The organism is Virgibacillus xinjiangensis (assembly GCF_042643145.1).
Taxonomy (GTDB): Bacteria; Bacillota; Bacilli; order Bacillales; family Amphibacillaceae; genus Virgibacillus_O; species Virgibacillus_O xinjiangensis.
The window spans coordinates 1-57,671 of the sequence record NZ_JBHRSA010000042.1 but is presented as its reverse complement, the minus strand read 5'-3'; the positions used below and the strand labels follow the sequence as shown (position 1 = coordinate 57,671).

Here is a 57,671-nt window from a genome sequence, read left to right as displayed (position 1 = left end):
TTTAGAGGGAGGATTCCATACAGCACGATTACGAAAAAAATAAGCTGTGGATTGCCATCTTCCGAGCAAACTCTCTCGATAGCAGATCTATTACAATAGGAAAAACTGACTTTTTGCCACTGTATCTCCATAAAATTTCTCTGTCAGATTTCCTCCCAACATAATATTCAATCAATTCAGACCATGCTATCGTTAAATTAACATTTAAACGAGGAGGGTTACCTTGTTGAAAAGAGCCACCGAGTTTTTCTCTTTTTTCGTACTGGCTATGAAAATGTGGACCGATTAATTCGACCTTGAATTTCCGTTTACCGACCATAACAAGCTCAGGCCTTGGGTGAATGCCTGAGCTTGTTATAGCTTTCTCCCTAAAAGCCTGAGCCCTAAAACAGGGACTCAGGCTCTTCATGTATCCATTCCACACGCTAAAACAACCCCAGCTGCTTCGACGACAATCCCTCATACTCAATCCCCAGCATCCGCTGGAATTGTTTCGCATTATCCGCCGCGTCTCCGCCGGAATTATTATTGAACAATACGATGATGTCTTTGCTGGATGTGCAAAGCTCCTTGACTCGCTTCACCCACTCTGCCAGTTCCTGTTCATTATATTTATATAGATAGCGGACTTCCCGCCAGTTCGTGTCCTTGCTGCTCGGTTTGACCCATCCGTGATAATTCCTGCCATGCATGCGAACCAGCGTCATATCAGGGTGAGTCACTTCCGGAACGATAGGGATCGAGCCATTGCCATTTTGCGGTTCATCCGCGATCGAATGGATCCACCCCTCCTCCTTCATGAAGGACAGCGTGCCTTCGCGGTACCTGCTGTGGAACCAGGATTGGTGCCGGAATTCCAGCGCCACCGGGATATCTCCCATCATCTTTTTGCAGTAGCGTAAATAGTTCACGTTTTCCTTCCGGCAGTCGAACCACGGTGGGAATTGGAACAGGACCATCGCCAGTTTGCCAGCTCGCTGATAAGGCTGGAGCGACGCCTTGAACGCCTCGAACATCTCCTTCTTCGTCTCAAACGGGATTTCGGTGCGCTGATGCCCGGTCATTCCCTGATAAGCTTTCACCACAAAGCGGAAATTTCCAGGCGTATCCGCTGCCCATTTGGCGGCATTCCGCTCCGGCTGCACGGCATAGAACGAAGCATCCACCTCCACCACAGGAAAATGGCTGCTGTACTCTGATAATTTATCCTTAGGCTTGATTTGGGCTGGATACAGGGAATAGTGGTCACCCCATCCTGTCAGGCCGATATAGATCATCCGGATCCCTCCTGACGATAGGATATCATAGGATGAAAGCGGGCGGGTAATGGATGGCTTGGCTAGATTCGATTTCTGTCCATGAAAAAAACAGCCACCTCTGCCCTTATTCAGGAAAAGATGGCTGCTTGCCTTACCCACTCTTCGATCCGCTCATCTTCCTTCCGACAAACAGCATGCCGATACCAAAGGCAGCTGCTGCAAGGATCCATACCCATATGGAGATGCCCTGATTTACAGGTGAGGCGACTTCCGGCATATTCCGTTCGGCATAGGCCTGCACATCATCATTTGCGATGGTGAATGTTTCTGTTGCAGCAAACTGCTCGGTGCCTGCCGTTCCGCTGATAGTCAGGGTATAATCTCCATCCTCTAGACTCTCATGCTCCCATGGCATGACATATTGGATGCCGGATTTCGGTGCCATTTTAAAGGTAGGAATATCCCCGCTGAACAGCTCATTTCCAGCTTCATCGCTGACCGTATACGTACCTTTGATGTTTTCCTGGATCATCTGCGCTTGGTTGGTCATTTCCATATATACCTCGGCCGTGTTACTGATGATCCCCACCTCGCCAAGCGAGAAGTCTGTAGATGCTTCTTCCGGCAGGTTCAACTGCACGGCAACACTATAGGTGGTTTCCGTATTCAGCACAAAATTCGCTGCGTCCTCTTCCGCCGCTTCCTCTACCTGGGTAGTCGGCTCTGTGGTCAAATTAATCGCGCCAAGGAGTGTTCCTGCTTCCACATCCGGAACGGTTATGTCCACTGGTACATTCACCGAAGAATTGGGAGGAACCGAAATCTCCTCGTCGATTTCCATGTAATCCGCTAAACGGACAGCATCCTCCAGGAGAAGTGCCCTTTCAGAGTCTATGTCCATCCCATACAACATCCCACCCGTTGGATGTGTATACGCATTCACGGTCTCTCCCCGCAAGATCAACCCTTCCTCCGTATTATTGGTGACCTTGAGCTCGATGGTCTGCTTCTGGCCAGGCTCTACGGAGAGGTCGAAATAACCGCTTATCTCCTCATTCTGGTTATCAGCAGGCACCGGTTCGATTTCAATCGGGCTCCCTACTGTATCCGCATGTGTAGTCATCGGCCATAATAATAGAAGGATTCCACAAAAAGTCGTCAAAGTGAATCGCATCAGTTTTCATCCCTTTCCGCATTTCCGAGTCCTGTTTTCACTACCTTGGCTATTCCCTTTTCCTGTTTATTCCAAACAGAAAGACCGATCCCATGCAGAATCGGTCTATTTATAGTGATTAAACTTAAGGTCCAGTTGTCAGATTGAAAGTGACAGTAGAGCTGTACGTACCTGCTTTGGCATCTTTTGGTTGAAGGTTGATATTTAGGTTAGACCCGCTAACCGTATACGTTCCCATTCCGCCGTCTGTTTCAGCAGAAAGAAGTTTTACTCCACTCTCATTATCGATAGCTCCACTTAATACGTTAACTGTACTAAGATCGTCTGAGCCTTCTCCTGCAGTCAGTGTAGGTTCCGTAATTTTTAAGCTTCCTGCAGGCAAAGTATTCGTCCCATTAGTCAATTGGGTTGATGAAACGCTAAGTTTCCATCCCTCACCGCTTCCTCTTGCATCCTTTACGGTGAATTCATCAATTGAAGCGGTAGATGTTTGTATTGCACCATTCAACTCCACGCCACTAAAGGTCTGAATGGTGGGAGCATCCAGTGATAGAGTTCCGCCTGTAATAGTTGACTCTACATCCTGTGACGCCGCCAACGCCGATGGAGCGAACGCCCCTGCTGCCAAACCTACTGCCAATGTACCAACCGCAAACTTCTTTACTAATTTGTTCAAATCCATTTCCTCCTTGGAAAAATAAAATATGATAGTTATATAAATGCAATGAACGACCCAATCAGTCTCTCTATCTGTTACCAGGCCTGTCCTCCCTGTCTATTTCATTTGATGTTCTTGTCTGCCTTACTAAACTTATTATGCTATGGAACTGGCAAAACCGGTATCCCCCAGTGCTCCTGTTATGTAGAATTTTGTCGGATAGTGCTACCTTCCTATTGGCTGCCAACTTTTCGACTTCTATCCTCCCCTGTTCCTGCCCGAATGGAACTATTCCCGGGTATATACTCCCTGATTCGAGGAGGGATTCAGACAATTGGTGTGAACCCTACATAATAATAGAAGCAAAAAAACACCCCATATCGAGGTGCAACTTCCATACACTTCTATCATTTTTTCAGAACATCCAATACTCCGCTCCTCCCCCGCCCCCTTTTCAAAACAATCGTCTTGCATGATTCCTTCCTTTTCAGTATCATTATAAGCCTGCAGCTACTCAAGTTGTTTACATCACCATTCTGAATCTACTATTACACTGATGCTAATATAGTCAGCAATATCCCCCTATATAATAGGAAAGAAGATGCTCAGGATGCCAGGCATTTTTCTACAGATATTGACCAATTATTTTTACTATGTGTATAATTAAACCAATTATTTGAAAAGTCATACTAATACAGAAATGAGGGAATCAGATGCAGCAGGCAATGGAACTGGCCAACAGCAGTCTTATTTGGGTTATTGCTTCGATCGTGATCGGCATCGTTATTTTTCAAAGCATCAAATTCATTCAGCTTGCAGCGAAGGCAAGCAGGGATGCCGGGATGAGCAAGCAAGAGGTAAACAGTGCCCTGAAAACAGGTGCCATCGCGGCAATCGGCCCTTCCTTTGCGATTGTCATTGTCGCCATTTCCCTGATCGCCTTCCTCGGGGATCCGCTCACCTTGATGCGGATTGGCGTGATCGGTTCCGCCCCGATCGAATCTGTCGGCGCAAGCTTTGGGGCCGAAGCCGCTGGAGCTAGCCTTGGCGGAGAAAACTTTAGCCAAACTGTCTTCACCGCAGTGGTGTGGACGTTATGTCTTGGTGGTATGGGGTGGCTCTTATTTACAGCCCTCGCTACCAAATCGCTTGGCAAATTGGAAAAGAAACTGACAAGCAAAGGAGAAAAGAGCAAAAAGACGATGAGCATTTTTGCCACTGCTGCGATGGTTGCAGCATTCGGCAACCTGGCAAGTGCAGAAATGATAAAAGGATTGGCCCCTGTCATTGTCGTCATTGCCGCAAGCGCGACGATGGTCATCGTCTCCAAGATTTCAGACAAGCATCAGATCAAATGGCTGCGCGAATGGTCGCTCGGCCTGTCCATTCTCATCAGTCTATGCATCGGCTACTTCGTCATCTAATACATACAAAGGAGGAATTCCATGAATGATCAACACGCAGAACTGAATTCTGCCGCTCCCGACATATCATCATCTGACGAAGCTTCCCTTTCCATGGATGCCTACCATGAAAAAGCGCATTTCTGGGGCAGGTTGACGTTATGGTCTGTCATTGGCCTGACCTTGTTGCTCCCGCTCTACCTTTCATTCGGTCTGGGGCTTCATCCAGGATGGAATGTCATTCTAAGCGCATTTGCCGCTTATGCCGGGGTGATTGCGGTTGTCTGGGTATTGGAACCGGTCATGTATTTTCCCATCCTTGGAGTTTCCGGGACTTACATCAGTTTCCTTACCGGGAATATCGGCAATATGTGCCTTCCTGCCGCAGCGGCAGCGCAGCATGCTGTCGGGGCAGAACCTGGAACGAAAAAAGGTGAGCTTACGGCCACCCTCGGAATCGGTGCAGCATCCCTCGTCAATAAGGTGATTCTCATCCCGATCATTCTTGCCGGGTCTGTCGTAATTTCGATCATACCGGAAAGCATTCAAAGTGTTTTCCCCCTCATCCTGCCGGCGATTTTCGGAGCGGTGCTAGCCCAATTTGCCTTGAAAAAACCGAGCTATGGCGTCATTGCTCTGGTGGTAGGGTTGATCATCAATCTTACAGCCTTGCCCATATACTTAAAGAGTCTATTCTGCATTGTACTTACTGTCTTCATCTGTCTTCGTCTGGAAAAATATAAAGAAAAACAGGCATAAACAAAGGAGTGGAAGCAATTGAGCAAAGCAGCAATCATGGAATGGATCGAACAGCATAAACAGACCTATACAGCGATGGCACAAGATATTTGGGACCACCCACAAACTGCCTATGAGGAAGAATATGCAAGTGAATTACAAAGCAATGCATTGAACGAAGCAGGATTCAGCATCAGCAAGCCGATCGCTGATATCCCTACCGCGTTTGTGGCGGAATACGGACAGGGGGAGCCGGTGATCGGTATTCTTGGAGAGTTTGACGCTCTCCCTGGCCTCTCGCAAAAGGCAGGTCCAGACAAAGAAGAAGTCGTCCAGAACGGGCCTGGGCACGGATGCGGCCACAACCTTCTTGGAACGGCAGGAGTAGAAGCAGTTATTGCATTGAAAGAAACGATGGAAGCGGAAGGAATCCAAGGAACCATCCGCTATTATGGCTGTCCGGCAGAGGAAGTATTATCCGGAAAGACTTATATGGCCAAGTCCGGCGTCTTTGATGATCTTGACAGTGCCTTGACATGGCATCCGATGACAGGCAATGCCGTCATGCATAAAGCCATGCAGTCCATGGTGTCGGTTAAATTTCATTTCAAAGGAAAGCCGGCACATGCAGCTGCCTCACCTGAAGCGGGTAGAAGTGCCCTCGACAGTGTGGAGCTGATGAACATTGGAACCAATTACCTGCGGGAACATGTTCCGGACGGCACGCGCATGCATTACACCATCACCGATGGAGGCCTGGCACCGAACATTGTGCCGGAATCAGCCACGGTCTGGTATTTCCTTCGAGCTCGTTCCAAAGCCGAAGTGGAAGGAATTCTCCACCGGGTAGAAAAGATTGCCAAAGGCGCCGCGATGATGAGTGAGACAGAGGTAGAATCCGAGATTCTGGCCTTTGCCTATGATACCTTGCCAAATGACCCATTGAATGAATTGATGTATAAAAATATGCAGGAAAGCAATCCGCTGGCATATACAGAAGAGGAACAGGAATTTGCACAGAACCTTGCAAAATCGCTGCCAACCCAAGGAAAGCCGATCGAGGAGCTACTGCGGACCTCCATCTCTTTCTCGCCATATCAAGCGGGTTCCTCCATCCCAGGTTCCACGGACGTCGGCGATGTAAGCTGGATTGTCCCGACAGGCATGGTCACCACCACATGTGCACCTGCAGGAACTGCCCTGCATTCTTGGCAAGCGACCGCTTCATTCGGAACCCAAATCGGCTATAAAGGCATGCACCTGGCCGCAAGCACCATGGCCCTGACTGCTTACGACTTGCTTAAGAACGAAGGAGACATCCTCGGCCAGGCAAAAGAAACATTTGACAAGCTCCGCGATGGAAAAGTCTATGAAGCTGGTATTTAAGCTGATGGATTGCAATCAATGCCCCATCACGCGGAATCCGGGATTTAAATTTTGAACGAAAAGTCTAGCAAGCTCAACCTGATTCTGCATTTGATCAGGTTGAGCTTTTACTCTTTTCCCACGTAAAGAACGGTTGGACCTAACTAAATGGTTTACCTCCATAAGCGGACTCGTTAAGTCAGCGGAGGAAATATGCGTAGATTCCTACGGGGCAAAGGCCTAGGCAAGACTCAGAAGTGCGCCAGTACGAAGGAGGCTCACCAGCCGCCCGCGGAAAGCGAAGCATATTTCCAGTTAGTTGAATTCCCCTCTTTTCCCACGTAAAGTGCGGTTGGACATTACTAAATGGTTTACCTCCATAAACGGACGATACGGTAAGTCAGCGGAGGAAATATGCGCAGACTCCTGCGGGAGCAAAGGCCTAGGCGAGACTCAGAAGTGCGTCAACACGAAGGAGGCTCACCAGCCCTCCGCGGAAAGCGAAGCATATTTCCGCAGCGGGTTCCTCCACTAACAGATTTCCAGTTAGCTCTTCAAATCCGCTCCCTTATGCTTTGATACACTTCATCAACATCCACACCCGATAATAATGGCACCCCATCAATCACATGTTCCTTCATATAATCCGGAACAATGGTAGTGGATACGATAAAATCATAATCTTTCCGTTGATCGACCGCTTCCGCCACTTTCCCCTGATGCAGCTCCACCTGGTCAATCAACTTTTCCTGCATCAGCCACTTCTTCAACTTTTCAATCACGATGGTGGATGTAGCAATTCCAGTACCACAAATGACTAACACTTTTTTCATGTCTTTTCTCCCCTATTTTTAAATTTATTGATATAAATCAATCCTCCAAGCGCACTGAGGCCGATCAGGCTGATCCCGTACCAGCTCAGCAGTTTGCCAAGTCCGGCAAATACAATCGTCGTCCAGACCGCCCCGTCAACCAGTGCCGAAATGCTTGCATTGTCGCCCATATCGAAATCAGCAGCCATGGCCATCTCGGTAAATAACGGTGCAATCCATGTAGCGATGTATAGTCCTGCGCCTATGTAAATGGTCGCTGCGATTAACGTCCGGATGAGATTTCCTTTGAACACGGGAACCATCAAGCATATCAAAAATGGAAGGGTTGCCAAATCACCGAATGGCAGCACCCTGTTTCCTGGCAAGACAACGGCCAGAAATAGAGTGATGGGAATCAACAACAAGGAAGCAGACAAAACAGCCGGATGCCCAGCTGCGAGGGCACTATCCATGCCGATATAAAGGTCTCTATCCGGAAACTTTTTCCTCATCATAGTACCGGCCGCTTCGGAGATCGGGTTCAGTCCTTCCATTAATAATGAAACCATTTTAGGCATCAAGAACAGGACAGCTGCTGTCTGGATGGCCAATTGCATGGCTTCCTCGATGCTGTATGCCGCCAGCAATCCGATGATGAAACCAAGAACCAAGCCAAGGACCGCGGAATCCCCTAGCATGCCGAAGCGCTTTTGAATGGCTTCCGGATCAGCCTTCCATTGGTTGAACCGGGGAATTCGGTCAAAAACAGCGTTGAGCGGCTTGGCCAAAAAATAGGATGGTGCAGAGGCTGCATGGGGGAATGTCAGCTGGCTGAAACCGAAATACTTTTGAATATCCGGGGCCAACAGATCCCCTAATAAGAGAATGACCAACACATGGACGGCCATCGTGAACAGGCCTAAAGCGAAATCATCAGTGATGGCATAGACAAGTGATCCGGTAAATGCCACATGCCAATAGTTCCAAATGTCCACATTCACTGTTTTTGTCAACCCAGCGATAATCAGTAACAGATTCACCCCGATGCCAATTGGTACAGCAAGACTGCCGAGTGCGGTGCCATAGGATATGGCAGCGGCAGCCGGCCAGCCAACATCAATCGTCTGAAGGTCGAACCCGAAATGATCGACCATCGATTGAGCTGCTGGCCCCAGACTGGTCGTCAGCAGCTCAATGACCAGATTCAACCCGACAAAGCCGATGCCTACCATCAGCCCTGCATGCACAGCATCCTTCCATTTGGTGCCAAGCGCCAAAGCAAAAATGAAAATGATCATGGGGAGCATCACACTGGCCCCCAAGTCGACAAACCATTTCAACACATCCAAAAATGCTCCCTCCCGATTATCTGTTGTTGTATAGGAACTCGATCCATTGCGGAGCATTTTATCGTTGTCCCAGTACAAGTTGTTGGCAGAACCCTGTATGGATTCATCCTAGATAGCGATGGTACAACGTTTTTGCATGCTGGGCATCATTCGTTCCATGAACCAGGACACGTCCATCCTGAAACATGACGAACCGGTACGGATCCTTTTTGAATGATAAAAGGAACTCATTATGCCTCACTTCTGCCGTTTGGGACAGCTTCGAGGCCACTTTCTGCAAATCCCTCTTTTCCCTTGAAGCAGGCCGGATCTGCACGGTATCCCTCCCACACAGCACCGCTGTTTTTGTCTGGGATTCATAGTCCAGAAATGGATACGTCGGTGCCTGTCCACAGGACGGACAGCTGTCCTCTTTCAGTGCTCCGACGTCAATGGCAGATTGCTGATTGGACCAGATATCATAGGAAATCAATTGCTTTCTCAATGCCCCGTGATTGCCTGTGAGTATTTTCAATGCTTCCGCGGACTGGTGAGCGACAATAAGTTGGACGATGGGGCTGATGACCCCTGCGGTATCACAGGTAGCTCCATCCATCGGTATCCGTTTCATCAGACAATGCAGGCATGGTGTTTCCTCTGGGATCACCGTATAGCTGAGGCCATAACTGCCGACAATCGCTCCATAGATCCAAGGGACGCCATACTTTTGCGCCGTATCATTGATGATCATGCGAATATCGAAGTTGTCAGTGGCATCGATAATCAAATCCACCCCATCTATGAGACGGGCCATTTCAACCGGGGTGACATCGAGAATTTCTGCATTAATGGCCACTTCACCATTGATCGACTCCAATCTCTTTTTTGCGGCAACTGCTTTCGGAATTTCATGGGCGGCATCCTCTTCGGTGTACAGCTGCTGGCGCTGCAGATTGCTCCATTCGACATAGTCACGGTCAGCAATCGTCACTTTTCCCACACCGGCCCGGACCATGATTTCCGCATTACTCGTGCCAAGTGCCCCAGCACCAATCAGCAACACATGCTTCTCCTTTAATCGGTCCTGCCCTTCCCGGCCAATCGGGGAAAAAAGAATTTGCCTGGAATACCGTACATCCATCAGCTGCTGATCCCTTCCATGGGACTGCTTGCTGTGGCATAGCGCTTTTGCGGGATGCGCCCTGCTTGAAATCCAAGCCTTCCTGCCTCGATCGCGAGCTTCATGGCCTCGGCCATTTGGACAGGATCCTTGGCACCTGAAACAGCCGTATTCAATAATATGCCGTCAGCCCCGAGTTCCATGGCAGTCACCGCGTCCTTCGGAGAACCGATGCCTGCATCCACAATGACGGGAACATTCGCCTGTTCCATGATCAGGCTTAAATTGAGAGGATTGATGATACCTTGTCCGGATCCGATTGGACTCGCTCCGGGCATGATGGCATGGGCACCAAGCTCCTCCAATCTCTGTGCCAGCACCACATCGTCCGAGGTGTATGGAAGGACGATGAACCCTTCTTCCAGTAGTTGCTCTGTTGCCCTCAATGTCTCCACCGGGTCAGGCAGCAATGTCTTGTCACATCCGATCACTTCTACCTTGACCATGTCACAAAGCCCGGATGCTTTAGCAAGCTTGGCCGTACGGACAGCTTCCTCGGCAGTCTTGGCCCCTGCCGTGTTCGGCAGCAGGTCATATCTGTTGAGGTCCAGCTTTTCGAGAAAATTCGGCTGGTCCGGTTCAAACACATTCATCCGCCGCACCGAGAATGTCAGTATTTCTGTTTCAGACACATCGATGGCTTCTTTCTGTATATCAAAGTTGGGGTATTTTCCTGTTCCCAAAAGCAAGCGTGAGTTGAATTCTTTTCCTCCAATTTTCAGCATCTCAGCCACCTCCTACAAAATTTACCAGTTCAATTTTATCCCCATCCGCCACTTTCCTTGTCGGATGGGCATCCTTGTCCAAAATTTCTCCATTGTGCTCAACAATGACAACCGGTTGGTTCGTGAAAAAATAGGAAACTACATCTGCAACGGTGTTCACATTGGCAGGTAATTGAAGCTTGTCTCCATTGATTAGCAGATTCATATTCTTACCTCCTTGTAAGGTAGTCTATCTATTCGGAACCTGTCATCCGTCTGCTTGCCTTCGATCTGGTCGGCCATCACGACTCCTGTTATCGGGGCTAATAACATCCCATTCCTATAATGACCGGTGGCAGTGAACAACCCATTGATTGAGGGATGCTCACCGAGATAGGGCAGGCCATCTCCTGTTTGCGGCCGGATTCCAGCCCATGCTTTTTCCCACTTGGCATCTTTTAATTTTGGAAGGATCTCCATGGCCGAATGCATCATTTGATGAAGGGACTCCAGTTGGACGGACTCGTCAAAAGTGCCGGGATTCTCCGTTGCACCGATGATCAGTCTCCCACCAGCTTTCGGGACGATATAGCCCGAAGACGAAAAAATGCTGGACGTGACCAGAGGATGATCGTACCGGACAGAAAAACATTCCCCTTTTACCGGGTAGGCATCCAAGGACAGGCCTGTTTTTTCGATGATTTGCCTGCTCCAGGCACCTCCTGCCACGATGACGGAATCGGCATGGAAAGTATCCATTGCCGTCTGTATACCGGAGACGCTGCCATGATTTTTTACCAGCCCAGTCACCTCTGTATGCTCCCTGAATTCTGCACCTAAAACAGCTGCCGACCGTGCCAATGCTTGGCACAAGAGCGGAGGCGAAATCTGGCCATCATCCGGCATGTACAAACCGCCTAGTGCAGTACTCGAAATTTCGGGTTCCTTTTCTTTTACCTCTGCTGCATTTAGAAATTCTGCTGTTTCTCCCTTTGCTTGCTGAAAAGCGGCGGCCGCTTCCAGCTCGGCCATTTCTTTTTCCGTATGCGCCACGCGAAGAATCCCGCTTTGGATGAGTTCTATATCCATATGGGAAAGGTCTTTCAGCTCTTCGGCCAATTCCGGGAACATGGCCCTGCTTTTCTGCGCCATAGCAAGCAATGGACTATCATCTTTGATTTCATTTTGCGCCCCCAGCATGCCAGCAGCGGCACTGGAAGCTTTTTGGCCGACCTCATTCTTTTCAACCACCAATACTCGATGCCCACGTTTGCTGAGCTGGAATGCAATCGAACAGCCGATCACTCCTGCCCCGACAACAATGGAATCATATTGTTTGTTCATCTTCAGCCACCCTTCTCAATTCCTCCTTATATGCGATAGCTTTTTCTAATGGATCTTCGGCCAATAGGATACCGGATAATACGGCAGTACCGCTTGCCCCGTTCTGTATGGTCTCGCGGGTGTTCTCCGGTGTAATGCCGCCAATCGCAATCACGGGGACGGAGGCACTTCGCACGACTTGGCGGAGACCTTCCAATCCCCTGGGTGCCAACCCGGGCTTTGATGAAGTGGGGTAGATATGGCCGAACAACAAATAGTCCGCACCATGTTCCGAAGCGGAAACAGCTTCTTTCACGGAATGGACGGAACAGCCAATCGACAAATGGCCAAAAGCATTTCGCACGGTAGATACATCAATACTGTGATGGGCCAATTGCACTCCCTTCACACCCGTGACATGTGCAACATCTATACGATGGTTGACCACGATTTTTTCTGGTGGTATCCCCATGGCCAGTAGCCATTCGATCGCTTCGACCATTTCCCGGTCAGACCAAGCTTTTTCCCGGAGATGGAAGACATCCACATAGTCATGTATTTCTTCGGCTATCGATGCTAACGTCTCCGATGACTGGCGGCCGGTCGAGATGACATGCAATTCTCCCCGCTCCATGCCATGGTCGTTTCGTTGTTCCAAAGCAGCACCTCCTCCCAAAAATCTGACCAACCAAAAAAACCACTTTCCGGCTAAGGGAAAGTGGTTGGAACGACAAAAATAGACAGTCCGTTCTTCACTTCCCTACGCCGGCCTCAACCGTATCAGGTTCAAAGAGTCCCAAAGTCCATACTTTGATCTCAGCCTTTTTGAAAGGCACCCCTAGTGAATGGCAATTATTGTATTGGTTATTTGAATTGTACCATTTGCAATTTTATTGTCAACAGTCAATCAATTTTGTTTCGTTAAAATAGGGATGAGGGCTGGCGCCTGAATGGGCGGGTGCGCGGCCCAAGTAGCACCGCCTCTCGCCTGAGTGGAGCCCCGCACGGCCTGAGCTCCAGTTCCTGTAGAACTTTAATAGAATTCCTTATAGAAATAAAAAGGAATATGTCGTTATTTCCCGGGAAATGAGGAAACGTATATTTTCCTCTCCTCCTCACATAAAAACACCCTATACAGCAGGCATCCCCATGCCTCCTCTATAGGGTGTTTCCCAGTTAAACATGCTCTTCTTTCAAATACCACTTCGCCGCATTTTTGTATAACACCTGCTCCGCCTGCTTTTCGCCAAGGGCCTCGATGATCAGGTCGACATCAGATGGGCTGAAGGGCCTTTTTGCCCTGGTGGACGGCAAATCCGTCCCGAACATCAATGCCTCGGGGTTGATGGCGTGGATCTCTTTGATGGCTTCTCGCGGGTCGAAGTCAATTCGGCCAAACCCTGTCGCTTTCACTTTCCCCCCTTTATCCACCAAGGATAGAAGCGTTGGAAAACCGGCCTTGGATAAACCTAGATGGTCGATGGACACGGCGGGGAGTTTCTCGATCATCGACCGGAGTGGTGGCAGTTGCCTGGAATCGATATATAATTCGACATGCCATCCCGCCAATGCATGGACCCTTTGAGCAAATCTCTCCACTTGTGAAAGATCCTCCGAACCGCCCCGGCGGATGTTGAATCGAAGACCACGGATGCCCAGCTTGTCCAACCGGATGATTTCCTCATCCGATGTTTCAACAGGCAGCTGGGTTACCCCGACAAATTGGCGGCCTAGTTTTTGCAGGGAATCGATCAAGTAAGACTGGTCAAAACCTTGAAAGGAGCCGGATACAATGGCTCCTCCCGCCACATTCAAATCCTCTGCATGCTGAAGATAGTCTTGGCAAGTGAAATAGTCGGGCAGATAGCCCTGATTGGATTGTAATGGAAACCTCGGGTCTATGATATGCAGGTGTGCATCAAATAGTTTCACCTTCCCTCCCCCTTTTTGGATCATTTTCTGCCGTGAAGCCCGAAATGATGGAAGTGATGATATGCAAGGAGTCCCATTCCCCCTCGGAAATGCCGATGATCGGATAGGTTTTCGGGAAGAGCTTCTCCTTTATTTCCATAGCAGATTGGCCCTGACGATGAAGACTCTTCACTTCTTCACTAAGATCCTCTAAATACATCAGTTTCTTCTGCAGCATCTCTTTCCCATTTTCTATGTATCCAGCATGGCAGCAATAAATCGGTCCGAAATCGAACCGCAGCAATGTTCGAATGGAGTCCATGATCACTGGGATCGACTCGGTATTCATGATCACCTTCGTCTTCGGGCTGACGTACAAGTCACCGGTAAATAATCTGCCTGTCTCTTCATCCAAAAGGGATATATGGTCATTCGCATGGCCAGGTGTATAGATCACCTTCCACTCATGGTTCCTGGATGAAATGGTGGCGCCCAAGGGGGAAGGTCTAAACGGCTGGCGAATCCCCCATGCCATTTGCCGGTACTTTGGGTAATTGCATCCCTCTTCACATGTACGGATTCCCTTTTCATGGACATGAATGGGGACCTCCTGATTCGCTTGAATCCATGCGGCCGTACCCGTATGGTCCTCATGGCTGTGGGTTAATACGACTTGGTCGAACACGTTATTTTCATAGAAAGGAATCAGTTCTGATTCAAGACAAGGTGCACTAGTGTCGATCAGCAGTCCGTCTGTCATAAAGCAATAGATTTTCCCATTATTCCGGCCGGATCGTTCGATCGTACCCTCGATACATGTGACATTCTCCCGCTCATATGCTTCGATCATTCTCCCGTCCCTCCCCCTTTGTAAACTCTCAGGCACCCCCATCTTCCATTGAAAACCTGCAGCCATCCTCTTATATATCGACTGCGTTTCCTACGGGGTGGCCACGAGCCCTCCTCATCCGTTTAACGCTACTCCCTTTGAAATCTATTTTGCAGTAACTCTCATTGTTCCTGATTTCAATGAATGGCATCTTCCATTACTAATTCCACACTGTTTTCCAAATTCCTGCTAGCCGGCTCGATACTATACTATGTACTTCACCTTCCTCCCATTGCAACAGTCCTAACTTCCTTTCTTAGCCTTTCCTTTCTTGCGGATTTTCCCGACAACCAGGATCAGCAATGGCAGCATAGTTCCAATGGAAAAGGTATAGAACACGGCGGTGTAGGAGACGAAATCTTGATAGTAAACGATGTTCGGATAAAGGATGAGGCCCATAATGATGAAAATCAAGGAAAGTGGCATGGAAAGGCTGTTTGGGTTTTTCAACTTGAAAAAATGGCTCATCCCCAATGACAGCACATAGAAATTGATGGATATCTTAAAAAAGATCGTGAAGAACCAGGCGATGGCCACCAGGATTTCCACACGCTCCAGGAAATTTGCCAGGCTGATTTTTTTGCCGAGAATATACGTCGGGTACACTTGGCGTCCGGTAAAGTCAGGCCCCAGGACGAGCAGGCACATGAAGGTAATGAGAACCAAAAGGACGGAAGCGGCAGCGAGTCCGATATAAAAGCCCTTTTTCGCCTCTTTGAACTTATTCACATACGGAATGATCGCCAAAAATACAAACAGCTGCAGATAGGGAATCCCCAGTGTGGGAATAACCGCACCAAATGATGCTGCCGGTTTTTCCTGAAGAATGGGCTGGATGTTGGTGATTTCCGCTTCCGGTGACACCAACAGTATCAATAAGACCAACGAAATTACTGCGTATGGAAAGAAGATTTCACAGGTCCGTCCAATCACCTCCAAGCCGAGCTTGATGGCGACCATGCTGGTGAAGACGAAGATCAGCATGATGAACGGGACAGGTGTGGCCACCATAATCTGTGTGCTGATGAAATCACCGATCTGCCGCAGATTCGTGGAGGTAAGGAATAATAAATAGGTGAGGATCAGCAAGGAAACAACCCTGCCAGCCCATTTGCCCAGCACAAATTCCGCCAGTTCAAATAGATTCTTCTCCGGCTGCAAGGAACTCACTCGATTCAGAAAGAAGATGATCCCCATGCCGATGATGCTTGCTGTGATGACCGTGACCCAGGCATTCCCACCTGCAAAGCTGGCTGTGAGTGCCGGGTGGACAATGATACTGGTTCCAAGCGAATACATGAAGACCAGCAGTGTGAATTGACGTGCACTGATTTTCCCTTTTTCCAATACTCCCTACCTCCAATCCTTGGCATGCCCTCTGCTCATCTTAGCGATCCAGAAAACTGCGCAGGGATTCTGCCGCCGGCTGATAGATGAATTTTATCCCTTCCGTCGGGTTCGGCATCGGCACCTCAAAATTGTAGAGCAGCGCAAAGGTGATGGCCAGCAGCGAAAAAATGATATGCAGCTTGCCATCTCTCTTCAATGGCGTATTCTTTTTCAACTGCTTATAATCTATTCGAAAGAAGATCCCTGCCGTAAGGATAAGCAAAATAGCCTGCAACATCATTGATCCTCCTGCTTGATTTTTTCATTAATTTCCTTGAGGAACGACTCGTTGGTGGTGCCTGTCTTCTTGATTTGGAACTCCACCTCAAGCTCCACTTCCAATTCATTGGCGAATATCTCTCCCCAGTCATCCTCCACCTTTTTCCAATAATCCAAGTTCGCACGGCGGATAACCTCTCCGAAGCCGAAGACATCTGTTCCCAATCCCCTTATCTCATCCACACTTTTCTTCCATTTCTTTTGTAGAGATTCCTCAAAACCCTTTTCCAGTTCGTTTATTTTTTTCGGGTCCCTTAAATTGATCACACAGGCGACATCGGCAATATCCGCTTCTTCCGTCACTTTCACCTTGATTTTAGGTTGGTCCCCTTCCACGGTCCCTGTTATTTCTGGATTGATTTCAAAAACCTCTGCGGTGATCTTTCCGTCCTCCCCACATGGTACCCAGGTTACCGTGTTTGTCACTTTACTATTCAAGATGTTCACCGTCTGACTTTGTTCTTCATTCATCCAGCCGATCAGCCGGTCGTTCTGGAAGATGCCCATGCCTTTTGCTTCCAGCATGGTAATCGAATCGATTCTTTCCACATTATCAAGATTTGTCCCAACGTCCGGATCACCACTTATTACGATTCCCGTTATATTAGCCTCTTTTCCTGTAGAGGACATGGAAGCGATCAATTCATCGATGCTGGTGGACCCGACAGAGGCCCATGATCTCTCGGTCGTTTCCAGCATTCCCGCCATTTTGTCGGCAGGTATCTGTTCCAGCGGGGTCATGACTTTCAATAGATTTTCCGCGGTGTTTTCCCTTGCGACAGCGAAGTAAAAGTCGGTTCGCATGTCATGATCCCTCGACAGGAAATCCAACACATCAGAAACCCCTTCCCTGGCTATTTCCTCCCCAAAAACGACCATGCGCAAATGAGCCAAATACAGTCTTCTCGGGGAAACCGTCGTCAATTTCCGAATGGCTTCAAAAAGTGTATCCCCTGTCATGGTATAGATGGAGACTGCTGTACGGGTCGTCACGGTTTCCCCGGCAACTTCCCCCGGATTCAGAATTTGGGCGGTCACAGTATACTGTCCATCCTGCTTGTCGATCCCCAATGCTGTCGTAATCGAAAGATCCGTCAGTTCCCGGGCATCCCAGCATCCGGGTAATAGTAAGGCTAAACTGGTAATCATGACTAACACTATTCGCTTGAACCGCATCATCCTTCACCATCACTTTTGTTCAGGCTGGGCTTTTTGTACATTCTCCCGCTTGATATTTTTTTGGCTCACTAAACGTGGCCTCGTATTCAGACTCCATAATGGAAGACGGAATACCGTATCTTTTTGATCACCTGGGATCAGCGGCGCCATCGGAGTGAGATAAGGGACTCCGAAAGAACGCAAGCTAGCCAGATGCATGACCATCAACAACAGGCCTAAGATGATGCCGACAAGGCCGAACATGGCAGCCGCAGTCATAAAGGCAAATCGCAGCAATCGGATGGAAACCGATAAATTGTGGCTAGGAAACACGAAACTGCTGATGGCGGTCAAGGAAACGACAATGACCATGGCAGCAGAAACAATCCCGGCTTCCACGGCAGCTTGCCCCAAAACCAAAGCACCCACGATGGAAATAGCCGAGCCCACTGCCCTCGGCATTCTTGTTCCGGCCTCACGCAAAATTTCAAACACCAATTCCATCAACAGTGCTTCCACATAGGCAGGAAACGGGACTCCCTCCCGCTGTGCCGCCAAACTGGTCAACAGCTGGCTGGGAATCATCTCCTGGTGGAACGTGGTGAGGGCAATATATAGCGAAGGTGTCAACAGGGCCAGGAAAAAGCAGACAAAACGCAGAATCCGCAAAAATGTTCCAATGTCGGACCGTTGATAATAGTCCTCGCTGGATTGGAAGAATTGGATGAACAATGCTGGGACCAACAACGCGAATGGCGTGCCATCCACCAGGATCGCCACCCTTCCTTCCAATAGCCCCGCCGCTACACCATCCGGCCTTTCTGTGTTATAAATGGTCGGAAATGGAGAATACGTCTCATCCTGGATATATTCCTCGATGAAGCCACTTTCCAAAATGGCATCGACATCGATATCATTCAGCCGCTTTTTTACCTCCCGGACAATATCCTCATTGACAATGCCATTCACATAACAGATGGAGACATCGGTATGGGACTGTTTGCCGATCACCTTGTTTTCAATCCAGAGGTTCGGGTCCTTGATCCTCCTGCGTATAAGCGAGGTATTGACCCGCAGTGTTTCCGTAAAACTTTCTTTCGGCCCACGGATGACAGTGGTTGACGTGGACTCTTCCACCCCGCGTTTCTCATATCCCTTGGAACCGATGCATAAGGCCTTCGCATAACCATCCAGCAAGATCACCGAATCACCGGCCAACAGGAAATCAAACAGGTATTTATAATCTTCCGCTTCCTCCACTTCACTGTTTGCCAGCGATTGATCCTTGATCACTTGAAAAAAATCATTGGAAGATCCGCTGGACGACTGCTGACCTTGCTGTCCCGCCTTCTGCAGCTTTTTCGACTTTTTCAGCAGTTTATTTTGTTGGCCATCTTGCTGCTGCGCCGGATCAACCGCCTGCTTGCCAGAGGAGCCCGGCTGTTTATTGTCCTTCCCCTCCTCCCCCAGATCTGCAATCCGTACATCGATCATGAGAGTTTCCGTAATGAAGTTTTGGACGAATTTTTTATCCGCCAACCCATCCATGTAAAGCAATGCAGCATTCACGGGGGATTTCGTGCCGACTTTGAACTTCCGTGTCACCAGGTCCGAACTCTTGCCAAGCATGTTTTTGACCGTTGTCACCGTTTCGTCGACATTGGAGGCTAGCGGCTTCGCCAATTGATCGGAATTTTGACCTTGTTGACCGGATTTGTTTGTCGTTTTCGATGTACTATTCGTCTCTTTCTTCATATCCCATAACCCCTACAGACCAAGTTAATGGTATGTTTCCCAAATCAGTGGCAACTATGTAAAAGTTTGGGTATACCTGTCACCAATATCATAGTCTGAACCATGTTGGGCATAGTAAAAGCAACAACCTGAAAGTTGAGAGGACTGAGGATTTATGGAAACCGAACACAATATCCGTCTGACATCACCAGAAATCGCTTCCTTATGGACGACCTATATGAATAACAGTATGTCTTCCTGTATGCTGAAGTATTTCATAGAAAAAACACAGGACACAGACATCCTCCCGATATTGGAGCACGCTTTGGAAATTGCTGAAGAGATAATGGAAGACATTAAAGCCATCTATGAAAAAGAGAACCATGCCATCCCTGTCGCTTTCAATGAGAGTGAGGATGTCAATTTTCAAGCCCCTGCACTCTATTCGGACAGCTTCCATTTAAGGTTTGTCCATAATATGGCAAGGCATGGGATGACTTCGTATGGTGCTTCTTTCGCCGGGTCAACACGTTCGGATGTAAGAGAACTCAACTCTAAGGCGATCGACCTGACAAGGAAGTTATATAATGAATCGTTGCAGGTTTCGTTAGAGAAAGGGCTGTATAGTAGAGCAGCTTCGATCCCGATCCCAGACAAAGTGGAGTTTGTGGAAAAACAAGGCTATTTGACCGGATGGTTCGGTGAAAGACGCCCGATGAACTCGATCGAAATCATGCATTTTTATAATAATATGGAACGGAATGCAGTGGGGAAAGCATTATTGTTAGGGTTTGCCCAAACAAGCAGTTCAAAAGAGGTCAGCAACTATATGGTCAGAGGCGCACACATCGCCAATAAAGTTATAGAGATGTTGGCAGGTATATTGGCGGAAGAGAACTTATCACAGTCACCGACATTGGATTCAGAAGTGCTCCACTCGACCACCCAACCGTTTTCAGATAAATTGATGATGTTCCAGGTATCCATGTTAATTGGCTTGTCCGTGGGCTATTACGGGGTAGCTCTGGGAACCGTTGCCAGGCGTGACTTGGGATCAAAGTTCGTCCGTATTACCATGGAAGCTGTTCAATATGCAGAAGATGGAGCGAACATCATGATCAATCATGGCTGGATGGAAAAACCTCCTGCTTCGATTGATAATATAGAGATAGCTAAGAGGAAGTAGGATGCTGGTGTGGAGCCCGAGTGGCGGGGGCTGTGGCACGAGTTGGGGGTGGCGCTGCGAAATATACTTCGCTTTCCACGGGCGGCTGCTGAGCCTCCGAATGCTATCGCACTTCGGGGTCTCATCTAGGCCTTTCCTTCCGTTGGAGTCTGCGTATATTTCCTCCGCTACTGAAATTGATTTTTTCACCAACCGTTCCTTTCGTTGGTTGACAAAAAGTTAAACAAGGTGAACCCTCAAGATTCAGCTGAGAGTTCACCTTGTTTATAACTGTAAAACAGATGAGGTTTTTCCTCAATAATGCACGGCGTTCCCTGCTCCGCCTGTTACTGAGATGACGTCGCCGGTGATGGATACAGACAAGGGAGACGCGAGGAATGCCACGACGTCTGCGATTTCCTCTGCTTTCACCAACCGTCCGATGGCATTGCCCCTCGCCATTTTTTCCAATTTATCCTCATCGGGGAAACGGTCTTTCGTTGTTTCCGTTTCCGTGATGCCCGGATAGACGGCATTGGCGGTGATTCCGTGCTTGCCCAGTTCATCGGATACAGATTTGGTCAAATGGACGACCGATACATTGCGTGCCCCGGCGCTCATGCTTCCGGCATTCCTGGCTGCCATGCCGCTCACATTGATGATTCGCCCCCACTGTTTATCCTTCATATAGGGACTTGCCGCGCGGATGCAGCGGAAATAGCCCATGAATTTCTCCTCAAAGTCTTTGAGAATCAACTCATCCCGCACATTGTGAAAATCCTCCGGCTCCCTTCCGCTTACGCGCGCTCCATTGTTGATCAGAATATCAATCCCGCCCATCACATTCGCAGCTTCCTCTACCAAATTGGCGATGGAATCAGGGTCCCCCATATCGGCAGTGACTGGATAAATGTTTCTGCCAGTCTCCTTCGCCAGTTCTTCCGCCGTTTCCCTGATCGACTCTTCATTCCGTGAACAAATCGTACAATCCGCCCCTTCCATCGCTAGCGTCCGGGCAATCGCCTTGCCGATCCCCCTGCTTCCTCCGGTGATGAGTGCTCTTTTTCCTTCCAATTGCAAATCCAAATGGAAAACCTCCCTATGTATGCTTATATATAGGTTCAACAGAGGATGCGCATATACCTTTTGGACGGGTGAAATTGTATGGGGCGCTGACCTGTGGCCCGAGTGATGGGGCTGGCGACCGAGTAGAGCGTTCCGGGGCCCGAGTGGCAGGCGCTGACGCCCGAGTTGAGCATGACACGGCCCGAGTGGCGGGGAGCGGCGCCCGAGTGGAGCATGACACGGCCCGAGTGGCAGGTGCTGACGCCCAAGTAGAGCGTGCCGTGGCCCGAGCGACAGCGGCTGACGCCCAAGTGGAGCATGCCGCGGCACGAGCGGGCTGGGGCTCAAGTGGAGCATGCTACGGCCCGAGTAGCAGCGGCTGGGGCCCAAGTGGAACATGCCGCGGCCCGAGTGGCAGGAGCTGACGCCCAAGTAGAGCGTGCCGTGGCCCGAGCGACAGCGGCTGATGGCCCGAGCAAGTGGGCACGTGGCTCTAGTGAGTGCTGCTCCGCAAACTAAAAACAGCTCTCCCGATTCGAGCCGGGAGAGCTGTGCTCAATAAATCTATTAATCCATAATGGCGACGAGTCTTCCTGTGACTTCGTGGCGTTCCAATTTGAGAATGCCTTCCCAAATCTCATCAAATGTGATTTCAGTAATCGTAGGATCTATATCACCAGAAGCCATCAGCTTATACACTTCTGCAATGTCATGGCCATCTCCGCCGACACTGCCTTTCAGTGTCGCAGCTTTCAGGATGAGCGGATCGGTATTGATGGTTGATTCCAGTTTACCCATACCGACCAGAACGACCGTCCCGCCTGGAGCAATGACGTCAATAGCTCCTGAAGTAGTCGTGCCGAACCCGGCATAGTCGACAATCAAATCAGGCGCAATATCCGCCAGTTCCTTCACATCTTCAAACACTTCCTTGACCCCAAGCTCCTTGGCCAGTTCACGGGCTTTCGGACTGACGTCTACCGCATAGACATCGATGCCTTGCACCACCGCTGCACGTGCTGCGATTTGACCAAGACCACCGATACCGATCACACCGACCTTCATACCTGGCTTAGCACCACCAGTTTGGAACATGGCATGGTAAGAAGTCATTCCGGCATCTGTACCGGCAGCTGCCTGGGCAAAAGTGATTCCCTCCGGCATTGGAACCAAATCGACTGCAGGTGCTGAAACCAGGTCTGCATAACCGCCATCATAACCGTAGCCAGGGCCCATGCCAACCTTACTTACCGGGCAGACTCCCACACGGTCGCCTACTTTGTAATCAGTGACACCTGGGCCAACTTCTTTAATGACACCAGCCACTTCATGTCCCATAATAATCGGCGTATGCTCGATGATATTCAGCCATTTCTCATCTCGTAATGCCCCAACGTCCGAGTGGCACAACCCAGCAGCCTTCACTTCTATCAAAACCCGACCCTCCGTTGCCTGTGGATCCGGTTTTTCAACCAGTTTCAAAGGTTCATTTGTTGTTGTGAATTCCCAACCTCTCATGTCCGATCCCTCACTTCTAGTATTTGTTAGTCAAAGATGCTTACACTTCTATTTTAAATTAGTGCTAATTTACTAGTCAATTTTGTCGGTATGGGAAATAAGAATTTTATCACAAATGTGAAAGCATTGTGAAATAGTGAATATATGCGTGATGGAGTGGACAATCCCTGATGACCTGCGCAAAGACAAAAAGGTGGCATATTCCACGTCCGGCTGACATTATTTATTATGTGACCAATAATTCAACAAGCGGGTGAGAACAATGGGTAAACAGCGTGGGCAAGAGGCCCTCACAAAAATCAAGAACTCGAATGTCCGAATGACACCCCAGCGTGTCGCCGTTCTCGAAGCATTGCTGAATTCGAAGAGTCATCCGACAGCCGACCAAATCTATCAACAGGTCGGAAAGCGATTCCCGACGATCAGTCCGGCAACCGTCTACAACAACCTGCATACCCTTTGCGAAAGCGGGCTGGCTCAGGAGTTGACATTCGGCAATCACTCCAGCAGGTATGATGGCGATCCTTCCGAGCACTATCATGTGATTTGCACGGACTGCGGCAGCATCGTCGACCTGCATTACCCCTTGTTAAAAGAGATGGAGGCTTTGGCTGAGCAGACGACCGGCTTTCATATCAGCCACCATTGCCTGGAGATATACGGGGTATGCGCTGAGTGTGAGGCGGAACGGGGGAAAGCCTGAGACCATGAAGGTTTCAGGCTTTTTCTCATCATTTTCACCGCTGATACAAAATCGTCTGCGCGACCCCGATAAAGTACTCCGATTCCACAATGATATGGTTCAGCACCACTTGGGCTGTCTGGTTATTGCGGATCGGTTCGCTATCGGTCATGAGCGAACGGCACAATTCGATAAATGTATCACTCTGCTGCAAACAGAACGTCACCAGCTGCATGATATCCTGGTGGAGCGCCGGGGAGACTTGTCCACCGGTACGGTTCACTGTTTCGATGTACCGGACGACCCGCTGATGAGTCTTCTGGAATTCCCTTTCCCACTCCTTCAGCGCATTCACATAGCGCTGCTCGAGATTCCCGACAAGTTCCCGGATGACAACGGTATGCTCCTCTTCCTGATGCTTCCAAAATTCTGCCTCATCCAGCACACGCAGCGGCATCTGACTGCCATAATAAAATTGCATCCCTTCCACCCTCCATCCTATTTACTCCACTTTCATCTATATGATGGAGGACAGGTTTCAGAACGAAAAAAAGACATTCCCTTGCCGCATGAGAATGTCTTTTACTGATCTACTTTTCAGTCCCATGTATAATCTCTGAAATAATGGTACCAATCTCCATTTTTAAAATAGACTTTGATGCATTTTTCCCGGTTATCCCATTTAATTTTCTTGATTTGGTTGATTTCGTATAACTTCCTTCTTTCCTTTTCTATGCTTTCCAAATGTTTGGGATACGTCTGATCAAACACTCTTTTCTGCAGATCGGTCAATCTGTCATAGCCTTTCATCCTCATTTCCTTGGCTTTCGCATAAATAGTGGAGCGTGGAACACCGGTCATTTTCGTTATATCGTTGACAGTCAATCCATTATCATCACGGTTGAAATGCAGCTTCAGTGCCCATTTAACATCTTTTTCGCTTTTTCCTTTGCGTCCCATGTGTTTCCCTTGTCGCTTCGCACGTTCCCGGCCTTCCTTCGTGCGTTCCATGAGTAAATCCCGTTCAAATTCCACAATATCGCCAAGCATAGGGAACATCTTTTTTCCGGAAGGGGAGGAAAAATCTATTTGTTCTTTAATGAATGCCAAACCGATATCACGTTCTTGCAGACTTTGTGCTATTTCATGCAGCTCAAATGTACTCCTGGCCAGACAGTCGAATTTATATACCACTAATTTATCCCCAGGCCGTACATACTCCAGCGCACGTTCTAATTCTGGCCGGCGCGACTTTTTGATGGTTGTTTTATCCTTGAATATCATATCGCACCCATATTCTTTTAACTTCTCCATTTGGAGCTCCAGGTCTTGTTCGGTTGGACTGATCCTTGCATAGCCGATGGTCTCCACATCTTGCCTCCTGTATCTAAAAGTCTAATATCTTTTGTACATTGTAGTCGAACTCCTGGGCAAAAACAATAATAAATTTATAAACGTTTTGAACGTATAGTGAACCTTCATATAACCCCTTATAGAAAGTTTGACTGTCTATATCTAACGATAAAAAAACCATCCATTTTGAGACAAAATGGATGGTCTACTTATAAATGTAACGATCTCTTCTCTTACGAGGAAACATACACCCCGCGCAGGCCAGGATACAGCTGCAAATACCGTTCATATTTCTCCTCATACAGCCGTACATGCTCTTCCTCTGGCTCATAAACCATGCTATCCTCATTGCTCATGAATTTATCACAAAAATCATGATAACCATCTGCCCAGCCAAGCTTGATGAACGCTGAAGAGGCTGCTCCCAATGCTGCCATATATTCACTTTCTTCCCTGACGCTCAAAGGCCTTCCCAGACAATCAGCGAGGATCTGACACCACGTCCTGCTCTTGGTGCCCCCTCCAATCACCGTTATACTGCCCGTGGTGGATTCGTTTAGTGAATCGACTACTTGCTTGAAGGAAAAACAAATGCCTTCCATGACCGCCCGGGCAAAATCAGCCGGCCCTGTTTTCGGATGGACGCCCCAGAAAGCCCCTTTCGCATCCGGATCGTTCACCGGGCATCTTTCTCCTTGGAGATAGGGCAGGAAAAGCAACCCATTGGCTCCGGCCGGAGAGCTTTCCACCATCTCCTCAAATCCTGCATAGCTGTCCGCCTCTTTTCCGGCAAATGTCTGCATGCCCCACTGGTGGACATTGCCGACATTCAACAGTGGGGCGATGGAGATGACCGCATCCTCCGGGATATGGGCCAGTTGAAAGGCACCCTCCACCTTTGCTTCCTGATCTTCGTTGCCCCGTATCATCGCCGCCCAGCCGGTCGTTCCCATATATACATATGCGTCCCCTCGACTGACGGCACCTGCCCCCATGGTCGATGCACCTGCATCCCCGCTCCCGCACAGCACGGGGGTATTTTCACGAAAACCGCTGACAAGGGAAGCCTCTCTAGAAACTTGACCGGCCACCTCTTCGGCTGAGAGAAGTTCCGGCAGCTTCCGAGCTTCTATTCCCAATGATACTATGTAATCCGTCTCCCACTGGCCAGTCTCCAGGTTCATCATGCCCGTCGTCGAACCGGTCGTCCGATCCGTCACAGCAGTGTTTGCTAGCTTATAAATGATATAGTCTTTTGCACTGAAAACATATTGATCAAACGTTTGATCTAATTCCGGATGATGCCTTTTCATCCATAACAGCTTGGCCACCGGACTGGACGCCCGAACTGTATTCCCCAGCACCTGCTGAATATCCGGGAACTTTTCGTTTATTTCCTCAGCCTCCTCACCGGCCCTTGTATCTGAATATAAAATAGCCCGGTGGGAAGCGTCGGAAATCGGAATCACATCTTCCATCTGGCCGGAGAACGTGATCATCTCTACCTGGCCAGGATCTATCTTCCACTCATTCCACCATCTTGACGTAATCCTAAGCAAACCTTCCCACCAATCCTCCGGCTCCTGCTCTACCGTCCCATCCGCTCCATAATGGGTTTCCAATTCAACAGAAGACGCGCCAGTAAAAGCCGCCTGCTCATCCAACAGCACGCCCTTCATCGATGTCGTCCCAATATCGAATACCGCCACATATCCCACACTTAATCCACCCTTCGCTTATTGAGTTCATACTATGAGTCTACCAAATATAGGAAGCTGGTGTGGGGATAGAGGATGTTGGATGTGGGCACGGCCCGAGCCGCAGGTGCTGGCGACTGAGTGAGCGACTGCACGGCCCGAGTGGCGGGGGCTGGAGCCTGGGTGAGTGACTGCACGGTCCGAGTAGCAGGTGCTGGCGCCTGGGTGAGCGACTGCGCGGCCCGAGTAGCAGGTGCTGGCGCCTGGGTGAGCGACTGCGCGGCCCGAGTGGCAGGGGCTCTCGCCTGAGTGAGCGACTGCGCGGCCCGAGCGGCAGGCGCTCTCGCCCGAGCGGCGGAGGCTGACGCCTGAGTGAGCGACTGCACGGCCCGAGCGGCAGGGGCTTACGACCGCGTCCATCGGGGGAGATAATCAAAAAAAGGGTATGGATTCTCCATAGCCCCCATACCCTTTCCTTTCTATAAAGTTACTTCTTCCAATGTCGGCAGAGCTGTCAGTGAACCGACTTTGGTGCAGACTTCTGCTCCTACCAGGTTGGCGAAGTATACTGTCTCTTGAAGAAAATCGAACGCATCAGCTAAGTTGTTGTCCGTTTTTCCTTCCAACCCGTTGGCCAACTGGTAGAGGATGGCGCCGATGAACGCATCCCCAGCTCCGGTCGAGTCTATGGACTTCACTGGTTTGCTGGGAACGAGCTTCTGTTCACGTCCATTCGATAGGAAAGCTCCCTCTTTCCCCATAGTCACGGTAACAATCCCGGCTCCAAGGCGGTGGAGTGCGCTGATTCCTTTATCTGTATCTTGTTCGCCCGTGATGATGGCCAATTCCTCTTCACTCACCTTTACAAAGTCTGCATAGGAGATGGCTTTTTTAGACCGGTCGATAAACCATTGCTTATTCCCTTTCCACAAATCCGCGCGGTAGTTCGGGTCAAAGGAAACAAATTGCTGTTGATCGTGGGCACGGTGCATCAGCTCAAAATACGTATCCTTCAACTGGCCATCCAACAGGGCGGTGGCCGAACCGAAATGGAGGACAGAAGATTCCAGTAACGTATCAACCGGCAATTCTTCCAGTCGAAGGTTTTGGTCGGCTCCCCGGTTGAATTGAAAGTCCCGTTCCCCATCCGCTTCCAAGGATACGAATGCCATCGTGGTCGGCATGCTTTCATCCTTCCAGACCATGGATGTATCCACATCATACTGTTCCAGAGTCTCAATCAGGAACGTGCCGAACGAGTCATCTCCTACCTTACCCACCATGGATGAACTGCCGCCTAATCTGGCGATCGCTGCCGCTACATTGGCGGGCGCACCTCCAGCCAGCTTTTTGAAATTGCTTCCGTCCTTCAGTTCTACACCTACATCGGTACAGAACATATCGATGAGCAGTTCACCGATGCAGCATACATTTGCTTCATTCACCATGTCATCCCTCCGTCACACTTATAAAAACTTGTCACACTAGTGGGCTCCCTGTCCCTATTCTATTTCTATTTCTTCACGACCACCAATTCATCTTTTCCCGCTGTAACAGCATCTTTTCCCTCGATGGTGATCTCACTCATATCGTCCGTATTGGTTACGATCATAGGAGTAACCGTGCTTTTCGCTTTCTCTCCCACTACTTCAAGGTCAAAGCTGATCAGGCTGTCTCCTTGTTTCACGCGGTCTCCTTCTTCTACATGGGAGATGAATCCCTCTCCATCCAGGCTGACAGTCTCCAGACCAATATGGATAAGAATCTCCGACCCATTCTCAGCCAATATGCCAACTGCATGCTTCGTCGGAAACACTTGGACGATTTTTCCATCAACCGGTGCAACGACTTCTCCGTCCGCCGGTTCCACTGCGATGCCGTCGCCCATCATCTTTTGCGCGAATACCGGGTCAGGAACATCTTCCAAGGCGACCGTCTTTCCGTTTACAGGGGCAGTCAGCGCAATGACTGTTACTTCTTCCTTCTTTTTGAATAGCTTGCCAAACATTGCTTCATCTCCTATCTAAAATTATTGCTGTTCCGCCGATTTTTCCAGCTTCCATTTCCTCGCATTCACCAGCACTCGGCCGCTTTCGGTGGAGAATGCAATCGATCCATCTTCCGGGTCATCAAAAACCCTGGAAGTGAACACCTCTTCCCCGCCATTCACAAAGATTTCCATCGAGGAAGTGTCCTTGAAGATACGGATATCCCGTAATTCTTCCACGATGCACTGCCTGCTTTCCATCGGCCCATTTCCATCTGCTCCATTTCGTTCAAACGTGAAGACATTGGAATCACTGGTATAGTGGATCCGAGTCGTCTTCCCGATTCCAATGGTGAAAGCATCGGCCTGCCAGTCAGCGATTTGCAGTTCCAGTTCCAACACATTCCCTCGGACTCCAGGCAGTTCTACCTTCCCTTCCATTACTACATCCTCGAGATGGACTTCATCTGCACGGAGATGGTGAAGTTCTTCAACCGGCCGTTGCAGCAACCTGCCATCCTGCCACACCAGTTCACGCGGAATCGTCAGCGCATGAATCCACTCATGCTTCACCGTCGGTTGGACCACCTTTTCCTCGGCATTGCCCATCCACCCAAACAGAATTCTTCTGCCTGTCGGATCGACCATAGTCTGTGGGGCGTAAAAATCGAAGCCCCGGTCCAGTTCGACGAAAGGTTTATGATCAAACGATAGATTCTTATAGTCGACCGATCCGGCGAAATAGCCAGATTGATAGATATTTTGAAAAGCGTATCCTTCCGGCGACAGTCCCTGTGGACAGGCAACCAGGATATCTTTACCGCCCAGCTGGAATAGATCAGGGCATTCCCACATGTAACCGAACTCCCCGATTCCCGGATGGCCGCTGCCGATCAAGGGGCCATGGAAACGCCAATTCTCCAGGTCTGCGGAGGTATAGATGACCGCTTCTCCTCGCAGCTCCTCTGTCTGGGCTCCCAGTACCATATACCATCGATCCTCATGATAGAAGACCTTGGGATCACGGAAATGTGCGGTATAACCCTCCGGAACATGAATGACCGGTCCTTTCTTCTCAAAATGGATCCCGTCCTCCGATATGGCCAGACATTGATAGGATTCCCGGTTATCTGCTTCATCCTTTACATTCCCTGTATAGAACACGTACAACTGGTCGTTCCAGACGACCGCACTTCCTGAATAACAGCCGTTCTTGTCATACCATTGATCAGGGGCTAATGCTGGAGGTGCCGACTCCCAATGAACCAGATCATCGGATACATAATGCCCCCAATATTTTGCTCCATGTGCCGTCTCCCATGGATTCCATTGATAGAAAACATGGTACCGCCCGTTGAAATAAACCAAGCCGTTCGGGTCGTTCAAGAGACCGACAGGCGGCATGATATGGTAATGCAGGCGGTATGGATCGCTTTCTACTAGTTCTTGGTGTTTTACTATTCTGTCATAAAGCTCGTCAGTATTTTTTATCATAAATGAAACCCCTAAGCAGGGATGGGCGGTAAAAGCTCCATCCCATTATTTAGTCTCCTTCAATTCTTTATCGGAAAATCCGAACATCCACGTAAGCGCGAACGCTACACCGATGGCAATCACATTAACCAGCAAGTACTGAAGGATTTGTCCGTCCAGGTACAGCAGGGTGCCCGGAATAACAGTGATGGCCATTCCTGTTCCTGCCAATCCCATGATGGACGCGGCGAATCCGCCGACAGCACCACCGATCAAGCCCATGAAAAATGGCTTCACATACCTCAAGTTGACACCGAAAATGGCTGGTTCCGTTATCCCTAAAAAGGCAGATAATGAGGATGGGAATGCCAGAGCTTTCAGTTTAGCTGATTTCGTTTTCATGGCAACAGCCAATGTTGCGCCGCCCTGCGCTGCTGTAGCGGCAGTGATGATCGGGTTGAATGGATTGTTCCCGAAGTTCTCAAGCAGCTGAATTTCCAGCAGGTTGAAAATATGGTGGACACCCGTGATCACAATGACTTGATGGAAAAAGCCAAGCAGCAGACCCGCCAATCCAAATGGCAGACCTAAAACAGCAATCGTCCCCTGCAGGATGAATTCTTCCACCACATGGAAAATAGGACCAATGACAAACAGTGCAGCAACAATCATGATCAGCAATGTCAAGAATGGTGTCAGAATCAAATCCAGTGCTTCTGGCACCCGTTTTCGAATGAATTTTTCCAGCTTCGCCCCGATAATTCCTGCGAAAAAGGCCGGCAAAACGGATCCTTGGTAACCAACGACCGGAATAAATCCGAAGAACATCAGCGGATCAGCACCTTCTGCCACACCCCATGCATTGGGTAAAACCGGGCTGACAAGCATCAGACCGAGTACAATACCAATGATCGGTGTGCCGCCGAACACGCGGAAAGTTGACCAGGCAACCAGTGCAGGCAAGAAAACAAAGGCCGTATCTGTCAAGATTTCCGTGAACAACAGGAAGTTGTTGGAAATGTCAGCCTCTGTCAGGCCGAACAAAGCAAGGATCTGATCCTGCATGACGAGCCCGCGCAGCCCCATGAATAAACCAGTCGCCACCAGGACAGGAATGATTGGAACAAAGACATCTCCCAAGGTACGAATGGCCCGCTGCAATTTATTCCCCTGCTGTGCCGCCTCTTCCTTCTGTTCTTCTTTTGAAACACTGTTCACCTCAAACTTTTCCACTTCCTCATAGACCCTATTAACGGTCCCCGTGCCAAAAATGACCTGGTATTGACCAGAGTTGAAGAAGGCGCCTTTCACCTTATCCAGGTTCTCCACTTTCTCCTTATCTATCTTTTCCTCATCGTAGACGATGAAGCGCATCCGGGTCGCACAGTGGGTGACAGACTTGACGTTCTCCGTACCGCCGACCCCTTCCAGCAAGTCTTTCGCTATCTTCTTATTTTCGGACATGTTTCCTCACTCCCTGTTCTTTCTTATCTTTGTGGTACCGATACCACACACCGTAAAAAGCAACGAATAAGCCCTTACATTTTCGGTATGAGAGGTGGAATCGATCCCATATTATATAAATAAAAACCTGAAATGGATTCCATGGTACCCAAATAAGAGGGTGGAATCGATTTCAGGTTCATCATACACTATTACGAATGATTAGTCTACCATCTAAAATCACCTTTTCTTGGACGTTTTGTGAACGGATGCTGGCCATAATCTGTTTGGCAGCCTCTATTCCTGCCTGCTCATTCTGATAGTCGACGGTCGTCAATGGGGGATCGATATATTGGGACATTTCCGATGCACCGAACCCGGCAACCGCCATCTCATCCGGAATGCTCATCCCCTGCTGCTTCAGGTAACTCATAGCACCGATGGCCAGCCTGTCTGTCACCGCCAACACTGCAGTCGGCCGCTCCCCAATGCTCTCTATCATGCGCTTCATCGCCTCACGTCCAGAGTCGATATCAAAGATGCCCTGTTGCATCCATTCCTTTTCGACCGGTAATTTCCGGCTTTCCATTTCATCCAGGTATCCCCGTTTCCGCTCATGCCCCACAGCACGATCGGTTTCGTCCACGCCGATGAAGCCAATTTTCTCGTGGCCCTCATCAATGAGGAAAGAGGTCAAATCCCGTGCTGCCTGGTAATCATCATAGCTGACATACATCACTTCTTCTGACTCCTGGCCGATCATCACAAATGGAATGTTGATCGCCTTGATCTTCTCCATCAATTCCGGTTCTGTATTCGTTGCAATCAAAATAATTCCATCCACCTGCCGGACTTTCAACAAATCAAGATACTCGAACTCCTTATCCTTATCCAGGTTGGTGTTTGCAAGCAAAATTTGATAACCATGTTTGGCCAGCTCTTTCCCTACCCCTGTCACGATCCGACTGGGTGTTTCCGTCTGGATGGTCGGAAGAATCACGCCGATTACCTTGGTCTTTTTAGTACGCAGAGACTTGGCCTGTTCACTTGGTACATAACCTGTTTCCTCTATGACTTCTTCCACCCGTTTTCTGGCATCTTCACTTACATACCCAGAGTTGTTCAAGACGCGGGAAACCGTCGATCTGGAGACGTTCGCCAGTTTTGCTATATCTTTAATGGTAACCATCTTTGTTCCCCCAATGATTATAGTATCTCTTCCTAAAACACCTTATCTTCTCTTAGTTAAATGCAGTTTTAGCAGCTTGTCAACTAACTGGATCTCTATTTTCTATACCCATGGTGCGTCTGATTTCCTTTCGGGATGACGATTCTGAGCAGAAGACTGCGGACGCTTCTCAACTGTGCCATTTTTGCTGCCATCACAGCCATTTCAGCCCAGGTTGAAATACCCCTGCCGCTCATTCCTGATTCTTTGCACAAACTATTAACTCATCTTCTTATATTGCAGTTGTTTTCGTGGGAGTACCTCAGAATGCAAATGGCCGCACAGTGTCTAATACCATACGGCCATAAGTCTTACTGTTTCCGGTTATACAGATTCCCCTATAGAACAGTCATCCATTAATAAATAGTTGCATTACCTTTTATCAAATGAAGAGAGAAAGCCTGAAAGTCCTACAGATTTATCTTTACAGAGACTTGGAAACCCGAGTTTCTTCTAATCTTACTCTGGAAATCTTCGCCACACTTTTTATTCTTTTGTCACTCGTATACCATCGAAGTAGCTATTCGGATTTCCCCAAGAATATAGAGCTACCGTACCAGTCGAATGGGAATCATCCATAATGGGCCCTCCAAATATATCGATTCCGTCCTTGAATGCCTGGATCTGATTGCCGCTGACCTTTATTTTCCATTCAAAATTGGCGCCTATGGTATATCCTGGATCATCCACTTGTGCCAGTGTAGTCTCCACTCCGTCAACGACTTTGAACAGCTTGATGAAATTCCTCTCCTCATCCAAATCCAGTTTATAGTAGTTATCGGGGTCCTGATAGCGGAACATAAGACCAATTCCGTCATTATCTCCGGAACGTAATGTAGTGGAAAACGTATAATCTTTCCAAGAATTGATTGCCTGAGCCTTATCGTAGTATGCAAAGGTGCCCTTCCGGTTTTCCACAGCAGAAACATCCGGACCATAGATGTTGGAAGACTGTACTAGTTCCCCTCTCACTACTGACCAATCGGATGGTGCGGCAATCGACCCCTCATCCACAACTGACCAGTCTGCCATCAGCCCGCCATCCCCACATTTGAATTTGTTATTCCCACTTTTACAAAAGGATTCTTGCTCCCCATCAAAGTCCTCTTTCAAGAGATATTTGGGAGGTGTAACATCTGAGTCTGGTGTGTCTAGATCGACGTTTGTATACAGAAATTCATTTTGCCAGTCCGTTTTGTACTCATCTAAATAAGGTGAGTAGCTGGTTGCTTTCACCGTCCCTTTTTCTGGGTCGATTTCCAGAAGACGCAGAAAACCGTTTCCTCCATTTTCTTGCATCTGATAGTTAGCCAGCATTTGATAGACCTTATTTCCATAGTCTCCTACAGATACCCGACGACCTTGTCCGTCATTCAACACATGGCCACTGAGCACCATGGAGATATTCGGATGTAGCTTGACGAAGTTCTGCCACATTTCTTCCCCGTCATTAACCCCACCCGGTTCTGAAGCTACACCGTAATTATGTGGATTCCAAGCATGCCCTGAATGATGGCGCGTCTCATCAGAAAACATATAGCTATGCGTTACGACGATTACACGGTGATCGGGGTGAGAGGACACCACCTCGTTCGCCCAATCCAACACAGGATCTCTTGGTCCAAATTCCAGCGATAGTACTAACCAGTCCGTTCCTCCAGCGTGGAACGTATGATAATTATTATCATATTTGTCAGGTTCCGCCGGATAAACACCTCCAAAAGTTTCATTCTCGGAAAAATCGCTGACCGGAAAATTGGTGTTATATAAAGTCGTATCTCGTGTGTTTGCTGAACCGTTCGTCCCCATATCATGATTTCCAGGTAAAACGGTATATGGAACAACACCATCCAAAGTTCGCATCGCGTCAGAAGCAACCTCCCACTGGGGGTTGTTGTTGTTGTTTACGATGTCCCCCACATGAGTGACAAACTTGATATTCTGCTCCTCCCGATTGTCGGCAATCCACTGTGTTTGGGAGCGGAAGATATCCGGATGGTTCATTGCTAAGTTCTGGGTGTCGGGCAGGATAGCAATTTTAAAAGCTGACGAGCTGGCCTCTGCCTTTGCAAAGTTGGACCCTTGAGAAAAAAACAAACTGAAAACCATTATCATAATAAAAACGAATTTAGTTGCTTTCATCTTTACATCCTTCCTTTTAGTCGAGAGAATGGCAAAGACTATAAAACTCACGCACCCTGGGCGGGAAAATAACGCCTTTTCAAGCGAGTCGAAAACACTTCTAAAAGAATGGCGATTGCTAGAATTGCATAGGTGATGAATCCTACTTCACTTAAATCGAAATAAAATCCTGATGCCATGAAGAGTTCGAATCCAATGCCGCCCGCACCTGCTGCAGCACCCATTGCTACTGCTACCGAAAAGTTGATTTCAAACCGCAAGAATGTCCATGACAGTAAATATGTAAAAGTGGATGGAAGTACAGCATGTGTAACTATATGCCACCATTTGGAACCCGTGGCCCGTAATGCTTCAATAATCCCAGTGTCGACTTCTTCAAAAGCCTCAGAGAATGCCTTTACCAAGTAGGCAACGGAATGGAACAACATGCCAAGTATTGCCGCTTCACTTCCCAAGCCTGCTGCAATCGCAAAGATCAACACCCATAATATGGTTGGAACCGCCCGGATCAAAGCTACCATTACCCGTATCGTCTTGGAGATCCATCCTTTCGATAAATTGGTTGCCGCCAGCAAAGACAGAAAAAATGCAATAACTGCTCCGAACCCGGTCGATAAAACAGCTAGACCGAGTGTAATACCCACTTGATATAAAGCTTCACCCCAGCCAAAATGACTCAACCCAGGTTCAAAAAACATGACCTTCAAATTATAAGCCGTTTCTGTTATGGGTTGATCAAGTTCAGCCCGGTGTAGTCAAAAAATCCAAAGGACATGATGGTTAAAACAACCAGCAGAATAATCGTCCACCGCATCGTATGTTCCGCTTTGCTTCCTGATTTGATGTTGATTCGACCATTGCTTCTTCTTTTTATGTACGTTCTTGTTGGTACTACTTCCATTACAGAACCACCTTCCTGATATGGTTTGAGATAAGTTCTATAATAATGACTGCAATAACTACTCAATAAAGGAACACTTATTGCCATAAAAGAGATGACCACCAGTTCTATACCAGAGGCCATCCCTTTTTCTTTCTATTAATGAATCCCATAATCTTCAGCAAAAACCATTTCACTATCAACAACTATGTCTTTTTCGTTTTCATCCAGGCTGAACACCCGGGCACCACGCAACCGGTTATTCTCCTCTCCACCAAGTCCGTAAGCTCCAAACCCTGCACTTCCTGCATAGCCGAGCTTTATTCCATAATAATCACCCATGTATGTGTTGATATGATCATGGCCAGAGAAGACACCTTCCACGTCCCCTCTTTCCAGCATGGCTGCAAAAAGTCCGCTGTTAAATGGTCCAGTACATACACATTCGTTCTTCTCTCCTGAAATCTGATGTTTATCTACAGCTCTTTCATGACTTTCTTCCGTTCCTTGATAAGGACTCGCATACCACATGTATTCAAATTCCGGCAGTGGAATGTGCATGAACGCGAGTGAAGGTACTTTTTGCCCAGTGGTCTGCTCCAACTTTTCCGAGGTTTCCACATACCATTGCACTTGATCTTCACGAATCCAGTCCCACGTCTGGTATCCTTCAAAATCCTGGTTGGCAATTTCCTCTGGTGCATACCTTCCGCTATCAAACAACCAAACGTTAAATGCCGCCCTGTTATTCTGTGAATTCTTGATTACCAAATTGGCATTTCCAGTTCCAGTGATATCCTTCCCTTCTGGTTTATTGACATTATGCTCATAGGACATATAAATTTCCAACAGATCTTCTTCATCCAGTCCTGTCTTATCGGTATGATCTTCATCATGGTTACCAAATGTCACCGCCCATTTTACACCCCGCTCTTCCATAGGCTGGGCGATATTATCTATGGCTTGCTTTACTTCTTCGGTAGTTTCCATATCACCGTTTGTCATGTCGCCATTAAGTATCGCTAAATCAGGTTCCTTATCATCAAGGACAGTTTCCATCAATTCAACCGTACGAGGGTCAATATCCTCATCATCTTGCATATCGTTGAACTGTACGATTTTGTACTTTCCATCGGAATTAAACTGAAGCTTTTCATTTTCATTGGTTTTCCCCTGAACTGTTGAGTTGGGATTGTTACCAACAATAAGAACAGTAGCGATCATGATGGTACAGATAATTGCTGCTATAGATGTGGATGTTGCTGATTTAGGCATTGATAGGTATCCTCCTTGAACTTGACCTTAATTTCTCATCTGTTTCATTGTAGTGTTGTATGCTTTTTTTCCTGGTTCTACTTATTACCTATAATAAGTATAGGGGCCATCCAGCAGAATTTCGGTGGTAATCGGCAGATGGTCGGACGCCAATGTATCAATGACACGGCTGTTCTGTACCCCTAGATCCTCCGAAGTGAAAATGTAATCAATTCTCTTGGTCGGATTTGCTGCTGAGTAGGTATAGGCATCGTCCTGCCCACTGAAAGCATCTTTATAATGCGCATACATTGGCACCATTTCATCGCTTTCTGGAATAGCGTTCAAATCCCCCATGATTACTTGTGGGCCTTTTGACTGTTCAGCAATATCCACAACCTCTTGGATTTGGAGCTCACGTTCTTCAGGGGTCAAAGCCAAGTGCGTATTGAATACATGAACATGGTTGCCCTTCACATTAATAACTGCTTCCAGCAACCCTCGTTGTTCCGTATTTCCCAGTCTTGTAAGAGGATAGTTTTCGGAAGTCAATATAGGATATTTGCTCAATATAGCTGTCCCGTATTGCCTCCGTGGTTCTCCTTCCTCCGCGGGCTCAACATCCAAATTGGCTGCATATGTATAAAACATGTCAAGACGATCTGCTAATAATTTTGCCTGATCTTTGAAATCACTTCGAGCAGACCAGTGATGATCGACTTCCTGCAAACCGATGATATCGGCATCAGCATCCTCAATCACCTCTGCAATCCTCTCCAAATCCAGCCTATTATCTTCGCCTACAGCATGGTGCATATTGTAAGACATGACCTTTACCTTCTCCGTAGTACCCCTTGAATGATCAGCCTTTTGAGCACCAACCGCATGCGAACCCAAAAAAACCATAGCAATCAGCACAGATAGTAATAGATAGATACGTTTCATTTCCTCACTCCTTTCCTAGACTCTATTTCATAGTGTAATAGAAGTTTGTTTAAAGGATGTTGATGGATTGTAAACAGTAAATTAATTATGATCAGTTATTTTTTAAGTTTCTTAAATCAAGTTAAACATTCGGTTAACTAAATGGATGGCTGCAATTCATCAGCTATACTGAAAGAGACTTACCACTACATCTTGTCAGGGACAAAGGAAAGGGGAAATCTATCATGTTTCGTATGAGAAGAAGCAAACGCCTATGGAGTAAGTTGAAGGAGGGCAGTGCTGCTATTTTACTTGCAATGGTACTTGCTGCCCTTATACCGGGCGGGTCTGTATTGGCTAATAGTGGAGAAAAACCTAAAATTGAGTTCGGACTGGTACCAGATGCACAATATTGTGATTGTGAAGTGAACGGCACACGATATTACCGGGATTCGGTGGACAAGTTGATGGAGGCAGCCCAGACGTTCAATGAGCAAGATATTGATTTCACTGTTCAAACCGGGGACCTGATCGATCGGAATCTCTCCAGTTTTTCAACCATGCTGCCAATTTACAATATGATCGAGGCTCCGAAATATCATGTGCTTGGAAATCACGACTTCCCTGTCACAACGGACGAAGTTGTAGATTTGCTGGATATGCCCAATCAGTATTACGACTTCAAATACAAGAACTGGCGTTTTGTCGTACTTGATACCAATGACCTTAGCCTATACGCAAATCCAGAGGGCTCTGAAAAGTACAAGCAGGCTGAAGCTATGTATGATTCCCTGGTCGAAGACGGAGCGGTTAATGCCCAAACTTGGAACGGCGGTCTGGGCAATGAGCAATTATCATGGTTGCGGGAAGTCCTTAGTAAAGCAGCCAAAACGAATGAAAAAGTAGTAGTAATTGGACATAAGCCGGTTTATCCAGAAAATAATCATAATGTATGGAATGATGAAGAGGTCGTTGAAGCATTGGAAGCTTCGGGAAATGTAGTTGCCTACTTCAATGGACATAATCATGCTGGCAACTATGCCATGAAGAACGGCATTCACTATGTAACACTGCAAGGAATGGTAGAGACCAAGGACACCAACTCCTATTCCATTGTCCAAGTTTATAAGGATCGTTTAGAAATAGATGGCTATGGCAGAGAGGCAGACCGCGTGTTAAATATTGAAGATTAAAGGGATAATATAAGAAGGACACCATCCAATAGGATGAGTGTCCTTTTTCCGTTATTGCATGGTATTACAGTGGACCCATTTCTATTAAAGGTCCTCTTCTTGCTCAATATGAGGTTTATTTCCAATTGGAAATGGGTATAGGAATTTGGATAGTTATTATATAAGGGAGTGTTAGTTTCTATGGACCATCAGAATTCCCCTTTGTTAAAGAAAGGAAAACATGGAGAGCGATTACAGTTAACCTGTAGATTAACCATAGGAAACACGATTACCAGTCCAAAAACGATAAGAGAAATACTTGGTTTAAAATTACATGAAGAGGTAGGCATTAGTTTCAGAAGCCACTCCAGGAAGATGTATATCCAAAAGCTAGATCATGACAACACAGCAGATAATCGAATGATCATGGATAGCAGAGGAGGTATACGGATCCCGACAGAAATCCAACGATTCCTAAGATTGAAGAAAGGCGATAAGTTTTCCCTTTATATCATAAACAGTGAAAAAATAATGTTGAAAAAACAATAACTACATAATCACCCACAAAAAATTACAGTAACATATCCAATAAAGCCGAGAGGTGTCTCGGCTTGGGATTTCATACTATATATGATCCAATAAGTTTATTGAAAGGAATCCTTTTCAGAATCATATTCCTTCCTGGAGAGCATATCGTTGCATTCTGCTTGTAAATAATCGAGGTCAGCTTCCAACTTCACCATCTTGTCCTCTAATTCATCCAAATAGAAATCCAAATCTTTGATGACTCTTTCCATTGCCCCCAACTCGCTCTCCTTGAATTAATAACTGAACTATAAATTGTTTTTCTTGTTCAAATGGGAAGGATTTACGTGATAACCGCCCTGCTCCTATATTCCACTTCATGCGAGGGTGAAATCTTCCCTTTTCAATAATACCCTATTATTCATCCTATTAAACTAACTTTTGTGGTTCATGCAATTTCCAAACACATATTATAAATATATAAATAAGCTCCAAGTCTAATCACAATTTTTTCCGATTATTCCCCCCCCCAAACCATACCTTCGGATACCTTGTTTACGAAAGAGCCTTTAAGAGGCAGTAAATAAAAAAACCTCAGGGCTGGTACCCTGAGGCATCGTATGGATAGAGGTTTTCATGTTCCGGTTTTGAACAGGAAATTCATGTCATAGTATCTCCACATGAAGAAAAAGTATACATTCGAAAAGACTACGGAGAATTAACAATTAAAATAATTATCCACAAAAAAATAGCGACTGCCCACCCCAGCAGTCGCTTTCCACTTACTTCTTCTCCGCTCGATTCTCCATCTTCTTCATCAGAAGATCGGCCCCTTCTTCACTCAACCAGATATCCCCTACCTGGAAATTATCATCCGAGACTTTGCCTGTGACGACGCATGCCTTGTTCGGGGTGAATTTGCGGATAGCTATATAGTTATCTTCCAATAGGAATTCAACTGGATCTCTATTTTCTATACCCATGGTACGTCTGATTTCCTTCGGTATGACGATTCTGCCCAAATCGTCGACATTTCTCGTAACTCCTGTCGATCGTAACATACTAGTTAGTCTCCTTTTAAACCTGATATATATCCTCTCACCTACATAGTACGTAATTAATGGGTAGTTTGTTGGGATATTTTGGGCATATATTGGTTTCCAATTTATTCCACCTAGTTTTCTAGTGAAAAGACCGTCATCTATATTTCTATTCCACTTCTCTGTGGCTTTCAGTAATGATAGATTTACCCCGTTTATTTTTATAAATCTCTGATAACTAGGGTAAATAGTTGCAATAAAAAGATGAGCACACGCGAATGAGACAACCAAATATCTGCATAGGGTTAACTGAGGTGAAGGTGATGACAACTAAGAGTATGCTACTATGCCCTAGAGATATTATTACCTATTATCACGATGAAATTAGGAACGAAGAGCGAGCAAAAAGGATTGTCCAGGCAGAAAAGGCCCGAAAGAGTGGAAAAGTTCGACTAGCTGTTGAGGAAGTAGCAAAGGGTGAATATATATTAATTGAGAGATTCGAGTATTATTCAGCACTCTTGAAGACACAACCTGATGTACGAGTACCATGTTTTGTCTATCCAGGTACAAGTGATGTAGAACGACTTATTCACATTCTTAAAATAAGTATCCCTTTGAAAGGAACTAGCTGGCTATTTAAGAATGAACATGTCATGAAACTAATACAGAATCACGGTTTATTGGAAAGAGATATTGCTAAAAAAACATATTACAAAACGGCAATCATTAAATATTATATACTCGACACTCGTATCCCCCAGAACATTAGAGAAAGAGCACTTCAAATGAAAGCAAAGACAGTGCTTGAAGAGATTGCTAGATCAACAGTTATACCTGAAGAAGTTAAAATGATCCTATATAGTAATGCTATTATTGAGCAAGGCAATGACTTCAGATTAACAGGGAAAAAACTTGATTATATGAAGGAATTTTGTTCAGTATGTTTTTTTCCGGATACATTATTAAAAAACACATCCGATTTGGATTTGGAAAGGCTCATCAACTACCTGATATCGAAAAACTTTGAGATTAAAGAGCATATGACAAGTTTATTAGACTCATTTTTAAGCCATGACGAAACTTCTTATAGAAGCACTCAAGAAGAGTACGTAGAGATAATACATTAGTGATGGATTTTTTCATCACATCATTCTTCATTCATTTATCCTCTATCTTCTGTGTAGTGCTAACACCCACTTCCTCTCTGTTATAATCCAGTTGTTATTTTGTTAAGGGCAAACGAAAGAAAATTGAATAAGGTATCCAGGAGATCACTAAATGATTGGACAAACAAATCAGTCATTGCATTGGGGAGGAGTAAAATTAATAATAAGAGAAATATGGAGAGTATTATTTTTTCCTTTTGAGAAGATGTTCTATAGGTAAGTCTCCTTGGCATTTTCACTCTTTCATCAGTAAATGGCTTGTATAAGGGCACTCCTGAAACAGAAAATAGATCGCCGATTATATGAAACAAATACCCTAATGATAATCCGATACCAAAAAAGTTTGGGGCGATTAAGCAACTGACTATAGAGAAAATCAACCATGCAAAAAGAGAATGGGTGATTCCTCGGTGCCCATATGTACGCTTGATAACTGAGGCGACTCCAAATGACCTTCTTCCTATAAATGACTGGGGCTCATCAATGTCAGGAAGCAGACTACCAATCATAATTCCTATCACATACCCAAAAGTAAATGGAACCGCTGATACTATAGTCACCCCAGTTCCTGTTGCTAACGATGTTATAAGGTGAGTGTCATAGCGCATATTCCATAACTCCCTTTACTGTTTATAAAACTTTATGAGTGTAATTGGTTAATTATTCAAAGGCTTTTCCAAGAATACACTCAAGTAACATCTCATGACGCAAAAAAAGAGAGCATATGACAATGGATATCATCACATGCTCTCTCTTTTTTATAGTTTTATAGGATATACGTTGAGTTGAGCTCGGGCCGTGGTATTCCTCATTCAGGCGACAGCACCACCCACTCAGGCCACGCAACCGCTCACTCGGGCGACAGCACCGCCCACTCAGACCGCGCGCCTGCTCACTCGGTCGCCAACCCACGCCACTCAGGCCGCACAACCGCCCACTCGGGCGCCGCCTCCGTTAGTCAGGCTACCGCTAACACCTACTCTTCCTCCAAAAACACCTCAACCTGCTTACAGAATTCATCCGTCTTCTCAATCTGGATCCAGTGGCCGCATTTGCTGAACAGATGCATTTCAGCGTTCGGAATGGCCTGGAATGCTTTCCAGCTGTTTTCTGCCGGGATGACCTGGTCTTCTCTGCCATGCAGGGCCAGAACAGGGTGCTTGATTCCCTGCAGTTCCTCGTCGCTCAGGGCGAGCTTGTCTACTTGCTCCTGGCGAGGAGCTGGGAACATGGATGCGAAGGCATCCTGGTTTTCCTTGTCCAATGTCCCTTGGTAGCGAAGTTCAATGAGATCGGAATCCTTCTTGAACTTATCGTCATAGGAAAAGATGTCAATTAATTCCGCCATATTGTCATAGCTTGGGGTGTATCCCCATACTTTATCGAGTCCTTCTGTGATTTCGAATGGTACGCCGGCCGTACCCATCAATACGATTTTATTCAAGAGTTCCGGCTTCCTTTTGGCAAGATGCAGGGCAATTGCTCCTCCCAGGGAATTGCCGACGATGTTGATCTTTTCCAGCCCTTTCGCTTCAATCAGGCCGGAGAGTTGATCAACCCACACGTCCATTCCGTAGGCTCCTTCTTCGAGCTTTTCGGTCTGACCGAAGCCTGCCAAGTCTGGCGCGATCACGTGATAGTTCTCGGCAAAACGTGGCAGGACCAGCCGCCAGTTCGCCCAGGCGGACACTCCCGGGCCGCTTCCATGGATGAACAGGACTGATTCTCCCTGCCCTTCCTCATAATAATACGTATCAATTCCTGCAAATGTCGCTCGTTTTCCTTCAATAGTAACGCTCATGAATGATCCACCCTCCTGGTATGATGTGTATAAATGATTTACTTGTTTACCTGTTTGATGTCAGCGAGAAGCCACTGGACGGCATCCTTTATTGCCGCTTCCCCCAGCTCATGTCCAATAAGGTACGTTCGATAACGGACAGAAGCCCCCTCCGCTCGGAAGAATGCCTCATTTTTCCGTCCGATCTCCGGGGAGAAAATCTCATCATCCTCACCAGTCGACAACCATACGTTCAGATGCCCTACCGGCTGCACCGGATACCTGTCTTTCAGGAATCCGGGAACATAGCCATTCATGGAGACAATGCCACGCACGCAGTCACCGAGCACCATGGCCAATGAATTGGAAAGAATGGCCCCTTGGCTGAATCCGGCCAAATAGACCTGGTCCCGATCCACCGGGTATTCTTCCATCACCTCGTCGATGAACACCTGCAGTTTTTCCATGCTTGCATCAAACAGAGCCATATCCGGCTTACCATAATCTTCTAGATAATAGTAGGCGAACCCTTCTTCATAGGTCAGATTCCCCCTTGGCGCAACGAGGATATACTCATCCGTGACCCCGTCAAATGCCTCCATCATGTCCTTCTCGTCGTACCCGATTCCATGCAGCGCAATCAGCAGTGGGTACGTTCGATCGGCCCGGACAGATTGCGGTGTCTTTACGTCGTAGTGAAAAGTGCCTTCCAAAACAATCCCCCCTACCTCATGGAAACAGGGCATTACCGGAGATGAAGCCAGGTAATACCCTGCTTGGATGGTAAATCTACTTGGTCACCACTGGCGCCTTGATATTCGGTGTGCCGTATTGGAAGAAGTCGTCCGGCAGCTGGGAACCATACCAGATGATTCCTTTTTCCAAGTCTTCCTCTTTCCAGACGACCGGCTCCCAGTCCGGGTCGAAGATGAGGTATCCAGGGTCACCGAAGAGCTCTACCCGGTTGCCGCCCGGCTCAATCACATAGAGGAAGTATGCCTGGCTGACACCATGTTTTCCTGGTCCTGCCTCGATTTTGACATCATGCTCGTTCAGGATCTCCGAAATATCCGAGATGTGCTGCGGGAAGCCGTACCAGTAGCAGATATGATGGAGACGTCCTCTTCCGCCCAGCTGATCCTGCATCATGGCCACTTCATGCACCAGCGGGCTGACACTCATCCAGTCCGCAATATTCTTGCCGTCATTCTGCTGGATACGCTCACGTAAGTTGAAGCCGAGCTTCTCCTGCATGAAGTCACTGCTTGTTTCCAAATCCCCGGCCATCAGGTTGACGTGATCCAGACGGCGGACAGGCACCCCGCGGGTCGGACGCTTCTGCGGACGGTTGAGCAGTGGTGTCTTCATATGATCAGGCGCCTTATAATACTCGACCTCCCACAACAGCTCCATGTTATGGCCATCAGGAGTTGCAAACTGATAGGCCGCCCCTTGTCCGAGGTCATTCTCCGACCAGCCTTTTCCAAGACCAGTAGCTTCAATTGCTTTAACCCTGCGGTCCAAGGCCTGCTGGGATCTGGTCCGCCATGCCACATGCCCCAATCCTGGCTCCTTGCTTTCCGTGACTTTCAGTGTGTGATGGTAGAAATCTTCATAGGCCCTCAGGTAAGCGGACTGTCCTTCGCGTGCCGTCTCTTCCAAGCCGAGCAGTTCTTTGAAAAACCACAGCGTTTCATCCGGTTTCGGTGTCAGGATCTCCACATGTGCAAGTTGAGCTACATCCAAAATTGGTTCTGGTCTCATTATAAATTCCTCCCATATCATTTTATTATTGGTAAACAGACAAACTGGACAAGCAAATTACCACATTGGATGGCCGGGATTTCCAAGGATGGATTTCCCATATCCGACCATTGCATCTTCATAGAGATGCGTCGGGTGTGCAGCGACAGCAATCAGGTCGCGTACAAAGCGTTCCGTATGCTTCTCCCTGTACAAGGAGTTGCCGCCAAGCGTGATCAGAATCCGGGTTCCCAATTCAGCTGCTGTTCTGGCAACATAGCCTCGTCTTGCGAACAGCTCCTCACGCTCTTCCTCGTCCAACACGCGGGTGCCGTTTTCTTGATACTCATGCAATTTGTCCATATATTCGTTAGCGATCGCTTTCAGGGACTTCAACTGGATGTTGAGTTCTCCAAGCAGACGCTGGGTATTGCTGGCATCCTTCTCACTGGAATTGTTGTTGTAGACCCGGATGCGGCCCTCTGTCTTTTCCTTGAAGTCGTTGACCAGGCGTTCCAAGCCACCGATGGCAATTTGGGAAAACCCAGACAGGAAATAGATGATATACGGCACATTGAAGATTTGATAATCCTCTTCATAGTTGCCATCAGGCGCAACTGCACCTTCCACCACTCGTTTCAATGGGAAGATATAGTGCGGCGGAACGTACACATCATCCACTTTCACCGCATTACTGCCTGTCCCGCGCAGCCCGATCGGATCCCAATTCTCAATGAGCTCTACATCTTTTTTGTGGACGATGTACAGGCTCAATTCCGGCTCGGATCCATCCCTCATCTGATGGATGGCACCTAAAGCGATCCAGTCGCACCATAATACCCCACTGCAGAAATTCCAGGTTCCGCTGATGCGATAGCCCTTCCCATCCGGATCATCGGTCACTTTTCCGACAGGTGCGAAAACATCCGCCATCAGGGCGTCGCTGTTATATAATTCATCACGGCCTTCTTTTGGCAAAAATGCCGGCCATGTCTCATGAATGATGGAGAAATAAGTGATCCATGCGGCTGAAACACTGTGATATGCTACCGTCCGGATGATATCGCCGAATGTGTAGTAATCCAAATCCTGTCCACCATATGCTTTCGGACGATGCAGTTTATGGAAACCAGCTTCTTTTATCTTGTCTGCCACGATATCTGGAAGTTTTGCATCCTCATCTGCTTGTAGTGCGTATTGTTCTGCTAGTTCTCCAACCTCTTTCGCTTTTCGAAGCAATTCCTCTCGATTCGCTGTATTTTTGAGAGATTCCAACGTACCGATCGCCATGTTTATGTCCTCCTTTGTTTGTCATCACTGTCACATCTACAAGATGCCTTTTGATTGGTCAGGGTGAAAGCCTCCAATAAAATGAACCGCTTTCATTTCCGTCCTATAAAGGTGAAAACATCTTAGCGTTCCTCTCGGCTGCTGCATCTCTAGCTGTCCATGTGACGTGACTCCTTTCTCTTAACTTAACTATATGGTATCAACTAAAATAATCAGAATATAGAACCAATTCATACGGAAAAATCTCTTTTTCCTCAAAAATTTTCATAGGATACGAGTGAATGAGTGAAAGTAAAATAAACGCATCAAAAAACCAGGCGGTGCCTTCTCTTGGCGTCCACCTGGTTTCATCCTTCTATATTTCCTGTTCCTCCAATAGATCGATATCCATGTCGATGTCCAATTTTCCAAGGAACATCAAGGCTTTCAATGCTAAAAATAGTTGGTAGGTGACATCCGGGTTATTCACCCTCGTCTCCAGCACATCATTGATCCGCTGCAGGCGGTAGCGCAGACCACTGACCGAAAAATTCATGCTTCGGGCTGTCTGTTGCAGATTGCATCCATTCTTAAGGTAATAATACAGCGTCTTGGTCAATTCCATATCTTTATCCTCACGCAGCAGCTTGCCAAGGCTTTTTTCAATCATCTTATCCATCATATTGTCTTCATCCAACTGGAACAGCAGTCCTTCCACCCCAAGATGCTCATAGCTGACAATCGGACGATGTTCGCTCGCAACCTTCAGGGCTGCCAAGCTTTCCTTGTACACAGTGGACGCATCATCAAGGGAAGTGGCACTCGAACTGATACCTCCACTGAATTGGTACTGCTTGAACCGCTGCCCGCAGTAATTGATCAGCTGGCTCAGCATGTTTTCCTTCTGGGCCCAGGTTTCCAAGGTGGCATCCTGATAACAGAGGATAACAATCTGTTCGGCCTTCTGCTCGATCAGCACCTTCCTCCCATTTCCCTGTCTGCCGCTCTCAAAATAGAAATAGATTTGTTCCATGACCTTTTGGTTGCATTCGATTTTGCGCTTGATTTCCGAGGAAGCGTTTACATCCAAGGTTATAATAAAAAATGGTGTCAGTTGTTCAAACCCGAGATAATAGGCACGTTTATTCAACTCCGCATCCGTAATGGTTCCGGATAGGATCTCACCCAGGAAGTCACCACCGATTTTCTGTTTCGTATCGAGACTTGTCTTCTCATTCAATAGGACATTGCCGCATGTCAAGGCAGCCCGCTCCAAGATCATTTGATCCAGTTCCTTGAGCTGCTCCCCGTCATCAATGATCAGGCCGCAATAGCCGACCACCTGTTTCTGGACATATACAGGGGTCAGGAGTTTCCGATGGTCCTCGAACCTCACGATGGTTGTGGCATTGATTGCCTCCAAATCCGTATGGACGCGGCTGTCCTCGAGGAGCCCATCCATGCCCGCCGAGGCAACGATGTCTTTCTCATACTTGTCCACGAACATGGCCGGCTTATCGACGAGTTTATTCAGCAATTGGATGACAGAGGAAATGTCATTGCCCGAATGGATCTCACTCATCAACAATTCATGTGCCTCAAAGGCCTTTTTCAAATTATCCCTCTCCACCTTCAACTCGTCATACGTCAGCTGCAGCTCATCGATCAGGCTGTTCGGTTCATAGTACATCAATTCGGTCGCGATCTCCTCTTCCCATTCCTCTACCGTGCGGCAAATGCTCCGGCAACACCCGTCCCCTTTCGCTTCACATTTATCCTCCACCACGATGACCTGATGGCCCAGGATGGTGGAAAGGTACCCACTGGCATAGCCGGTCATCGTATGGCATACAGCATGATCGCTCTCCCCGAAGAGATTGAGATACTCCTCCGCTTCGTAAGGCTGCTTCCACGTGGCTTCCACATGCATCTTCTTGTTCTCAAAATCCGTATGATGGTTCACGACATCCACATCCAAGGTCCAGCCATGATACACATGCATCTCTGCACCAGCCATCACCAATTCCTCGGCATGCTCCCCGAAATGCTCTATCATCCTCTTCCCATCAGCAACACCGGCATGCCAGCCATAGCGAAGCAGGAATCCTTTCGTACGTTCCTGCCCAATCGTGTCCACCAGCTCTTTCCGGAGGGCCCCAATCGATTGGGACGAGATGGAGACGATCCGTTCATGCTCCCCCTTTTCATAAGCAGGGTTCGATACCTTCTTATATATACGTTCAACCTCTTTATCTTGCAATTTCATCCCCTACACCACCTCTTATCATAGTTTCCTTTTTCCATAGAAGAATACGGACTGCGTCGGGAAAAGAGATGGAACAATGAATCAGATGATGGTTCAAAAACCGACCATCTCCCTTTCCATGTATGGACTCTTTGCCTGAGAATCTATCACAAAAAACATGTCTACTAGTCAGTTTATGGGTAATTTTCAGAAATATCAATAGCCAGTTTGTGCTAATCAGAGAGGGGATTAGAGGGATTTTTAGGCGGGAGTGTGTGGAGGTAGTGAGATACGATAGTGTATAAAGCAAAAGAGCCTGAATCCTAGGTGGTTTCAAGCTCTTAATTAAATAAGTATTCTAGTAACCCTATCTGTTCAACAGAATAAAATTTGTAAAACTCCATCAACTCCAAGTCCTTACTTAAACGTAGCGGATGAAAAGGATGGCTGTCTCTGTTTTTATCAATACATTTAGGTTCATAACCCTTCAATCTCTCCATGACGCACTGGTTCCTCTGAAGATAATGCCCATGATCCACTCTCCAGGCGTACACAATCTGATCGGCAGCTTCAGCAACGGCATCAATTACTTCATCATTTCTATTGCTCTTTTGTAGTGGCACTTTCTTGAATTAAAAGATCCAACTTTGACATAGATATACTTGGATAAAACCAATCATATATTAATTGTCCAGTTCCTTTTTTAACTTGTAATTTAATATTCTGTGCATGTTGCTTTGTTCCTTTTCCTCTTAATATGCAATATAAAACGTCATCCTGATCCATTTGTTGCATTCTCTTTAAAATGATCTCTGCGGAATTCACTGCAGGATACGAATTATCAAAATCTAATAATGTTATAGATTTTATCAACCCTGTATCTATTAACCTTATTAATAAGTCACGTTCCATTTTTGGTATGTCATTTATGCTTCTAATAGATGGTCCCCACATGGAACCGTGATCTCCAGTTCCCGAGCATGGAACTGGAAAACTTGGTTTTACAAGTTTAGACTTTAGTAATTTCAACTTTATTACCGGAGAGTTTTTAAATTTACTTACTTCGTTAATTACATCTATCTCTTCTTTTTGATTAGCATCATTGATTATCCTAAACGTTTTTTGGTTAAGGATTGTATTATAAGTTGACTTTAAACATGAGGAAAAAAATTGCCCCTTAAATTCCAACCCCACCATATCAATCCAGTTTAAGTAGAGTTCTGTATTGTGCAAATTTAAATCTTCATTTATCGTTTTTGTATCAATTGAGACTTCAAATGAATTATCTCCAAATTTATGTATCGTTTTCATCATTTTAGGGAGTTTTCTGATAAAGTAATCCTTAGCAAGTTTCACAAGGGACTTATAAGCTTGGTCATGGATAGTATGCTGTTGATATATACTTATAGGTACAGATTCAAAATATAAACTAAAAAGATCTTTACTAACAGCAATTTTATAATTTTCTTTTTCAATACTATCTATCATCTTTGTTAAATTATTGACAAATGCCTTAAATTCTTCTTTATTTTCATCCTCATTTATTTTTTTATCATCATAAGGCGAGAAACAAAAACAAGTCGGTTCAACTAAAATTGGATGACTCGTTTTATTCATGTAAATCATCCCTTTCGAAAGCGGCTAACATAATTTTCTCCAATTGTTTCTCAGTTTCGTCAAAAAAACCTTCTGGATAGTAATCGATTGAACCATAATTATCAATTTGTACCTTTGTAAAATGTGCTGAATCTCCCTCATCTTTTTCGCAGAAATAGATCTTTAAATCATCATTATATCTAATTTTCCCTTTTGCAATATGCAATCGCATTCTATTTATTAAATATTCACTATGGGTTTCTGCGATTACTTGTTTGCCTAACATTTGTAAGGATACAAAAAAATCACCTAGTCTACTTTGAACATAAGGATGAAGGTGTAATTCGGGCTGTTCGAAGAGTAAAATTGTGTTAGTCTCTCTGGATGACAACCCTAAAACTATTATTGGTAATACTTGACTAACCCCGACTCCCACGTTAGTTAAATCAGAATTACTTCTTCCATCCACATTTGCCTGAAGGGATAAACCTAATTTCCCTACACTATTAACACTTACTTCATGTGCTACACCTATATAAGCTAGCCACTCTTTTACCGCTTCACCTAAGGTTGTGACTTCGGGAATTAGTTGATTTAAATTAAACTCTTCCCCATTCTTAGGAGGGAGAATAGCAGTGATTTCTCTTTTTGAATAATGCTTTAAAACAAAAGCTACATTTTCTCCTCTTGGTCCTACATACATCGGGTCATGGGAACCGTATCTGTTATAATAAACCTTAGGGGCTTCACGTAATGGTCCTAAATAATAAATACTTGCAAAGCGCTTTCTTATATAACTATTTATTCCGCGGAAATTTGTGAGTGTTTTATTATCATTACTAATTCTGAGTGAGTTAATCGGTAGTTTTCTAATATTTTCTTTCATATTTCTTATTTGCTCTAGTCCATTATATGATTTGGATAAATAGTTAAGTATATAATCTAGCTTTTCATTGTCCATTCTATAAAGGAAAATTTTAATTAAACTATAAATTTCACTTAGATTAAAGTCTCCAAGAATAGTCTCAAGATACTCCTCTATTTGTAGAATAGTATAATTATTCTCTTCTTCAGTGGTAGGTGTATTTCGTAATTTTCTACTATATATTTTTAATAACCTATAGTTATTAAATTTATTTTTTTTAGAATCATCTACTACCTCAGGAAAACTATCCAGTATGGTAGTAATTACATTATTTAAAACTTCATTTTTAAATTTGGCTAAATGCAAATTGAATTTGCAAAAAAGCTTATCAGGAAGAAAAGTATTTGTATTAACAGATATAATATCTTTTTTATTAACTTCCCGCCTGAAATCTAGTTCTATCCCCTTGCATTTTGATAAAGAATACAGATCGGGCGAGTCCAAAAAAGCTTTTTTATTAATGACATCATACTTATTAAGAATTTCTCTTCTTAAATTTTGTTTTCTATCAATTGATAGCTCAAAAGGAAATCCTTCAATCTCTCCCTTAATAGTTGAATTGAGTAAATAGGGTGCATCTTGAATATTATGTTGTGTATTAGAAGTGTTTTTGTAATTTAATGATAAATCAATAACAGAATAGTCGTTTAGATTTGTGTTATTTAATTCGTCGTAAATTTCGTACGTTTCATTATCTAATTCACTTTCATTAGATCTAAAAGTTATGGAAAATCCCAATTTCTCATCTTCTGCCGCTACATTATTAAATATATCTTTAAAATCCCCCAATGATATATACGCACCATTTAAAATTAAAGTTTCATCACTCACGGGGTTTTCTATAGTTTGTTTTAACAAGAGTAAAGATTGAATAATTGTACTTTTACCACCACTATTTTGTCCTGATAAAATAGTGATTGGTGCGAGTTCAATGTTCTCTAAGTACTTAAAAATTTTAAAATTAACTAATCCTATATTAGTTATCAAAGAATCACTCCTCCCCTAATCTATTATTAAGTATATCAAAGATAAACTTGCGATGTGGTAAAAAATACCAAATAAGGGAATAATTATGTAGTTTATAAAATAAATTATTTATCAGAAAAATAAGATTGACAGATTGAGAGTAGCTAATACCTGGAATTTTCATGATTGCATAGAGTAATGTAACAACTGCTAGACTAAACTGGCTTTCACGCCATAAAAGTGACAAATGGGATGGTTTTTGACTTGCTAGGTAATAGAAAAAGTCGCTTTCTAAGCAGACTGATGCCTGTATAAACATAAAGTTGTCCCTTGGTCATTTTCAGCCTATATGGAAGGCAACCTGGAGGCTCGTTGACGAAGAGTTTTCGGGTACCCAAAATTTCTTTTACCATTTCCCTGAATAGTTGAACGACCCAAGAAAACCGTTGAGTAAAAATCTAGGCGAACCAAGCGGGTTCATTACTCGAGCATTTTCTTGTGTGGCGGCTATACCGCTAGCTTGAAAAAGATGTGTAATAAGACATTCAGCTTGTTTGGAACTCTGACTTTCATCACAAATGAATGTAGCATTCTCATCTTGAGGTTATAATAATTCGATATTATGGATGGAGCCTTCTTCCAATATCATGATGACTTCCCCCCTTATAAAAGCATCCGCTTCATAAGGTTAATAATATATATCACTAAAAGTGCGTAAGAGCCAGTTTAGTTTATCGTTTACAAGGAGCTAGGAGTCAAATGAATTACAGATTAAAAGAGCCTGAATACCTTAAGGTTTCAAGCTCTCTATCCAAAGACTTCCGTGCCAACAACCAAGCGGTCCTCTAATTTGTCTCTGGCCATAAAACTTCCTTGCAATTACATTTATCTAAAACGCCATCAACTCTAAGTCCTTCTTTAAAAACAGTGGATGACGCGGATGGCCGCCTTTATTTTTCAGAATACATTTAGGTTCATAATCCTTCAACCGTTCCATTACCTGTTGGTTCCTCTGATGATAATGTCCATGGTCCACTCCCCAAGCGTAAACAATCTGATCTGCAGCTTCCGCAATGACATCAATCACTTCATCATTTCTACTGCCGATGGGATCCTCCACTTCCAAGAGTTCTTTCGGATCGGATGTAATGTAGGCGAATAAGTTTACGACTACAATGCCTCCATACCCCCAGCTGCGTGCAAAATTCACACACCTGTTCAATGTAGGGTCGCAAACATCATAATTCCCAACACTAGGGTTCAGCATGATAAAAAATGCCACTATTTTCCCTTTTTCATCCCAGATACACTCCAGTGCATATCTGTACGTTGGATCTTGGTCATTATCAAATTCCACTGCTACAATTTCATCGTCTCTCCAGTACCGATGGCCTGGTTTTAACATAAGCCCCTCCCCCTTTACTACAGTATAGCAAAAAGAGGACTGAAAATTTCACTTAATCTAAAAACAAGTGTATCATCCGCGCATAGGTAGAGTGTTCTTATCATTTATATAACCCTCCCCCACTACCACAAACCCACTCAATCCCCATCAAAACACACGATTCGTATGCTGTGATTTTGCTCACCAATTTTTACCAATCCCCGTAGTATAGTGGGTACTGTCAATGTGTCAAGGAAACATACATCACTTTGAAAGCGGTATCCCGACAGCCAGAAAAACTCTACCATTACCTCTTTCCACCCCACTAAAAGGAGCCGAATCGATGACCCAACAAAAACCTTCATTTGAAGAGATCTGCCAGCAGAATGAGCGGCGGATCCACTACCAGATCCACAAACTGAACATCAGAGACCCGCATCAGGAATACTACCAGGAGGGGCTTTTTGCGATGTGGAATGCGTATGAACGCTATGAGCCGGACAAAGGCCCGATGGCCACCTACTTCAACTATATGATCCGCAACCGTATGATCGACCTGATGCGGAAAGAGAACCGTCAGCAGGAGCAGCTCGCCAACTATATCGAAGAACAGAAAGCAAGCCACTCTACTGCAGCCTCACCTGAAACAGATCCACCGCAATACTTGTCGCGCGAATTCTCCGATCTCCTTCTGAGCAATCCCGCACTTTGGCAGCAGCTTAAATCCCAGTTAACCGAAAATCAATGGAAATGGGTCTACTATGCCGTGATCGACAACATGCCCATCAAAGAAATCGCCATTCAGGAAAACACGACCTCCGAAGCCGTCAAAAGCTGGGGGAAACAAGTACGGAAGAAGCTGCGCACCGATGAATTCCGCCAGCTGTTGAAACAGGAAATGAACCTTTGACCGACAGCGGGCTCCATCTCTTCGGGTGAGCCCGCCTCCTAAAAAAACACATAGACAAGGAGCAGGAACATGAACTACATTAAAGAAATCAATGCCTTCTATCATAAATTGGACTTCCAGCCACTTTCCGGAGCAGCTGTCTCCCTATGGCACGGCCTCATGCATTTCAACAACCGTTGTGGATGGAAGGAGGAATTCTCCGTCACAGCTGCCGTCCTCCAAGCCAAAGCCTGCCTGAAGCCGACCACCTTTAAAAACGCCCGCGAGGAACTCCAGCGCCTCGGTTATATCCGTGTCATCAGCCAAAGCGGAAACCGTGCAGCTATCTATCAAATGATTTCCCAGCAGGAAGAACTATTTGGACACACTGCTCCGACCAACCAGGTGCAGGCAGAAGATGCAAACACCGATCTAACAGAAATCCTTTCAAAACCTGATGTCCTTCCTGATGAGATTTCCGACCACAAACCGGCCCACACTTCCGGCCGCACAACAGACGACAAAAGCGGCCACAAATCTGACCGCAAACCTGACCCATTATATAAACAAATACATAAACAAGACCAAACCAAACAAAACCGACCTGCAGCAGAAGACGCTGTCCGTTTCCACCAGGAAAACTTCGGAGTCGCCAGCCCATTTGTTGCCGAGGAAATCATCAGCTGGATCGATGACACCAACGAGAAGCTTGTCTTGCATGCCATGAAGCTGGCCGTAACCCAAGGAAAAACCAATTGGCGATATGTCACAGGAATCCTGAAGGCATGGAAGCGGAAGGGAATCACGACGGTGGAACAGGCAGAGTTGGAGGAGAAGGCATTCCGCCAGCAGCACGTAGGTAAGCCCCACTACAACCAACATCAGCCACAAGAGGAGATTGTGCCGGATTGGTTCAAGGACCGCAAAGAAAAAGCTGCAGTCTCCTACGAGGAAACTACAGCACTACCAAAAGATGCGAACCATGAAACGGAGGAAATCGAACGGTTGCTTGCGAAAGTATCGGGGCGGGAATGTGAGGTAATTGCTTAGCGAGTGTGACTGGTATCACCCAACCGGTAAAGAACATGACAAAAGCCACAATGTCTCGTTGTGGCTGCTTTACCAGAAAAACGGACAATGGAAACCCCTATTTCCCTTTCTCGGAAACAGCTTTTTGATAAATCTCCTCAAATCGCTGCCGGAGCTCCTCTAGATCCTCCTTTTCCAACTCATACCATCGGTCAAGATCCAGGATAAACGGCTGTTCAATGCCTTCATCTTCAAAGTGAAGCAGGAGCTCCCTCAGCTTCTCTAAGTCATCCACCGGTCTTCGTCTCCGCTTTTCTTCTCCGTAGGCGATATAATCCAGGCTGGAACCATAGAGATCCGCTATTCTCATTAGCGTTTCCAGCGGGGGAGTTCTGTACTGCCGCTCATATTGCCCATATACATTCTGTGTAAAACCTAACATCGCGCTGACTTCCTTCTTATCCCAGCCACGTTCGGTACGCAATTCTTCCAGGCGTTTACCCCAATCTGGTTTCATGGTAGATTTCCCCCTTTTGCAGGGAAATCTACCATTCTCCAAACAACAATCGAGGAAAACACACGAAAAGTGTTACAGAAAGTTTAAAGAGGTAGATATAAGTACTTAGCAATCGATTCTGGACATGTTGTCAATAATGCTTCACATGCCCCATCGTAGTTATATAAGTAATACAAGCGAAAATTCGCAAATGAATTCACTAAACTAATCTACCCTCCCCCACCTATCCCACATAATATGGTAATCTATTAACAACAAAACTTTTCTGAACACCAAAAGGGGATCCTACATGCCTTTAGACTACAATAATTCCATTCCGCTATACATACAGCTGAAAGAGAGATTGGAACAACGAATAACAAGTGGCAGTTATGGCCCGAAGATACCTAGTGAACGGGAAATCATGGATGAATTCTATGTGAGCCGCAGTACGGTAAGGCAGGCCGTGGCAGAACTGGTGAAGGACGGGGTGTTGACCCGGAAACCGGGGCGCGGTACATTCGTGGCGTTGAAACCGATTGATGACTGGCTCGGCAGTTTGAGCAGTACGACCGAAACCATTGAACGGATGGGAATGCGCTCAGGCGCCAAGCTGCTGAAGTCGGAAATTATCGAGCTTCCGGATCATCTGCAGAAAGAAACAGGGCTGAGCCATGCCTTCCATTTCAAACGCCTGCGGTATGCCAACCATACTCCCATGGGAATTGAAAACCACTATTACCCGATAGAACTCGGTGAGAAAATCAATTCCTATGACCTGAATGAGGTCACCCTGTATGACTTGTTGGAAACCAAGCTAGGCATCAATACCTTTGAAGCGGATCAAGTGATCAAGTCTAGCACGCCATCCAGGGAAGATGCCAAACTGCTTGGAGTCTCTCGTCACGACAGTGTGTTGGTCACGGACAGAAAGCTGATGGATATTCATGGCAGCTTCGTAGAATTCGAGCATGCCTTCTACCGCTCTGATATGTACTCTTTTAAAATCAAATTATCACGCAAGCATAACTGACAGCCCTTCTTCCTAAGAAGGGTTTTTTTTATATCCCTCTATGCAACTGGTACGAACATTATGACAATATTTCCATCCTTTCGAGCCTTCCGTAAAATAGGAACAAATAAAATGGAGAAAGGTGTGGACTTTTTGAATTGGTATATTGTTTGGATTGTCTTCTTTATCGTCGCAATCCTGGGAGTCGGGATCCACTACTCCCGAAAAATCAAAACAGCAGATGATTATATGAAGAAGGACATAGGTTGGATCCACCTCTGCCATCTTATTGATCCACCCCGGACAAGAAAATGAC

Annotated in this window: 53 protein-coding genes, 2 pseudogenes and 1 riboswitch; of the genes and pseudogenes, 12 read left to right on the top strand and 43 right to left on the bottom strand. The window is 46.4% G+C overall.

Annotation, left to right across the window (positions count from 1 at the left end):
• Positions 1-425 precede the first annotated feature (425 nt).
• The 3 genes from ACFOGI_RS10860 to ACFOGI_RS10850 form a co-directional block, all read right to left on the bottom strand.
• Positions 426-1,277, bottom strand: a complete 852-nt coding sequence (locus tag ACFOGI_RS10860; protein WP_390272282.1) for a DUF72 domain-containing protein — start codon at positions 1,275-1,277, stop codon at positions 426-428.
• Positions 1,278-1,410: 133 nt separating this feature from the next.
• On the bottom strand, positions 1,411-2,433 hold the full coding sequence (locus ACFOGI_RS10855) for a DUF916 domain-containing protein (RefSeq protein ID WP_390272280.1): 1,023 nt from the start codon (positions 2,431-2,433) through the stop codon (positions 1,411-1,413).
• A 124-nt stretch (positions 2,434-2,557) separates the two neighbouring features.
• Entirely contained in the window at positions 2,558-3,109 is a 552-nt protein-coding gene (locus ACFOGI_RS10850; protein ID WP_390272278.1) for a WxL domain-containing protein, read from the bottom strand.
• 695 nt (positions 3,110-3,804) lie between these two features.
• Between ACFOGI_RS10850 and ACFOGI_RS10845 the strand changes: the two genes are divergently transcribed.
• Genes ACFOGI_RS10845 through ACFOGI_RS10835 form a run of 3 tightly spaced genes read left to right on the top strand, consistent with a single transcriptional unit; the run spans position 3,805 to position 6,618 of the window.
• On the top strand, positions 3,805-4,515 hold the full coding sequence (locus tag ACFOGI_RS10845; protein ID WP_390272276.1) for a DUF5058 family protein: 711 nt from the start codon (positions 3,805-3,807) through the stop codon (positions 4,513-4,515).
• A gap of 21 nt (positions 4,516-4,536) precedes the next feature.
• Positions 4,537-5,253 carry a small-conductance mechanosensitive channel gene (locus ACFOGI_RS10840; protein WP_390272274.1) on the top strand — a complete coding sequence of 239 codons (717 nt, stop codon included), beginning with the start codon at positions 4,537-4,539 and terminating at the stop codon, positions 5,251-5,253.
• An 18-nt stretch (positions 5,254-5,271) separates the two neighbouring features.
• A complete protein-coding gene (locus tag ACFOGI_RS10835) occupies positions 5,272-6,618 on the top strand; it encodes an amidohydrolase (RefSeq protein ID WP_390272272.1) in 1,347 nt (448 codons plus the stop codon).
• A gap of 533 nt (positions 6,619-7,151) precedes the next feature.
• Here the strand turns inward: ACFOGI_RS10835 and ACFOGI_RS10830 are convergent.
• The 13 genes from ACFOGI_RS10830 to ACFOGI_RS10770 all read right to left on the bottom strand — a co-directional run bounded on the left by ACFOGI_RS10830 (position 7,152) and on the right by ACFOGI_RS10770 (position 19,325).
• A complete protein-coding gene (locus ACFOGI_RS10830; RefSeq protein WP_390272270.1) occupies positions 7,152-7,430 on the bottom strand; it encodes a PTS sugar transporter subunit IIB in 279 nt (92 codons plus the stop codon).
• The gene (locus ACFOGI_RS10825) at positions 7,427-8,752 is read right to left on the bottom strand and encodes a PTS galactitol transporter subunit IIC (RefSeq protein ID WP_390272356.1); all 1,326 of its coding nucleotides are present in this window, start codon (positions 8,750-8,752) and stop codon (positions 7,427-7,429) included. The genes ACFOGI_RS10830 and ACFOGI_RS10825 overlap by 4 nt, the downstream gene beginning before the upstream one ends.
• A 109-nt stretch (positions 8,753-8,861) precedes the next feature.
• Complete coding sequence (locus ACFOGI_RS10820) at positions 8,862-9,878, bottom strand: thiazole biosynthesis adenylyltransferase ThiF (RefSeq protein ID WP_390272268.1); 1,017 nt, start codon at positions 9,876-9,878, stop codon at positions 8,862-8,864.
• Positions 9,878-10,642, bottom strand: coding sequence for a thiazole synthase (locus ACFOGI_RS10815; RefSeq protein WP_390272266.1), 765 nt, complete (start codon positions 10,640-10,642; stop codon positions 9,878-9,880). Before ACFOGI_RS10815 ends, ACFOGI_RS10820 begins: the two co-directional genes overlap by 1 nt.
• Position 10,643: 1 nt before the next feature.
• The gene (thiS, locus tag ACFOGI_RS10810; protein ID WP_390272264.1) at positions 10,644-10,847 is read right to left on the bottom strand and encodes a sulfur carrier protein ThiS; all 204 of its coding nucleotides are present in this window, start codon (positions 10,845-10,847) and stop codon (positions 10,644-10,646) included.
• On the bottom strand, positions 10,844-11,965 hold the full coding sequence (thiO, locus tag ACFOGI_RS10805) for a glycine oxidase ThiO (protein WP_390272262.1): 1,122 nt from the start codon (positions 11,963-11,965) through the stop codon (positions 10,844-10,846). The genes thiS and thiO overlap by 4 nt, the downstream gene beginning before the upstream one ends.
• The gene (gene tenI / locus ACFOGI_RS10800) at positions 11,949-12,602 is read right to left on the bottom strand and encodes a thiazole tautomerase TenI (protein WP_390272260.1); all 654 of its coding nucleotides are present in this window, start codon (positions 12,600-12,602) and stop codon (positions 11,949-11,951) included. The genes thiO and tenI overlap by 17 nt, the downstream gene beginning before the upstream one ends.
• A gap of 82 nt (positions 12,603-12,684) precedes the next feature.
• Positions 12,685-12,794: riboswitch (TPP riboswitch) on the bottom strand.
• 326 nt (positions 12,795-13,120) lie between these two features.
• Complete coding sequence (locus ACFOGI_RS10795; protein WP_390272258.1) at positions 13,121-13,876, bottom strand: amidohydrolase family protein; 756 nt, start codon at positions 13,874-13,876, stop codon at positions 13,121-13,123.
• Entirely contained in the window at positions 13,863-14,705 is an 843-nt protein-coding gene (locus ACFOGI_RS10790) for an MBL fold metallo-hydrolase (protein ID WP_390272257.1), read from the bottom strand. Before ACFOGI_RS10790 ends, ACFOGI_RS10795 begins: the two co-directional genes overlap by 14 nt.
• Before the next feature lie 282 nt (positions 14,706-14,987).
• Complete coding sequence (locus tag ACFOGI_RS10785) at positions 14,988-16,091, bottom strand: GerAB/ArcD/ProY family transporter (protein ID WP_390272255.1); 1,104 nt, start codon at positions 16,089-16,091, stop codon at positions 14,988-14,990.
• Positions 16,092-16,131: 40 nt separating this feature from the next.
• Entirely contained in the window at positions 16,132-16,371 is a 240-nt protein-coding gene (locus tag ACFOGI_RS10780; RefSeq protein ID WP_390272253.1) for a hypothetical protein, read from the bottom strand.
• Positions 16,371-17,588 carry a Ger(x)C family spore germination protein gene (locus ACFOGI_RS10775; protein WP_390272251.1) on the bottom strand — a complete coding sequence of 406 codons (1,218 nt, stop codon included), beginning with the start codon at positions 17,586-17,588 and terminating at the stop codon, positions 16,371-16,373. The genes ACFOGI_RS10780 and ACFOGI_RS10775 overlap by 1 nt, the downstream gene beginning before the upstream one ends.
• Before the next feature lie 12 nt (positions 17,589-17,600).
• A complete protein-coding gene (locus tag ACFOGI_RS10770; protein WP_390272250.1) occupies positions 17,601-19,325 on the bottom strand; it encodes a spore germination protein in 1,725 nt (574 codons plus the stop codon).
• Between the two features lie 154 nt (positions 19,326-19,479).
• Here ACFOGI_RS10770 and ACFOGI_RS10765 point away from each other — a divergent pair, with 154 nt between their 5' ends.
• Positions 19,480-20,490: a DUF3231 family protein gene (locus ACFOGI_RS10765; RefSeq protein WP_390272248.1), complete on the top strand. Its 1,011-nt coding sequence runs from the start codon at positions 19,480-19,482 to the stop codon at positions 20,488-20,490.
• 294 nt (positions 20,491-20,784) lie between these two features.
• On the opposite strand, the gene ACFOGI_RS10760 is transcribed toward ACFOGI_RS10765, so the two are convergent.
• Positions 20,785-21,555 (bottom strand): SDR family NAD(P)-dependent oxidoreductase, encoded by a 771-nt coding sequence (locus ACFOGI_RS10760; protein WP_390272247.1) that lies wholly within the window; start codon positions 21,553-21,555, stop codon positions 20,785-20,787.
• 327 nt (positions 21,556-21,882) lie between these two features.
• On the opposite strand from ACFOGI_RS10760, the gene ACFOGI_RS10755 reads away from it, so the two are divergent.
• Positions 21,883-22,053, top strand: coding sequence for a hypothetical protein (locus ACFOGI_RS10755; RefSeq protein WP_390272245.1), 171 nt, complete (start codon positions 21,883-21,885; stop codon positions 22,051-22,053).
• Positions 22,054-22,101: 48 nt separating this feature from the next.
• Here the strand turns inward: ACFOGI_RS10755 and ACFOGI_RS10750 are convergent, their stop codons facing one another.
• The gene (locus tag ACFOGI_RS10750; RefSeq protein ID WP_390272243.1) at positions 22,102-23,052 is read right to left on the bottom strand and encodes a zinc-binding dehydrogenase; all 951 of its coding nucleotides are present in this window, start codon (positions 23,050-23,052) and stop codon (positions 22,102-22,104) included.
• Between the two features lie 262 nt (positions 23,053-23,314).
• Between ACFOGI_RS10750 and ACFOGI_RS10745 the strand changes: the two genes are divergently transcribed.
• A complete protein-coding gene (locus tag ACFOGI_RS10745) occupies positions 23,315-23,755 on the top strand; it encodes a Fur family transcriptional regulator (RefSeq protein WP_390272241.1) in 441 nt (146 codons plus the stop codon).
• Positions 23,756-23,789: 34 nt separating this feature from the next.
• On the opposite strand, the gene ACFOGI_RS10740 is transcribed toward ACFOGI_RS10745, so the two are convergent.
• The 12 genes and pseudogenes from ACFOGI_RS10740 to ACFOGI_RS10685 all read right to left on the bottom strand — a co-directional run bounded on the left by ACFOGI_RS10740 (position 23,790) and on the right by ACFOGI_RS10685 (position 38,136).
• On the bottom strand, positions 23,790-24,215 hold the full coding sequence (locus tag ACFOGI_RS10740; protein WP_390272239.1) for a DUF2935 domain-containing protein: 426 nt from the start codon (positions 24,213-24,215) through the stop codon (positions 23,790-23,792).
• A 329-nt stretch (positions 24,216-24,544) separates the two neighbouring features.
• Positions 24,545-25,105: pseudogene (locus ACFOGI_RS10735) on the bottom strand (recombinase family protein); the annotation flags it as partial.
• 215 nt (positions 25,106-25,320) lie between these two features.
• On the bottom strand, positions 25,321-26,805 hold the full coding sequence (locus tag ACFOGI_RS10730; RefSeq protein ID WP_390272237.1) for a xylulokinase: 1,485 nt from the start codon (positions 26,803-26,805) through the stop codon (positions 25,321-25,323).
• Between the two features lie 458 nt (positions 26,806-27,263).
• Positions 27,264-28,229 (bottom strand): carbohydrate kinase family protein, encoded by a 966-nt coding sequence (locus ACFOGI_RS10725; protein WP_390272354.1) that lies wholly within the window; start codon positions 28,227-28,229, stop codon positions 27,264-27,266.
• A 68-nt stretch (positions 28,230-28,297) separates the two neighbouring features.
• The gene (locus ACFOGI_RS10720) at positions 28,298-28,792 is read right to left on the bottom strand and encodes a PTS sugar transporter subunit IIA (RefSeq protein WP_390272235.1); all 495 of its coding nucleotides are present in this window, start codon (positions 28,790-28,792) and stop codon (positions 28,298-28,300) included.
• Between the two features lie 21 nt (positions 28,793-28,813).
• Positions 28,814-30,265, bottom strand: a complete 1,452-nt coding sequence (locus ACFOGI_RS10715; protein ID WP_390272233.1) for a glycoside hydrolase family 32 protein — start codon at positions 30,263-30,265, stop codon at positions 28,814-28,816.
• 45 nt (positions 30,266-30,310) lie between these two features.
• Positions 30,311-31,708: a sucrose-specific PTS transporter subunit IIBC gene (locus ACFOGI_RS10710; RefSeq protein WP_390272231.1), complete on the bottom strand. Its 1,398-nt coding sequence runs from the start codon at positions 31,706-31,708 to the stop codon at positions 30,311-30,313.
• A 181-nt stretch (positions 31,709-31,889) separates the two neighbouring features.
• Entirely contained in the window at positions 31,890-32,876 is a 987-nt protein-coding gene (locus ACFOGI_RS10705) for a LacI family DNA-binding transcriptional regulator (protein WP_390272229.1), read from the bottom strand.
• A 525-nt stretch (positions 32,877-33,401) separates the two neighbouring features.
• Positions 33,402-35,057 (bottom strand): metallophosphoesterase, encoded by a 1,656-nt coding sequence (locus ACFOGI_RS10700; RefSeq protein WP_390272227.1) that lies wholly within the window; start codon positions 35,055-35,057, stop codon positions 33,402-33,404.
• Between the two features lie 47 nt (positions 35,058-35,104).
• Positions 35,105-35,958: pseudogene (locus tag ACFOGI_RS10695) on the bottom strand (ABC transporter permease subunit).
• 138 nt (positions 35,959-36,096) lie between these two features.
• Positions 36,097-37,212, bottom strand: coding sequence for a metallophosphoesterase family protein (locus ACFOGI_RS10690; RefSeq protein WP_390272225.1), 1,116 nt, complete (start codon positions 37,210-37,212; stop codon positions 36,097-36,099).
• Positions 37,213-37,296: 84 nt separating this feature from the next.
• Positions 37,297-38,136, bottom strand: coding sequence for an endonuclease/exonuclease/phosphatase family protein (locus ACFOGI_RS10685; protein ID WP_390272223.1), 840 nt, complete (start codon positions 38,134-38,136; stop codon positions 37,297-37,299).
• Between the two features lie 224 nt (positions 38,137-38,360).
• Here ACFOGI_RS10685 and ACFOGI_RS10680 point away from each other — a divergent pair, with 224 nt between their 5' ends.
• Positions 38,361-39,308 carry a metallophosphoesterase gene (locus ACFOGI_RS10680; protein ID WP_390272221.1) on the top strand — a complete coding sequence of 316 codons (948 nt, stop codon included), beginning with the start codon at positions 38,361-38,363 and terminating at the stop codon, positions 39,306-39,308.
• A 623-nt stretch (positions 39,309-39,931) separates the two neighbouring features.
• Here the strand turns inward: ACFOGI_RS10680 and ACFOGI_RS10675 are convergent.
• Both ACFOGI_RS10675 and ACFOGI_RS10670 read right to left on the bottom strand, forming a co-directional pair.
• On the bottom strand, positions 39,932-40,084 hold the full coding sequence (locus tag ACFOGI_RS10675) for a hypothetical protein (protein ID WP_390272219.1): 153 nt from the start codon (positions 40,082-40,084) through the stop codon (positions 39,932-39,934).
• A gap of 510 nt (positions 40,085-40,594) precedes the next feature.
• The gene (locus ACFOGI_RS10670) at positions 40,595-40,873 is read right to left on the bottom strand and encodes an AbrB/MazE/SpoVT family DNA-binding domain-containing protein (protein WP_390272217.1); all 279 of its coding nucleotides are present in this window, start codon (positions 40,871-40,873) and stop codon (positions 40,595-40,597) included.
• Positions 40,874-41,130: 257 nt separating this feature from the next.
• Here ACFOGI_RS10670 and ACFOGI_RS10665 point away from each other — a divergent pair, with 257 nt between their 5' ends.
• Positions 41,131-41,982 (top strand): hypothetical protein, encoded by an 852-nt coding sequence (locus tag ACFOGI_RS10665; RefSeq protein ID WP_390272215.1) that lies wholly within the window; start codon positions 41,131-41,133, stop codon positions 41,980-41,982.
• Positions 41,983-42,062: 80 nt separating this feature from the next.
• On the opposite strand, the gene ACFOGI_RS10660 is transcribed toward ACFOGI_RS10665, so the two are convergent.
• From ACFOGI_RS10660 to ACFOGI_RS10615, 10 genes are all read right to left on the bottom strand, one after another.
• The gene (locus tag ACFOGI_RS10660) at positions 42,063-42,629 is read right to left on the bottom strand and encodes a metal-dependent hydrolase (RefSeq protein WP_390272213.1); all 567 of its coding nucleotides are present in this window, start codon (positions 42,627-42,629) and stop codon (positions 42,063-42,065) included.
• Between the two features lie 368 nt (positions 42,630-42,997).
• Complete coding sequence (locus ACFOGI_RS10655; RefSeq protein WP_390272211.1) at positions 42,998-43,822, bottom strand: alpha/beta fold hydrolase; 825 nt, start codon at positions 43,820-43,822, stop codon at positions 42,998-43,000.
• 38 nt (positions 43,823-43,860) lie between these two features.
• A complete protein-coding gene (locus ACFOGI_RS10650) occupies positions 43,861-44,514 on the bottom strand; it encodes an alpha/beta hydrolase (protein WP_390272210.1) in 654 nt (217 codons plus the stop codon).
• 76 nt (positions 44,515-44,590) lie between these two features.
• Complete coding sequence (locus ACFOGI_RS10645) at positions 44,591-45,565, bottom strand: catechol 2,3-dioxygenase (RefSeq protein ID WP_390272208.1); 975 nt, start codon at positions 45,563-45,565, stop codon at positions 44,591-44,593.
• A 57-nt stretch (positions 45,566-45,622) separates the two neighbouring features.
• Positions 45,623-46,834: an acyl-CoA dehydrogenase family protein gene (locus tag ACFOGI_RS10640; protein ID WP_390272206.1), complete on the bottom strand. Its 1,212-nt coding sequence runs from the start codon at positions 46,832-46,834 to the stop codon at positions 45,623-45,625.
• Positions 46,835-47,189: 355 nt separating this feature from the next.
• The gene (locus tag ACFOGI_RS10635; RefSeq protein ID WP_390272204.1) at positions 47,190-49,079 is read right to left on the bottom strand and encodes a XylR N-terminal domain-containing protein; all 1,890 of its coding nucleotides are present in this window, start codon (positions 49,077-49,079) and stop codon (positions 47,190-47,192) included.
• Between the two features lie 320 nt (positions 49,080-49,399).
• Positions 49,400-49,612: a hypothetical protein gene (locus ACFOGI_RS10630; protein WP_390272352.1), complete on the bottom strand. Its 213-nt coding sequence runs from the start codon at positions 49,610-49,612 to the stop codon at positions 49,400-49,402.
• Positions 49,613-49,658: 46 nt separating this feature from the next.
• Positions 49,659-50,675, bottom strand: a complete 1,017-nt coding sequence (locus ACFOGI_RS10625; RefSeq protein ID WP_390272203.1) for a hypothetical protein — start codon at positions 50,673-50,675, stop codon at positions 49,659-49,661.
• The gene (locus ACFOGI_RS10620; RefSeq protein ID WP_390272201.1) at positions 50,668-52,566 is read right to left on the bottom strand and encodes an AAA family ATPase; all 1,899 of its coding nucleotides are present in this window, start codon (positions 52,564-52,566) and stop codon (positions 50,668-50,670) included. The genes ACFOGI_RS10625 and ACFOGI_RS10620 overlap by 8 nt, the downstream gene beginning before the upstream one ends.
• Before the next feature lie 868 nt (positions 52,567-53,434).
• Positions 53,435-53,950: a DUF1643 domain-containing protein gene (locus ACFOGI_RS10615; protein ID WP_390272199.1), complete on the bottom strand. Its 516-nt coding sequence runs from the start codon at positions 53,948-53,950 to the stop codon at positions 53,435-53,437.
• A gap of 322 nt (positions 53,951-54,272) precedes the next feature.
• Here ACFOGI_RS10615 and ACFOGI_RS10610 point away from each other — a divergent pair, with 322 nt between their 5' ends.
• On the top strand, positions 54,273-54,839 hold the full coding sequence (locus tag ACFOGI_RS10610) for a sigma-70 family RNA polymerase sigma factor (protein ID WP_390272197.1): 567 nt from the start codon (positions 54,273-54,275) through the stop codon (positions 54,837-54,839).
• Between the two features lie 69 nt (positions 54,840-54,908).
• Positions 54,909-55,868: a DnaD domain-containing protein gene (locus ACFOGI_RS10605; protein ID WP_390272195.1), complete on the top strand. Its 960-nt coding sequence runs from the start codon at positions 54,909-54,911 to the stop codon at positions 55,866-55,868.
• A 97-nt stretch (positions 55,869-55,965) separates the two neighbouring features.
• On the opposite strand, the gene ACFOGI_RS10600 is transcribed toward ACFOGI_RS10605, so the two are convergent.
• On the bottom strand, positions 55,966-56,364 hold the full coding sequence (locus ACFOGI_RS10600; protein WP_390272194.1) for a helix-turn-helix domain-containing protein: 399 nt from the start codon (positions 56,362-56,364) through the stop codon (positions 55,966-55,968).
• A 289-nt stretch (positions 56,365-56,653) separates the two neighbouring features.
• Between ACFOGI_RS10600 and ACFOGI_RS10595 the strand changes: the two genes are divergently transcribed.
• Positions 56,654-57,376 (top strand): GntR family transcriptional regulator, encoded by a 723-nt coding sequence (locus ACFOGI_RS10595; RefSeq protein ID WP_390272192.1) that lies wholly within the window; start codon positions 56,654-56,656, stop codon positions 57,374-57,376.
• Positions 57,377-57,487: 111 nt separating this feature from the next.
• Positions 57,488-57,670: a hypothetical protein gene (locus ACFOGI_RS10590; protein WP_390272190.1), complete on the top strand. Its 183-nt coding sequence runs from the start codon at positions 57,488-57,490 to the stop codon at positions 57,668-57,670.
• The last annotated feature ends 1 nt before the right edge of the window (position 57,671 follow it).

What these genes read in the sequence shown, in the direction of transcription:
- ACFOGI_RS10860 (WP_390272282.1), bottom strand. Translation starts at nt 1,277, where the DNA reads ATGATCTATATCGGCCTGACAGGATGGGGTGACCACTATTCCCTGTAT.
- ACFOGI_RS10855 (WP_390272280.1), bottom strand. Translation starts at nt 2,433, where the DNA reads ATGCGATTCACTTTGACGACTTTTTGTGGAATCCTTCTATTATTATGG.
- ACFOGI_RS10845 (WP_390272276.1), top strand. Translation starts at nt 3,805, where the DNA reads ATGCAGCAGGCAATGGAACTGGCCAACAGCAGTCTTATTTGGGTTATT.
- ACFOGI_RS10840 (WP_390272274.1), top strand. Translation starts at nt 4,537, where the DNA reads ATGAATGATCAACACGCAGAACTGAATTCTGCCGCTCCCGACATATCA.
- ACFOGI_RS10830 (WP_390272270.1), bottom strand. Translation starts at nt 7,430, where the DNA reads ATGAAAAAAGTGTTAGTCATTTGTGGTACTGGAATTGCTACATCCACC.
- ACFOGI_RS10820 (WP_390272268.1), bottom strand. Translation starts at nt 9,878, where the DNA reads ATGGATGTACGGTATTCCAGGCAAATTCTTTTTTCCCCGATTGGCCGG.
- ACFOGI_RS10815 (WP_390272266.1), bottom strand. Translation starts at nt 10,642, where the DNA reads ATGCTGAAAATTGGAGGAAAAGAATTCAACTCACGCTTGCTTTTGGGA.
- thiS (WP_390272264.1), bottom strand. Translation starts at nt 10,847, where the DNA reads ATGAATCTGCTAATCAATGGAGACAAGCTTCAATTACCTGCCAATGTG.
- thiO (WP_390272262.1), bottom strand. Translation starts at nt 11,965, where the DNA reads ATGAACAAACAATATGATTCCATTGTTGTCGGGGCAGGAGTGATCGGC.
- ACFOGI_RS10790 (WP_390272257.1), bottom strand. Translation starts at nt 14,705, where the DNA reads ATGATCGAAGCATATGAGCGGGAGAATGTCACATGTATCGAGGGTACG.
- ACFOGI_RS10780 (WP_390272253.1), bottom strand. Translation starts at nt 16,371, where the DNA reads ATGTTGCAGGCTATTTTGCTTATCCTTACGGCAGGGATCTTCTTTCGA.
- ACFOGI_RS10775 (WP_390272251.1), bottom strand. Translation starts at nt 17,588, where the DNA reads ATGCGGTTCAAGCGAATAGTGTTAGTCATGATTACCAGTTTAGCCTTA.
- ACFOGI_RS10770 (WP_390272250.1), bottom strand. Translation starts at nt 19,325, where the DNA reads ATGAAGAAAGAGACGAATAGTACATCGAAAACGACAAACAAATCCGGT.
- ACFOGI_RS10765 (WP_390272248.1), top strand. Translation starts at nt 19,480, where the DNA reads ATGGAAACCGAACACAATATCCGTCTGACATCACCAGAAATCGCTTCC.
- ACFOGI_RS10750 (WP_390272243.1), bottom strand. Translation starts at nt 23,052, where the DNA reads ATGAGAGGTTGGGAATTCACAACAACAAATGAACCTTTGAAACTGGTT.
- ACFOGI_RS10745 (WP_390272241.1), top strand. Translation starts at nt 23,315, where the DNA reads ATGGGTAAACAGCGTGGGCAAGAGGCCCTCACAAAAATCAAGAACTCG.
- ACFOGI_RS10740 (WP_390272239.1), bottom strand. Translation starts at nt 24,215, where the DNA reads ATGCAATTTTATTATGGCAGTCAGATGCCGCTGCGTGTGCTGGATGAG.
- ACFOGI_RS10720 (WP_390272235.1), bottom strand. Translation starts at nt 28,792, where the DNA reads ATGTTTGGCAAGCTATTCAAAAAGAAGGAAGAAGTAACAGTCATTGCG.
- ACFOGI_RS10715 (WP_390272233.1), bottom strand. Translation starts at nt 30,265, where the DNA reads ATGATAAAAAATACTGACGAGCTTTATGACAGAATAGTAAAACACCAA.
- ACFOGI_RS10710 (WP_390272231.1), bottom strand. Translation starts at nt 31,708, where the DNA reads ATGTCCGAAAATAAGAAGATAGCGAAAGACTTGCTGGAAGGGGTCGGC.
- ACFOGI_RS10705 (WP_390272229.1), bottom strand. Translation starts at nt 32,876, where the DNA reads ATGGTTACCATTAAAGATATAGCAAAACTGGCGAACGTCTCCAGATCG.
- ACFOGI_RS10700 (WP_390272227.1), bottom strand. Translation starts at nt 35,057, where the DNA reads ATGAAAGCAACTAAATTCGTTTTTATTATGATAATGGTTTTCAGTTTG.
- ACFOGI_RS10690 (WP_390272225.1), bottom strand. Translation starts at nt 37,212, where the DNA reads ATGCCTAAATCAGCAACATCCACATCTATAGCAGCAATTATCTGTACC.
- ACFOGI_RS10685 (WP_390272223.1), bottom strand. Translation starts at nt 38,136, where the DNA reads ATGAAACGTATCTATCTATTACTATCTGTGCTGATTGCTATGGTTTTT.
- ACFOGI_RS10680 (WP_390272221.1), top strand. Translation starts at nt 38,361, where the DNA reads ATGTTTCGTATGAGAAGAAGCAAACGCCTATGGAGTAAGTTGAAGGAG.
- ACFOGI_RS10675 (WP_390272219.1), bottom strand. Translation starts at nt 40,084, where the DNA reads ATGGAAAGAGTCATCAAAGATTTGGATTTCTATTTGGATGAATTAGAG.
- ACFOGI_RS10670 (WP_390272217.1), bottom strand. Translation starts at nt 40,873, where the DNA reads ATGTTACGATCGACAGGAGTTACGAGAAATGTCGACGATTTGGGCAGA.
- ACFOGI_RS10665 (WP_390272215.1), top strand. Translation starts at nt 41,131, where the DNA reads ATGAGACAACCAAATATCTGCATAGGGTTAACTGAGGTGAAGGTGATG.
- ACFOGI_RS10660 (WP_390272213.1), bottom strand. Translation starts at nt 42,629, where the DNA reads ATGCGCTATGACACTCACCTTATAACATCGTTAGCAACAGGAACTGGG.
- ACFOGI_RS10655 (WP_390272211.1), bottom strand. Translation starts at nt 43,822, where the DNA reads ATGAGCGTTACTATTGAAGGAAAACGAGCGACATTTGCAGGAATTGAT.
- ACFOGI_RS10645 (WP_390272208.1), bottom strand. Translation starts at nt 45,565, where the DNA reads ATGAGACCAGAACCAATTTTGGATGTAGCTCAACTTGCACATGTGGAG.
- ACFOGI_RS10640 (WP_390272206.1), bottom strand. Translation starts at nt 46,834, where the DNA reads ATGGCGATCGGTACGTTGGAATCTCTCAAAAATACAGCGAATCGAGAG.
- ACFOGI_RS10635 (WP_390272204.1), bottom strand. Translation starts at nt 49,079, where the DNA reads ATGAAATTGCAAGATAAAGAGGTTGAACGTATATATAAGAAGGTATCG.
- ACFOGI_RS10625 (WP_390272203.1), bottom strand. Translation starts at nt 50,675, where the DNA reads ATGAATAAAACGAGTCATCCAATTTTAGTTGAACCGACTTGTTTTTGT.
- ACFOGI_RS10615 (WP_390272199.1), bottom strand. Translation starts at nt 53,950, where the DNA reads ATGTTAAAACCAGGCCATCGGTACTGGAGAGACGATGAAATTGTAGCA.
- ACFOGI_RS10610 (WP_390272197.1), top strand. Translation starts at nt 54,273, where the DNA reads ATGACCCAACAAAAACCTTCATTTGAAGAGATCTGCCAGCAGAATGAG.
- ACFOGI_RS10605 (WP_390272195.1), top strand. Translation starts at nt 54,909, where the DNA reads ATGAACTACATTAAAGAAATCAATGCCTTCTATCATAAATTGGACTTC.
- ACFOGI_RS10600 (WP_390272194.1), bottom strand. Translation starts at nt 56,364, where the DNA reads ATGAAACCAGATTGGGGTAAACGCCTGGAAGAATTGCGTACCGAACGT.
- ACFOGI_RS10595 (WP_390272192.1), top strand. Translation starts at nt 56,654, where the DNA reads ATGCCTTTAGACTACAATAATTCCATTCCGCTATACATACAGCTGAAA.
- ACFOGI_RS10590 (WP_390272190.1), top strand. Translation starts at nt 57,488, where the DNA reads ATGGAGAAAGGTGTGGACTTTTTGAATTGGTATATTGTTTGGATTGTC.